Here is a 57,671-nt window from a genome sequence, read left to right on the forward strand (position 1 = left end):
AAGGCAGCGGGATTAAATCCTTATTTATTAGAAGTTGCAAATATTCGCGAACATTGTTCTTGGATTCATAAAGATAAAGAGATAGCAACCCCGAAGGCCATAGCTCTTGTTAGGGCTGCAGTGGCTAAAGCAACATTAAATAGTGAACTTGTACCAGGTGAAATAGATGTAACGAAAAGGGCACTTATTATTGGTGGAGGAATTGCAGGAATCCAGACGGCTCTTGATATTGCTGAGGCTGGTTATCAAGTGGATATCATTGAGAAGTCACCAAGCATTGGTGGGAAAATGTCTCAGCTAGATAAAACATTCCCTACCTTGGATTGTTCTGCATGTATTTTAACACCGAAAATGGTAGATGCGGCATCTCATCCAAATATAAACATATACACCTACAGTGAGCTAGAGTCAGTTAAGGGATATGTGGGAAACTTTGAAGCAACCATTAACCAAAAATCACGAAGTGTAGATATGGACAAGTGTACTGGTTGTGGCGTTTGTGCTGAAAAATGTCCTTCAAAAAAAGCTAAAAATGAATTTAATGAAGGCTTAAACAACAGAGGAGCTATTTATATGCCTTTTGCTCAGGCTGTGCCAAACGTACCTGTTATAGATAGAGAACAGTGTATCAAGTTTAAAACAGGGAAATGTGGACTTTGCGAAAAAGTATGTACAGCGGGTGCCATTGATTTTTCTCAGGAAGATACTAAAATAACAAAACAATATGGGGCTATAGTGGTATGCACAGGTTATGATCTTATAGGTTTAGATAAATTTGGAGAATATCAGTATGGTGAGCACCCTGATGTAATTACATCTCTTGAATTTGAGAGATTAACAAATGCTGCAGGTCCAACAGCAGGCCATCTTGTGTGTCCATCGAATCATAGAGTGCCTAAAAAAGTAGTGTTTATACAATGTGTGGGATCAAGGGACAAATCTTCTAGGGGTAAGCCTTATTGTTCTAAAATTTGTTGTATGTATACAGCAAAACATGCAATGTTACTCAAGGATCATTATCCCGATATGGAAGCCTATGTTTTTTATATTGATGTTCGTACACCAGGGAAAAACTTTGAAGAGTTCCAGCGAAGAGCTGTTGAAGAATATGGTGTTCATTATATTAAAGGTATGGTTGGTAAAGTTTTTCCAAATGGAGAGAATCTTCAAGTTAATGCTATTGATGCTTCGACTGGAGAAACAGTTCAAATTGATGCAGATTTAGTAGTGCTCGCAGCGGCGACTAAGGCCAAAGACGATGCAACTACAATTAAAAGGATATTAGGTATAAGTACAGATACAAATAATTTCTTTACAGAGGCTCATCCAAAACTTCGTCCAGTGGAAACTCATTCTGCAGGAATATATTTAGCAGGAGCATGCCAAGGACCAAAAGATATCCCAGAAACGGTGGCACAAGCTAGTGCTGCAGCAGCAAAGGTAATTGGGGTATTAAGTAAGGATAAATTGGTTAACAATCCTTGTGTTTCAGAAGTAGATGAATCAATTTGTAGTGGATGCCTTGCGTGTAGTAAAATATGTCCATATGATGCAATTTCATCAAGTACAATTGAAGTTAAAGAGAACGGAAAAACAATTACAAAAATAGTTGCAAAGGTAAATGAAGCACTTTGCCAAGGTTGTGGTGGATGCACAGTAGCTTGTCGTCCTGGTGCCATTGATCTTAAAGGATTTACAAATAAACAGATTTTAGCGGAGGTGGATGCCATATGTCGATAGAAGCCGAAAAAATCGAGGGAATAGATGAAAATAAATTTGAACCCTTAATTGTAGCCTTTTGTTGTAACTGGTGTAGTTATGCAGGAGCAGATTTAGCAGGAACAAGCAGATTAGCATATCCTGCCAATGTTAAAATTATTCGGGTTCCATGCTCATGCAGAGTAAGTGAAAACTTCATACTCAGAGCATTCCAACATGGAGCTGACGGCGTAGTAATTGCCGGTTGTCATCCAGGGGATTGTCATTATACAAGTGGAAACTATCATACAAGACGACGTTTTTCAGTTTTGACAAATTTACTTGTATTTATGGGAATAGAAAAAGAACGTTTTAGAGTGGATTGGATTTCAGCAGCAGAGGGACAAAAATTTTCAAGCGTTATGAATGATGTATTAGAGAAAGTTCATAAACTTGGTCCTAATAGAAAGTTGAGGGATGAAAGATGGATAAGATAACTGAAAAAATAAGAGCGACCGCAAAACTTGCCCTAGAAAATGGGGAAGTAGAAAAAATTATAGGATGGGAAAAGGGAGATACCTTTGACGATTCCTATCCCGTATTTATTACAGAAGCGGATAAAGTAGATTCTTTAATATGGGACTGCTTCTGTGTTAATAACCTAAGTAAATATTTACTTAAGGAATTAAAGGACAATAAAAAAGTAGGTATATTTTTAAAAGGATGCGATTCTCTTGGATTTAACCAACTGATAAATGATAACAGAATAGACCGCGCGAAGGTTGTGGTCTATGGAGTAAGTTGCTCTGGTATGATTGATCCAGAAAAAGTAAAAAAAGGAGGGTTAAATAAAGGCCTTCTAAGCGTGAAAAGATCTGGGGATGAAATTATATTTGTGAAAAATGATGGTGAAAAGAAGGTTTCAGCAAGTGAATTTGAATATGACAAATGCATTAAATGTAGACAGCCGAATCCTGTAGTATATGACCAGTTGATGTCGGACTTTGTAGGGAGAGAAGTGGATCCACTAGAACGATTTAAAGATGTGGAAAAACTTGAATCCCTAACAGATAAGCAGCGATCTGATTTTTGGGCTGCTCAATTTTCAAAATGCATAAGATGTAATGCTTGTCGTAATATATGTCCTGCATGTAATTGTGTAAAATGTATTTTTGACAATGATAAGGCAGACGTATCAGGTAAAGCAAAATTAGATAGTGAAGAGCAGTTTTATCATATTATTAGGGCTTATCACGTTGGTGGTCGTTGTGTGGACTGTGGAGAATGTAGCAGAGTATGTCCAGCAAATATCCCACTTCACCTATTAAATAGTAAAATCATGAAAGATATAAATGAACTTTACGGTGAATATGATGCGGGGTTAGATCCATCTAAACAAGCCCCAATCGGAATGTATAAACTGGATGATAGTGATTCCTTTACATCGCATGGAGGTGGGAAAAAATGATGAAGAAAATATTAAAGAATCAGTTTTCGCAGCTTTTTAGTATGATTGATAAATCCTATGAACTGTTTTTGCCTATTGAAGTGGATGGAGATGTAAACTTCAACCTGTGGAAACAAGGAGATACGGTGAATGTAGAAAAACTGAAAACTAATATTTCACCAAAAAGTTTTATTTTCCCCCAAAGTGAAACCTACTTAAAGTTTAAAAGAGATGGAAAGAAACTTGAACTAGAAAATGTAGGAGGAAAGAAAGAGGACTATGTACTATTTGGTGTGAGACAATGTGATGCAGCGAGCTTTAAGCTACTTGACAATGTATTCCTCGTTGATCCTGTAGATGCTTTATACGAGGAAAGACGAGAAAAAGGAACCATCGTTTCTATGGCTTGTTTTGATCCAGAGGAAACTTGCTTTTGTAGTTCATTTGGAATAGAACCACAGACAGCTTCTAAAGAAGTAGATGTTAACACATGGGATATGGGAGATAGCATACTTTGGAACCCACAAACCCCAAAAGGTGAAAACTTAACGGAGAAATTAAAGGACATTTTAGAAGATGCAACAGAGCAGGATAAAAGTGAATTAAAGGCATTGAAAGAGGCTACAAAAGTGAAAGTTAAAGATCTTCCTTTAGCAAATATAGACCCTAAAAAAATAACGGGAGAGCTTAAGGAGTTATTTGAATCTAAAATTTGGGGAGAACTTAGTGAACGTTGTTTAGGTTGTGGTTCATGTACTTATGTATGTCCTACTTGTCATTGTTATGATATTGGTGACTTTAAGGGTGATACATCTGGAGAAAGATTCCGTTGCTGGGATTCATGTATGTTTTCGGACTTTACCCTGATGGCTCATGGAAATATCAGAAAAACGCAAAAGGAAAGGTTCAGACAGCGGTTTATGCATAAGCTTGTTTATTATCCAAATAAACAAAATGGTGTATACGCTTGCGTTGGATGTGGAAGGTGCATAGAAAAATGTCCAGTTCATTTGGATATTGTTAAAGTAATTAAAAAGTTAGGTGGTGAACAAAATGAGCTGCAATTGTAATGTACATGAACATAAACATGTAAATTCTTTAATGCCAGAACTAGCTGAAATAGTGGACATTAGGGAAGAAACACACGATGTAACTACTTTTAGAGTTACAAAACCTGGTGGTGGAAAATCATTTGAACATATGCCAGGTCAATGTGCGATGATTTCGGTTCCTCCACTTGGAGAAGCGATTTTCTCAATCACTTCTTCTCCAACAGAAAAGGATTATATGGAGTTTAGTGTAAAAAAATGTGGAGTAGTTACAGAATATCTACATGGTTTGGAAGTTGGGAGTGAAATAGGTATTAGAGGACCATATGGAAATAATTTCCCGGTAGAGGATGAGCTAAAAGGAAAAGATCTTCTTTTCATCGGTGGGGGTATAGGACTAGCACCCATTCGTTCCGTTATAAACTATGTAATGGATAATCGAGACGATTATGGAAAGGTAGATATTTTATATGGGGCAAGAACGCCTGGAGATCTTGTCCAGACAAAAGACATCTTTGAAAATTGGCCATCAAGGTCTAATACAGACGTTTATTTGACGGTTGATCGAGAAGTCGAGGGATGGGAAGGACATGTAGGATTTGTTCCCAGTTATATTAAAGAGATTGGATTTAGCACAAATAAAGTGGCTTTGGTATGTGGACCGCCAATTATGATTAAATTTGTTCTTCAAACGCTTGAAGAAATGGGATTTAAGAAGGATCAGGTATACACCACATTGGAATTAAAAATGAAATGTGGCGTAGGGAAATGCGGACGTTGCAACATCGGAGATAAATATGTGTGTAAAGATGGTCCTGTATTTAGATGCGATGAGATAGATCAACTTCCAGATGAATATTAATGTAAACACTAAAACGGTTTAACCCATTAGAGATTAGGGGTAAACAAAGGAGGCATATAAAATGGCCAATAAAGAAATGGTGGAAATATATATATTAAATAAAAAGTACTCTGTACCTTCAAGCCTTACAATCATGGATTCAATGGAATATGCAGGGTACCAATTAGTTAGAGGATGTGGATGTAGGTCGGGCTTTTGCGGCGCTTGTGCTACGATATATAGAATTAAAGGTAAGAAAGAATTAAAGGTATGTTTAGCATGTCAAACAAAGGTTGAAGATGGTATGTATCTTACTCAATTGCCATTCTTTCCTGGAGACAAAAAATTATATGATATGAATGAATTAGAGCCAACGGCTGATACAATGATGAAGCTTTATCCTGAAATATACAGCTGTATTGGATGTAACTCTTGTACGAAGGGATGCCCTCAGGACCTTAATGTTATGCAGTATATTGCCTATGCCCAAAGAGGAGACATTGAGAAATGTGCCCATGAATCTTTTGACTGTGTTATGTGCGGAATCTGTGCTTCTAGGTGTCCTGCCAATATAACTCATTACCAAGTAGGGGTGATTGCACGCCGGCTTACAGGTAAATACATTGCCCATGAAACAGAACATTTGACAGAGAGGGTACAGCATATTAAAGAAGGCATGCATGATGATTCATTGAGAGAACTAATGGCTAAAAATGTTGATGAATTAAAGGTATTATACAATACAAGGGATATTGAAACATAAAAATTAGCTTAGAGTTACATAAAAATATAGTTTTACCAGGGAGGTATTTAAATGTATACAGCAGAAATGAGGGGGCTAATAAAGAAGGTGGAGGCCACCCGTTCCCAAAGATTAGGAGTTCAGTTTCCAAGAATGAGTCCCCAAGAAAAGGAAGATATATTAAAGGAAAATTATCCTGATTATAGGGATAATGAATTCAAAAATCTAAGTTTAGGGCCAAACAAAGGATCAAAGGTTCCCCTAGAGTTGGCGGATATTATTGAAGCTAAAAGTAGACTTCAAGATCTGGACATGGATTTAACTAAAGCAAACTATGACGTGGATGTGTTGATAATAGGTGGGGGAGGAGCTGGAGCATCGGCAGCCCTAGAGGCCCATAAAAAAGGCGCCAATGTATTGATTACCACAAAATTACGTTTTGGCGACGCTAATACGATGATGGCCGAAGGGGGGATCCAGGCTGCTGATAAGCCAGAAGATTCTCCTGCGAAACACTACATGGATGTAATGGGTGGCGGACACTTTACTAACAAAAAGGAACTTGTTAATGCCCTTGTAAAGGATGCTCCGGGAGCAATCAAATGGTTAAATGACCTTGGGGTAATGTTTGATAAAGAAGAGGATGGCACAATGGTTACTACCCACGGAGGTGGAACTTCGAGAAAGAGGATGCACGCCGCTGCCGACTATTCGGGAGCTGAGATCATGCGTGTGCTTAGGGATGAAGTAATTAACAAAGGGATTGAAGTGGTGGAATTTTCACCTGCTGTGGAGATCCTATTAGACAAGGATGGTAAAGCTGCTGGAGCCGTATTATTCAATCTTGAAACAGAGGAATATTTAATCGCAAGGGCTAAAACAGTTATTATAACCACGGGAGGTGCTGGAAGACTTCACTATCAGGGTTTTCCAACATCAAATCATTATGGTGCAACAGCGGATGGACTTGTTTTGGGATACAGAGCCGGAGCAGAACTTGTCTTCGCAGATGCTGTGCAGTATCACCCTACTGGGGTAGCATACCCTTCTCAAATTTTTGGGGCACTTGTTACGGAGAAGGTCCGTAGTTTAGGGGCAACACCTCTAAATATCCATGGTGAGCAATTTACTTATCATCTTGAAACAAGAGATGTGGAAACATCTGCAATCATTAGAGAATGTCATGTAAGAAATAATGGTATTGAGACACCTTTAGGGGTAAAGGGTGTATGGTTGGATACTCCTTTAATCGAAATCATCAATGGGGAAGGAACGATTGAGAAAAGACTTCCTGCCATGCTGAGGATGTATCAAAAATTTGGTATTGATATGAGAAAAGAGCCAATTCTCGTATATCCGACCCTTCATTACCAAAACGGAGGACTTTTAATTGATGAAAACGGTCAAACCAAGGTAGAAAACCTTTATGTGGCAGGAGAAGCTTCAGGAGGGATACACGGTAGAAACAGATTGATGGGTAATTCACTATTAGATATTATTGTTTTCGGACGTAGGACAGGGTTCCATGCAGGTGAAAAGTGCAAAGTGGTTAAAGTAAAAGAACTAAGCCTTGACCATGTTAAAGAATACCACAAAAGCCTTGAGGAAAACGGTGTGAATACAGACAAGATTTCTCCTGTACTACTGCCCCATTATACCCATGGAAGAGAAAATGATAAATAATATTATTTAGTTTGATTTTTACTATGAATAAGAGTATTTATTTTTCGTAACAAAAATAGAGTTAATATTTATAAAATCAATTGACGTAGTAGATTGAAGGGTGGTGATAGGTCGAAAGGTGATGATATGAACAATAAAATACATAATTAATATGTTGAGTTCTTCATAAAATTATATTGAGTTATGTCGGTAGGAAATATTAAAATAGTTATTGTCATAATAAAAAATAAAAAAGGGGAATGAAAATATGAATATTAAAGAAGAAGCAATGAAGTTACATAGACAATGGAGAGGCAAAATTGAGGTAGTTTCTACAGTACCTGTAAAAAGCAAGGAAGATCTTTCGATAGCTTATACGCCAGGGGTTGCAGAGCCTTGTCTTGAAATTCAGAAAAATATAGATTTATCATATGAACTTACAAGACGATGGAATCTTGTAGCAGTAATAACAGATGGTACTGCTGTTTTAGGTTTAGGTGATATTGGACCAGAGGCAGCGATGCCTGTAATGGAAGGAAAATGTCTGCTATTTAAGACTTTTGGAGATGTGGATGCTTTTCCTTTATGTATCCGTTCTAAAAATGTGGATGAAATTGTAAATACTATTAGTTTACTACAAGGTAGCTTTGGTGGTATTAATTTAGAGGATATAAGTGGACCTAGATGCTTTGAAATCGAAAGAAAGTTAAAAGAGGTATGTGATATCCCGATTTTCCACGATGATCAGCATGGAACAGCTATTGTAGTTGCTTCGGGCATAATTAATGCTCTAAAATTAGTAAAGAAGAATATTCAGGATATTAAGGTTGTAGTAAACGGTTCAGGAGCGGCAGGTATTGCCGTTACAAAATTACTAATGAGTATGGGGCTAAAAAATGTTATCCTTTGTGACAGAAAGGGTGCCATCTATGAAGGAAGAGAGAGTCTAGGTGGTGAAAAAACTTTAATGGCAAAAATTACAAACAAAGAAAAAGTACATGGTATACTAAAGGAAGTCATCGTTGGAGCCGACGTGTTCATAGGAGTATCAGATGCTAACCAAGTAAGCCAAGAGATGGTAAAGACCATGGCAAAGGATTCCATCATATTTGCAATGGCAAATCCAGTACCTGAAATTTTACCATCTTTAGCCAAAGAAGCAGGTGCAAGAGTTGTTGGTACTGGAAGATCGGACTTTCCAAATCAAATCAACAACATATTGGCATTCCCAGGAATATTTAGGGGTGCATTAGATGTTAGAGCAAGCGATATCAATAATGAGATGAAGATTGCCGCAGCATATGCTTTAGCGGAGCTTGTGAGTGATGAAGAATTAAATGAAGATTTTATTATTCCACTACCATTTGATCCAAGAGTTGCAAAAGCCGTGGCTGATGCCGTTATGGAAGCTGCTAGAAAATCTGGAGTAGCTAGAATATAATTATAAAATAAATTTTAAAATTTTAAATAGATTAACAAGCAAGAAAAACAGTGGAAGGAGTTGTGGGTTCATGCGTAAAGTAGATGTAAAAGAAATTGAAAATGCTTTAAAAGACATGAGTATAAAGACAAATTTTTATGTGGGAGAAGACGTATTAAATGCCTTTCGTAAATCCCAAAATGAAGAAACATCTCCTGTAGGGAAAGATATTATAGCCAATTTGTTAAAAAATGCTGAAATTGCAAAAACGGATCAAGTACCAATTTGCCAGGATACAGGTATGGCGGTAGTATTTGTAGAGGTAGGTCAAGAAGTACAGTTAATCGGGGGAAATATTACAGAAGCCATTAACGAAGGTGTACGACGTGGATATAAAGAGGGATATTTAAGAAAATCCGTTGTAGAAGATCCTTTACATCGAAAAAATACAGGAGATAATACTCCGGCTGTGATCTATTATGATATTGTACCGGGGGATAAAGTCAAAGTAACTATAGCCCCAAAAGGTTTTGGCAGTGAGAATATGAGTAGATTAAAAATGCTTAAACCATCAGATGGTTTAGCAGGTGTACTTGATTTTGTTGTAGAAGCCGTTTCACTTGCAGGTCCAAATCCATGTCCACCTATTGTTGTAGGTGTTGGAATTGGTGGCACATCTGATAAGGCAATGTATCTTGCCAAGAAGGCATTAACAAGAGATATTGGTAGCCATAATGAAACAGAGCATTTAAAAGAAATTGAATTAACTTTACTAGAAAAAATTAATGCACTAGGCATAGGACCTCAAGGACTAGGGGGAAATACTACAGCCCTTGCTGTAAATGTGGAAGCTTTTGCAACACATATTGCTGGATTACCTGTGGCAGTAAATATTAACTGTCATGTGGCAAGACATGCAGTAACAATTATATAGGGAGGGGAAAATATGGAAATCAAACATATATCTACTCCTTTAACACAGGAGAAGTTGAAGGATTTAAAATCGGGAGATAGTGTTTTAATATCAGGAACCATGTATACAGGTAGAGATGCAGCTCATCAGAGACTAGTAGACGCAATTAATAATGGGGATGAGTTACCTTTTGATCCTAAAGATGCCATTATATACTATGTGGGACCTGCTCCAACTAAACCTGGAAATGTAATAGGTTCTGCTGGTCCAACTACTAGTTATAGAATGGATGATTTGACTGTTCCATTGCTTGAACTAGGTCTTACTGGAATGATTGGGAAAGGGCTTAGAAGTCAAACTGTAGTAGATTCAATGCAGAAAAATGGCGCAATTTATTTTGCTGCAATAGGAGGAGCTGGAGCTCTTATTGCTAATACAATAAAAGAATGCGAAATTATTGCTTTTGAAGATTTGGGTCCAGAAGCCGTTCGTAAACTGACGGTAGTGGATTTTCCGGCTGTGGTTATAATAGACACCAAAGGCAATAATCTTTATGAAACAGAAAGAATAAAATATCAGAAATAAAAAATAAAAACTGTATTGGGAAATTCCAATACAGTTTTTATTTCTTTGAAAGAAATTTATTTTAAATATAAAAGACTATTAAAAATTAAAAGATATGTTGACAGGCAACGTTTATATTAAAAAACAATAAAAGTTTTGTGCACCGTTGTGTCACCTTTTTGCCATTTTGGGCATAAAAAAGGGCTTTCAAGAAATCCTTGAAAGCCTTATGGTGCCGAAGGCGGGAATCGAACCCGCACGGTATTGCTACCTCTGGATTTTGAGTCCAGCGCGTCTGCCAGTTCCACCACTTCGGCATGTCTGACAATATGAATTCTAACATATATTTATAATTAATGCAATAGTTATAGTATACTTTTATTAATAAATTTTATATCTTAATAGATAAAGGTTTTATGTTAAGTATTAATGTGTTGAAATAAAATTACATAAATAAAACTATTTATAATAGAAGTAATATATTGAATTAATAGCCACATAATGCTAAAATCAAAAGTAAGTTGTATATATTAAACATTAATTTTTAGATTTTATTTAAAAGTCTAAAAGGAAGAATAACAAAATAAGGAGGGATTTCATTGCTTAGAAAGAAACAGAAAAGAATACTTAGCTGGATACTATCGTTAGCATTAATATTATTTAATTTTAACGGTGTTATTGGAACTAAAATTGTAGAGGCGGCTGGAATTGACACATCGACAAATGTAACCGTTGCCAGAAAGAGCTTGGAACCAAATGCATTTACTCTAGGAATTGGACAAGTAACGTCTCCATCAGTAGCTCCAGTTAATGCTACAAATAAAACATTTGATATTGTAGAAATTACAGATTTTCATGGACAACTTTTGGATTCAACTAATACAAAACCTGTAGGAGCTGCATTAGCAAAAGTAGTTAAAGACGTGAAAACTGCAAATCCTGGAAGAACACTTATCATTGGTGGAGGAGATCTATATCAAGGAACACCCACCTCTAATGTACTAAGAGGAGTTCCAGTTCAAAAGGTGTTATCAAATATGGGAATGGAAGTTACAGCTTTAGGCAATCATGAGTTTGATTGGGGACTTGATATAATTAATACTGAAACTATGATTGGTGCAAATTACAACATTGTTTGTGCTAATATGTATAAAAAAGGGACAAGCAATAGACCATATCAGCCTTATAAGATAATTACTAAGGATGGTGTTAAAATAGCAGTAATAGGAGCAATACTTAAGGAAGCTCCAAGTATAATTATGCCAGCTCTAGTAGATCCTTTTGATTTTAGGGACCCAGCTACAGAAATTAATATAGTTGCAAAGGAAATCAGAGATGGAAATCTAGCTGATATAGTACTAGCAGATGTACATGATGGTGGTTCATCGCTTAATACTATGGTTAATAAATTACATGGCGTAGATGCGGTATTTGGTGGACATACACATAGTATTGGTGATGTTGTAAACAAAGATGCAGATGGGTTGGACGTACCTACATTAATAGCAGCGGCTACTGGTAAAGGTTTTATAAATTTAAAGATTACTGTAGACTCTACAAACAAAATAGTAGGTTTCTCACCTAAAGGTTCAAACTGGAAAGGACTTACAGTGACAACTACATCAGCAACAGACCCAGATTGCAAGAAAATTGTTGATGATGCAAGTGCGTCATTACTTCCAATATTTAATGAAGTAATTGGAACTAATGACAATGCTTTAACTAAGAGCCAAGTTGACTCACCTTATGGAGAATCTCAACTTGGAAATTGGATGGCAGATGTTGTAAAGAACTATTCAAAATCACCAGCAGAGGTGGGAATGGTGAATAATGGAGGGATTAGATTAAGTCCAATTCCATCAGGCGATATAACTGTTGGAACAATATTTAATATAATGCCATTTGATAATACGATTTGTACTACAATCATGACGGGGGCACAGCTAAAATTCATTTTTGAACAAGCTGTTCAAAATGATGGCAAAGGAATACAAATTTCTGGAGTTAAATTTGTATATGATTCTTCAAAACCGTCGTATAAACCAGCTGTAGTAGATGCAAATGGGACAGTCACAACACCAGAAATACCAGGTCGAAGGGTCCTTAGCATGATAAGAGAAAGCAATGGCACAGTTGTTAAGGATACAGACACACTAAAAGTAAATGCACCAGATTTTGTTGCTACTGGAGGGGACACATTTACAGGATTCTTAGCACCTGAGATAGTAGCTAGTTTAGTAGATTCGCATGAAAATGTAAGAGACGCTTTAAATGCTGATGTTAGAGATAAGGGCAAGATGACAGTTGTAATGAAAAATAGAATAGACAATCAAATGAAAGATGTAGATACTGAAGCAACTATCTCAGTAGTAGCAACTTCAGATGTACACGGAAATGTTTTAAACTTTGATTATGGAACAAATGCAGCGCCTTCAAAAGGACAGGGACTTGCAAAGGTTTCAACTTATGTTAAGGGCTTAAGAGCAACTAATCCAAATGTTATGTTAATAGATAATGGAGACACTATTCAAGGAACTCCACTTGCTTATTACTATAATATGATAGATAAAACCACAACTTATCCAATGTCAGCAGTTATGGGAGCAATGGGATATGACAGCTGGACTCTAGGGAATCACGAATTTAACTATGGACTTGAAGTATTAAATAGAATTAAGGATGATGCGAAGGCCCAAGGTATCGACGTGTTATCTGCTAATACTTACAAAGCTGATAATAAAAATTTTGTTAAACCATATACTATGAAGCCTTTTGTAGTTAATGGCAAAACAATTAGCGTAGCGGTACTTGGACTTACAACAAAAACTATATCTAGTTGGGAGGATCCAGCTCATTATGATGGATTACATTTTAATGATTTAGTAGACGAAGCTAAAAAATGGGTTCCAGTAGTAAAGGCAGACGGAGCAGATGTAATAATAGTAGCTGCACATACTGGAGAAGAAGGAGTAGCAGATATTATTCCGGAAAATCAAGCTAAGGCATTGGCTACTCAAGTAAGTGGGATAGATGCTATAGTTGCAGGACATGCGCATAGTACTTTAAATGACATCAATTTAAAAAATCCAGAAGGCAAAGTGGTTCCAATATTGGAACCAGGTAAATGGGCACAAAACGTTTCACAAATTGATATAGCGGTTAATGCTGCAGGAATTGTTACAGGATTAACTACTAAAAATGTAGCTATGGACACTATCGCTGAAGATCATGATATAACAGCTTTAATTGCACCATATCAAGCTAAAACTTTAGAATATACTTCAACAATACTTGGACAATCTACGGGAGAATATAAAGGCAACAAGCAAATTACTGAACCAACTGAAATAATGGAGTTAATAAACAAAGTTCAAGCTGGTGCAGCTGGAACACAACTCTCAATAGCAGCTCCACTAAGTTTATCATCATATATTCCAAAGGGTGATATTACTATTAAAGATATTATGGGTGTATATGTATACGAGAATTTTCTTTATGGAGTGAAGATGAATGGAAAACAAATAAAAGATTGGATGGAATATACAGTAAGATACTACAAACGAACATCAGGTTCAACAGATCCAATAGTTAAGGACGCAGATCTTAATATTGCAAATTATAACTTGGATCAATTGTACGGAGCAAGTTATGACATCGACTTAACAGAGCCAGCAGGAGCAATTGATTCAGTTACTAAAAAAATGATATCTGGAAACAGAATTAAGAACTTAAAGTTTAATGGAAGAGTGGTTAAGGATTCAGATGTATTTACAGTTGCAATAAACAACTATAGATACAACGGCGGCGGAGGATTCATGGCTGCTGCTGGAATAAGTAGCGTTGATACATCTTTAGTTACTTATAATTCAGCTAAAGCTCTAGGTGATGATGGTCAGGTTAGAAGTTTAATGATGAAATATGTTAAAAATAATAAGACTATAACACCATCTTCAGCAAGAAATTGGAAAATATTATCATCACCGATAAAGCAAGAGGTTCCGGTGACTGGAATATCACTTGAAAAAGCTTATTTTAGCATTAGTCCTAAGATGAGTGAAACTTTAGAGGCAACATTACTACCTGGCAATACAACAAATAAAAAAGTAGTATGGAAATCAAGTAATACTTTAGTGGCGTCAGTTGATGATAATGGAAAGGTTACAGGACATAAAATTGGGTTAGCTAAAATAAGTGCTACAACCGATGACGGGAATTATAAGGAAGAGTGTACTGTTGCTGTTGTAAGTAAGCCGGTTAATAAAGTTAGAATAAATAAAAAGGATATAATTATAAAAGTAGGCAAAAATGAAAAATTAACAGCTTTAGTTGGACCGGGAAATTCAGATATTAAGGATGTAATTTGGAAATGTGACAGTTCGATAATAAAAATTATTGAGAAGAATGGAAAGATTATTTCAGTAATTGGAATATCTACCGGAAAGGCTAAAGTGACGGTTACTTCACTAGATGGAGGGTATAAGGCGACCTGCGACGTAACTGTTATTGATAAGAAAAAATAATTTTGGAGGCAGGTACATTTGTATCTGCCTTCATTTTATTTAAATCGTTGATGTTTTTATTGACGAAGTATATTATAATGTAGAATATAGCACAATATATAAACATACTAGAAAGAAGGGATTTACAATGTCTAAGGAAAGACTATTAATTTTAGATGGCCATAGTCTTATGTATAGAGCTTTTTATGCATTACCAGCCCTAACAAATTCGGATGGCATATACACTAATGCAGTTTATGGTTTTACAAATATGCTTTTAAAGATGAAGGAAGAGTTTGAGCCAGATTATATTGTTACAACATTTGATAGGAAGGCGCCTACTTTTCGTCATGAAGAATATAAAGATTATAAGGCAGGTAGAAAAAAAATGCCTGATGAGCTCCGCGATCAGTTTTCTCTAGTTAGGGAACTTTTGGAGAAAATGGCTATAGATATTTTTGAATTAGATGGCTTTGAAGCAGATGATTTAATAGGAACATTATCTGTATTTGCAGAAAAACAAGGACTCGAAGTTTTTATAATAACAGGAGACAGAGATGCACTCCAGCTTGCCACAGATAATGTTAAAGTTGTAATAAACAAAAAGGGAATGTCACAAAAGGAAATATATGATAGAAATCGAATAATAGAAGAGTTTGGAGTAACTCCTACAGAATTTATAGATGTAAAAGGGCTAATGGGAGACGCTTCTGATAATATTCCAGGTGTACCAGGAATTGGTGAAAAAACTGCTTATAAGCTAATTAAAGAGTATAAGAGTATAGAAAATCTGCTTATGAATATTGATAAGATTAGTGGCAAAAAACTTGTGGAAAATTTAACTGCTTATAGTGAACAGGCTATTTTCAGTAAAAAATTAGCTACCATTATTACATGTGTGCCTATGGAAATGGAATTAAGCTCAATTAAATCAAAAGAAAAATATGATGTACGGGCTGTAAAAGACTTATTCTACAAATTACAATTTAAATCTTTAATAGGAAAAATACCTGATGATGAGGATTCAATCGAAGAAACATTTTCTGCGGATTTTACGGTAATAGATAAATTGTCGAAGCTTCTGGAAGTTATTAGTGAAATTAAAGAGACTATTTATATAACTTTTGATATTGCAGATTCTAGTGTGTTTTCTAAAATTAGCGTAAATAACATATATTTTAATTATAAGGGAAAAAACTATTTGATTATGGTTACTGATTTATTTAATGAAGATGAAGAAAAAACTATAAGTTATTTGAAAACTATACTTGAGAGTAATGATATTAAAAAGGTAAGTCACGGCGTAAAGCATGCTTACACTGCGCTTAATAAAAAAGGCATTAAGTTACAAGGAGTAAAATTTGATACAGAACTTGGGGCTTATTTGCTCGATTCAGCTAAAAAGGAGTATAGCCTGGAAACTCTTATAGATAAAATTCTTAGAATCTGTATTATAGGCGAGGGTCATGAAAGAGAGATTAATAAAGTAGCATTACTAAAAGAGCTTTATGAAATCTTAGAAAAGAAGATTGAAGAGTACAAAATGGAAGAACTGCTATATGATGTGGAGCAACCATTAACAGAAGCTATATCATATATGGAGGCAGAAGGATTTACAATAGACAAGGCTAGATTAGAGGAACTTGGCATAAAATTCGCTCAAGATATAAAAGAAATGGAAAGTACTATTTTTGTTTTATCTGGAGAAGAATTTAATATTAAATCTCCAAAGCAACTAGGCAAGATATTATTTGAAAAATTAGATTTACCTGTTATAAAGAAAACAAAAACAGGATATTCAACTAATGCTGAGGTTTTAGAGGCATTAGCAGATAAGCATCCCATTATCACAGAAATTACAAGGTATAGACAGTTAACAAAGATTTTTTCTACTTATATAGAGGGGCTACAAGCAGTAATTGATGCAGATTGTAGAATACATTCAAACTTTACACAAACAGTTACAACAACAGGAAGACTATCAAGTACTGAACCTAATTTGCAAAATATCCCTATAAGACATGAAATGGGTAGAGCTATAAGAAAAGTATTCATACCACACAATGATCAGTGTGTTATTTTATCTGCGGATTATTCACAGATAGAGCTTAGAGTATTAGCTCATATAGCAGGGGATGAAAATTTAATTGAGGCTTTCATTAAACATTGTGATATTCATACTAAAACTGCTTCAGAGGTATTTAATGTACCGGTAGGAGAAGTTACGGCGCTTATGAGAAGTAATGCAAAAGCTGTAAACTTTGGAATAGTATATGGTATTGGAGAATTTAGCTTAGCAAAAGACTTAAATATATCTAGAAAAGAAGCTAAAACATACATAGAAACATATTTTGAAAGATATCCAAATGTTAAAAAATACATGGAGGATATAGTGGTTGAAGCTGAGAAAAATAATAGTGTTACTACAATAATGAATAGAAGAAGATTTATCTATGAAATAAATTCAACAAACAAAATTGTGAAGTCCTTTGGTAAAAGGCTTGCTATGAATACACCGATACAAGGAAGTGCAGCAGATATTATTAAACTTGCTATGATAAATGTATTTGATAAATTAAAGCAGGAGGGATTAAAGAGTACTTTAATTCTCCAAGTACACGATGAATTAATATTAAATGTATATAAGGATGAGCTTAAGCGAGTTGAGTATTTGGTTAAGGAACAGATGGAAAATGTAGTTAAACTTTCAGTTCCACTAGAAGTAGAAATAAGCATTGGAGAAACTTGGTATGAGGCAAAATAGTTGAAAACGCTAAGGGTTGGGATAACAGGTGGAATCGGTAGTGGAAAGAGCACAATAACTAATATGCTAATAGAGAAGGGTCTTCCCGTTGTTGATGCAGACATTGTAGCTAGAGAGGTTTTTATAATATACCCTGAGATGATGAGTAGAATTAAAGGGGAATTCGGGTATGAGTTTTTTGACAGTGAAGGTAATCTTAATAGGAAAGAGTTTGGAAACTATATATTTAAGGGTGATAATCGCAGAAAAAAGCTTGAAAGTATAATGATGCCGTTTATAACAAAAGAAATACAAGACAGAATAAAAATGTACGAAGAAGGCAATTGGCAATTTTGCTTTTTAGATGCACCTACTTTAATAGAAAACAATTTTCATACTAGTATGGATGTAACTATTTTAGTGTGGGTGAGTAGTGACATTCAAGTACAAAGGGTTATGAATCGAGATGCTTTAAAAATAGACGAAACATGGGATAGAATAAGAGCTCAAATGCCAATAGATGAAAAGAAAAAGTTTGCAGATTTTGTTATTGATAATGGCGGGAGTATTGAAAATACAAAGTTACAACTAGATTCGATTATTAGGAAGTTAGAAAGGTTAGGAGTGAAGTGATGAAATTTAAAAAAATTATAAAAATCTTAATCTTAATTTTTTTGGTTATTATAGTGATTAACATTAAAAGCATTTTTAAAAGCTTTTACCCAATAAAATATGGAAATCAAATAGTTAAGTATTCGCAAAGGTATAATGTGGATCCTTGTTTGGTTGCAGCTGTAATTAGGGCAGAAAGTAATTTTGATGGAAACGCTATTTCTCCAAAAGGTGCCTATGGGCTTATGCAGATAATGCCTGATACTGCATTGTGGGTTGCAGAAAATATGAAATTAAAAGATTTTGATGTGGAAAAGTTATATGAGAGTGAAATTAATATTGCTATGGGATGTTGGTATATTAATAATTTAAACACCGAATTTAATGGAAATATAGACTTGGTGTTGGCAGCTTACAATGGTGGACGTGGAAATGTACAAAAATGGCTTAATGATAAAGAATACTCTAGCGATGGAAAAACATTAAATGTAATACCTTTCGGGGAAACAGATAAATATGTTAAAAAGGTAAAAACAAATTATAATATTTATTTGAAATTATATGGTGATGAAATCAAATAAAAACAGAAAAAACTATTGACAATTTATACTAGAATAATATATAATCAATCTTGTAGTTACAAGTTTTAAAATACATATGACTATAAAATTTGATCCTTTATATTAAATAAACAAAATTTGCGATAGTGGCGGAATGGCAGACGCGCACGTTTAAGGGACGTGTGGGAGACCATACGGGTTCAAGTCCCGTCTGTCGCACCAAAAAATTATATTACTTTAAAAAAGAGGTAGAAATACCTCTTTTTTTTAACGACTTTCCTTCAGAAGTTGTTAATATTGCAGTACCGCGGGTGATGATTTAATTGGTAAGATAAAAACCTATGAAAAGTGAATTTTTTTAAGAAATATGGAAAAACTAACATCTGAAAGAGGTGTTATTTATGAAAAACAAAAACAATAATTCTAATGAAAAACAGGAGAAACCACTCAAAAATAAAGAAAATAATCCAGTTACTATAAATGGTGATAGTAACATGAGAAAGCCTGTAAGAGGATTAAAGTAGAGGCGCTATAAAAAGTGAGCGCTATAAAGAGGGTGTAATTACATCCTCTTTATTTTTTTTTTGCATATTGTCATAAAATTAGTATCAAAACACGGCCTCTAGCATAAATTGTTAATGTATTAAGTTATAAATAGGGAGGGCGGTTATGAAACTAGAGGACAGAAATATTGAAGATATAGACATGAAGGAAGAATATGAAATGGTTCCACTAGAACCTATGATGTATGGATATGGGCAAATGAATATGATGCCGAATATGGGCATGAACCCAAATGTGGGTATGAACCCAAACATGGGAATGCAAATGGGAGATATGCAGGATGTAAATCCAAATATGGGGATCAATTCGATTATGGGAATGAACCAATTTAATGAAGACATGTTCATGAATGGGTCCAATCCAATGGGTATGACGTATGGAGATGTATCTATGAAAGGTTTTGAGCAGGGGGATGAAGATTTAAGACAATTGGATAATTATCAAGATAGATCCCCATTTGATAGACCTAATCCCCAATACAATGATGTTGAGTCCATTGTAAGAAGAATTGAGAGGTATAACCCTGCCATATTTAGGAGGTTAAATAGGTGTGGGATACCATATTTAGAAGCAAAAGAAATAGTTAGAAGAATCGTTAGAGTAACACTTATGTACAGAGATGAATAAAAAATAGTAATCATTTAACATAAAGAAAAACAAAATTCATCTAGAACCCTATAAAAACTTATAGGGTTATTTGATTTGTAATGATTTGACAAAAAAATAAAAATATAGAAGTGCTAATATAATTTTTTTTGAAGGGGATTTAAAAGTAACGTAGAATTTAATTATTAAAGAGGCATAAAATGTTAAACAGTAGTAAATTGAAGAGGTGTAATTATGTTTAATATAGATATTAAATTTGATGATGTTAGCATTATGAATGTAGAAAAAGAGGATATTTTAAAAATTAAAAATTGGACTAATAAACAGCAAGCTTTTAATATAGAGGCAAGGTTAAATTATGATATTAAGGAATTTTATGAAAGATATTTAGAGTGTTATGTGAGTGAAGGGGAATACTTTCTTAAAGTGTTACATGGTAGTGAACTTATAGGTATTATAAAAGGTAGAATAGAATTTAAAAATCCAAATGAAGTATGGATTATGTGTTATTTAATAGAAATTAGACTATATGATGCTGATATATCAAACATAATTATTAATGAGTTTTCAAAGCATTTACATGAAAATTATGGAATGTGTCATTTCTATACTTTTGTTTCATCTAATAATAATGCAATGGTGGAATTTTGGAAACGCAATAACTTTGAAGAAAGTAGGGTAACAAGCAATTTTTTTAAGATAAATAGCGAAGACAAGGATATAATAATTCTAAAAAAAACAATTTAATATATATATTTTTTTTTATTCTAAAATCAATTTTAAAATAATAGTATTTTAAATAAGGCATCTAAAAAAATAGACTACAAGTTACTAGTTATTTTTTAAAAGATGTTTAAAGATTTATTAAATTAGGGGATGATAAAATGAGATATACTAGATATAATTATAAGACGCCTAGGAAAAATAATAATTTTATGATTGTAATTACATTAACTTTGATAGCAGCCATTGCCTTGGGCACAATGTTGTCCAAGCTAATACCTAATAATAACGTAAAAACGGGTACAGGTGATAAAACTACTAAAACGGATATAGTAAAAGACAGTAAAGTAAATCAAGATAGTAAAGTGAACAAAGAGAGCGTAGATGTTTCTAAAGTGATTCCTCAAACTAATATTAAAGATTATGTAGCAATACAATGTGGCGTTTTTAGCGCGAAGGAAAATGCTTTAATTCTGAAAAAAAGTTTAATGGAGTTTAGTACACCATTTATCCTTGAAGAAGATAAATTATATAAAGTTTTGGTTGGTGTTTATCCTAAAGATAGGATTGGTAATATTATTAAACAACTTGATGCAAAAAAAATAATGTATACTAAAATTAATTTTCAATTGAGTGGAAAGGATTCAACAAGTGCACAAACCAATGAAATGATAAGTGCTGATCTTAAAATATTAAATAAACTTTCAGAAAAGGATACTAAATCAATTAAAACTGTAGAATTAAAAAAATGGATAGGTTCTTTAAAGGGTGCGGAAGAAAAAAGTAAAAATTATAGTACCATGACTGAAATGAAATCATATTTAACTGCAATGCCAGCGGAATTAAAAAAGGAAAAAACAGAGGAGGGGTATATCTACATCTATAAATATATAAAGAAAATATTAAAGAAGTAGAATGATGTGGAATTAAATCATTAAAAATACAAATAGATTATTTGAATCTATTTGTATTTTTTTATCTAAATGCTAGTGGATATTTTTGCAACTTAATAAATTACAATTATAAACTTTTTTTGAATATTAAATTTATACACTTGTGTATGAATTTATTAAATGTTAAAATGTATAGGATATAAGTAAAGTGGGGGGTACGATTTGAAAAGTGCAGAAGGAAGAAATCCGTATTTTATTTTTTTTATACTGATTGGAGCTATTTCTGGAAGTTTTATAGGTGAACTATTAGGAGATAACGTAAGCGCACTCAAATTTTTAAAGAGTACATACACCATAGGAATGAATACTCCTATGCTTATAGATTTTAAAGTATTAGCAGTAACTTTCGGTATAAATTTTAATATTAATATAATGTCTATTATAGGCATTGTTTTGGCAATAATATTATATAGAAAATATTAGGAGTGATGTAGTGGATATTATTCTAGCTTCTGCATCTTTGCGTAGGGTGGAACTTTTAAAAAAAATAACTAGCAATTTCAAGGTAATAGTAAGTGACTTTGAAGAGAGTGACGTATTATTTTCTGGGAATTGTGGAGACTACGTTATGACCTTAGCAAAAGGAAAGGCTGTAGCTGTTTGTAGTAGCGTTAAAAAACCAGCTGTTATAATAGGGTGTGATACTATTGTTTATTTCAAAGGCAAAGTGCTTGGTAAACCTAAAAATAACAAGCAAGCTTTTCAAATGATTAGTGATTTAAGTGATAATACACATGAGGTATATACAGGAATTGCAGTAATAAACACCGAAACTCAAGAGATTAGTACTGAGTATGTTTGTACGGAAGTAAAATTTTCAAAATTGTCTTCAATAGAAATAAACAATTACATAGAAAAGGGCGAGTCACTTGATAAGGCTGGAGCTTATGGAATACAAGGAGCAGCATCTCTATTTGTTGAAGAAATAAAGGGCTGTTACTATAGTGTGGTGGGGCTACCAGTAAATAAATTATATTTTATGTTAAGGGAGATGGGGGTCAATCTATAAAGGAGTTGTTTATGGGTATGACGTGCAAAATCATGGATTTGCCTCAAAATGAAAGGCCAAGGGAAAAATTGTTAAGATACGGTGCTGAAACTTTATCCAACAATGAGCTATTAGCTATAATACTTAGAATAGGATCAAAAAATGAAAATATTATAAGTCTTTGTGATAGAATAATTTCTGAGTGTGGCGGACTAAATGGACTTCTAAGTTCAAGTGCAGAAGAATTTATGAATTTAAAGGGTGTTGGAAATGCTAAAGCAACACAACTTTTAGCACTTACAGAAATTTCAAAAAGATTTAGAAGTTTTAAATCAGGAGAAGAGTACAAAATTACTTCCCCAAAAGATGTTGCAGAATATCTTATGGAGGAAATGAGATATTTAAAAAAAGAATATCTTAAATTAGTTATGCTAAACACAAAGAATGTCATTATAAGTATAAAGGATATCTCAATTGGTAATTTAAACACTTCGATAGTTCATCCAAGAGAAGTGTTTTACGAAGCTATTAAAAGATGTAGTGCTTCCGTGGTTATTTGTCACAATCATCCGTCTGGAGATCCAACTCCTAGCAAGGAAGATGTAAACATTACTATAAGACTTCAAGAATGTGGTAAATTACTAGGGATAGAAGTGCTTGATCATATAATTATTGGGAATGGAACTTATACGAGTTTAAAAGAAAAAGGAATACTTTAGATACGAAGGGAGAAATTACAATGGGAATATTTGGAACAACTCGAGATATGGGAATAGATTTAGGAACAGCAAATACATTAATTTACTTGAAGGGGAAAGGAATTGTACTAAGAGAACCTTCTGTTGTAGCTATAAATGTAAATACTAATAAGGTATTAGCCGTTGGTGAAGAAGCTAAACAGATGATAGGTAGAACACCAGGTAACATTGTTGCCATTAGACCTATGCAGGATGGAGTAATTGCAGATTTTGAGATTACTGAAAAAATGCTTAAACACTTTATAAATAAAATTAGTTCAAAAGGTCTTACAAGTCCAAGAATTGTAGTTGGATTTCCGTCTGGTGTAACTGAGGTTGAAAAGAGAGCAATTGAGGAAGCAACTAAAAGAGCAGGTGCAAGAGAAGCATATTTAATGGAAGAACCGATGGCTGCAGCAATTGGAGCTGGACTTCCTGTAAATGAACCAACCGGAAGTATGATAGTGGATATTGGGGGCGGAACTACGGAAGTGGCAATAATTTCATTAGGTGGAATTGTAACAAGCAAGTCTCTAAGAGTGGCAGGGGACAAGTTAGATCAATCAATAATAGCCTTTGTTAAAAAACAGTACAGCCTTATGATAGGTGAGAGAACTGCGGAAAATATTAAAACGGAGCTTGGATCAGTATATGAGCTAGAAGATGATGATATGAGTATGGAAATAACAGGAAGAGATTTGATAACTGGATTACCAAAAGTGATAGAAGTAACGCAAAAGGAAGTAAGAGAAGCACTTAGTGAGCCAGTTCAAGCAATAATTGAGGCAATAATAACAACCCTTGAAAAAACCCCACCAGAGCTTGCGTCAGATATTATGGAAAAAGGAATTATGTTAACTGGAGGCGGAGCGTTATTAAAAGGAATAGATACACTTATAAATCACGAAACGCATATGCCTGTACACATAGCTGAAAATCCACTTGATTGTGTTGCCATAGGAGCAGGAAAAGCTCTCGTTAATATAGACGTCATGAGTAAAAGAAGATAAATATGGGATTTTTAAAAAATAAACTGGCAGTAGTTATTATAATACTGTCAGTTACATTTTTATCTTTAATAGGATATAGTGCAAATCGAGAAAAAATATCTTTCGTGGAGAATGGTGTGGGTGTAACGATAAATTCAGTGCAGGGTATATTTTATGGTGGGTTTCATAAAATAAAGGGTTCTTTTAAATTTATAACAAACTTTTCAAATGTTAAAGCGCAAAATGAAAAACTTCTAAAAACTAATAGTGAGTTACAAGTTAAAGCATTAGAATATGATACTGCAATAAAAGAGAATGAGAGGTTAAGAAAATTTTTTAATTTTTCAAATCAAAGAGATGAATACAACTATGTAGGTGCTGAAATAATAGGATTAAGTGGAAATGGTTTTTCAGATGGCTTTATAATAAATAAAGGTACAAATAAAGGCATAAAAAAAGGAATGATAGCCATGACTGGAGACGGGCTCGTAGGTCAGGTTACATCTGTTGGTGATGACTTGGCTACCGTTCAATGTTTATCTAATGAAAATATTTCAGTGGCAGGTCTTGTTCAAAGTACAAGAGATAATAATGGTATGGTTAAAGGATATAAAGATGAGAACAATAAATTACTAGCCGAAATACACTATCTATCTGTAGATTCGAGTATAAAAAAAGACGATATAATAGTAACATCTGGCCTGGGTCGCAGATATCCATCTGAAATTAGAATAGGAAAGGTGTTAAGTGTTCATGAGGATAAAGGTGAAGTAATGAAAAGTGCTATAATCGAGCCATATGTTGACTTTTCAAAAATCGAAGAAGTTTTTATTGTGGTACCAAAACATATAAAAGATGGTGAAATAATATATTAGGAGTTGTAGTATGAAGAGAATATTAACAGTAGTATGGTTATGTATTCTATTCCTAATATTAGATAATACGTTGATGCCTTTACTCAAAATAAACGGTACATATCCAAGTTTAATATTTACTTTTGCACTGTGTTATTCGATTGTTAGTTCGCCAAAAGACGCAGTAATAATTGGAGTTTTTACTGGCGCACTGCAGGACATCTATTTCTTAAATGGATTTGGAATCAATATGTTAAGTAATATGCTTATGTGTGCTATAGCTGCAAACATAGGTAAAAATATATTTGTTGAAAAACCATTTTTGCCAATAGTTTCAACTTTTGTGTTAAGTTTAGTAAAAGGGTTAATAGTATTTTCTATATTGTTTTTGATAAAGCAATATACACATATGGGGGTAGTATTATATCATGGAATATATAATCTAATAGTTTCTATTTTTATGTATAAATTCGTATATAAACTTTCACAAAAAGAATATATGAAGAAAGAGTGGAAATTTTGATGCAGTACATTTATATGATTTTAAAAAGGTTGGTGCAAAAGTGAGAAAGAAAAATAAAAATAATAATAAATTTTCTAGATTTAATGCTTTAATTGTAATTATGATTTTGATTTTCTCAGTTATTATTTTCAAATTAGTGAATATACAGGTAATCAATGGCCGGGTGTATATGGAAACTGCAAATCAACAAAATCATAAGATAATATCTAAAGTAGCACCAAGAGGTGAGATAATTGATAGAAATGGTGCGAAACTCGCTACAAGCAAGCAAAGTTATATAGTGACATTTACTAAAATAAAAGAGAGTGAAGAAAAATTCTTGCCAACTATTGATAAGGTATTTAAAATTCTTGATGATAACAAGCAAACTCAGGTAGATGAGTTTGCACTTAAAGTAAATACTAGTGAGGATAAAAAAGATGTAGAGTATAGCTTTGTATTTAAGACCTCAGATAAAACGTCACAAGAGTGGATGGAACTTAGATTTAAAAAAGATAGAGGGTTTGATGAGGCAGCTATTAAAAAACTTTATAAGGGTAAAAATAAAGATGATTTAACTGCTGATCAACTTAAAAAAGTTGATGAAGAGCTTTTAAAGATTACGCCAGAAGAAGTGTATAATCAACTAATAGTGGATTATAAGCTGGACGAAATCAAGGATTCTAAAAGCAAAGAAGAGCTCAGACGGTATATGGTAGTTAAGGACAATATAAAAATTCAGAGTGTTTCCGGATCTAAACCAGTAGTTATCGCTAACGATTTATCTAAGGACGTTGCGTTTATTTTTGAACAAATGCAACCTGAAATTCCTGGTATTAGTGTTATGACTCAGCCTGTTAGAGTCTATCCTAATAAGGATCTAGGTTCAGCTTTCCTAGGTTATATTTCTAAGATAAATCCTTGGGATTCATCTAAGTATGAAGAAAAAGGTTATGATATAAGTACGGATTCTATAGGTACTTCAGGAATTGAATCAGCTTTTGAAGATGTTTTAAAGGGAACTAAAGGACAAGAAAGTATAATAGTTAACAAACAAGGACGTAAAGTTAATACGTTAGGTGAGATTGCAACTTATCCTGGGCAAACAGTGCAGCTTAATATAGATAAAAATATGCAATATGCTGCAGAGAAATCTTTAGATGCTGTGATGCTCGATCTACAAAAAAAAGGGAAGGACATATCTCAAAGTGTTGATACAACAAATGCAACCAGAGGCGCGGCGGTGGTAATTGAAGTTAAGACGGGCAAGATATTAGCACTGGTAAGTAGACCTGGGTATGATCCTAATATGTTTGCAGAGGGGTTAACTAGTGCTCAATATGATGAGTTGCTAGGCCCAGTCACAGAGAAAATAGGACTAGATTATATTAAAAAAAGAGGGCTTGCAGATATTAAAGGGGTACTAACCGACAGTGATATGTCAAAATCCAAAGAAGAAAGAGAGAAAATAGTACTTGATTATATGTTCCCGATAGATAAAAGTATAAAAGGGAATACTACAATTAGGAAGGATAATAATGATATTTTCCCCAAAGCAACTTTCAATTATGCAACTAAATCTCTAATACAACCTGGTTCCACGTTTAAACCAGTGACAGCTGTTGCTGGGCTAGAAGAAGGCGTTATAACCAAGGATAGTCAAGTAAATGATAATGGACCATACAATCACCGTTATGAAAGCGTTACAGCTGCATGTTGGGTATATAACGAGCATGGTTATGGGCATGGAATGGTAAATATTCAAAAGGCAATGAGAGAATCTTGTAATTTTTACTTTTATGATGTGGCTGATAAACTTTTTGAAAAGGCTGGTGAAAACAAAGCTGGATTAGACTTACTAGCAAAATATGCATGGAAATTTGGTCTTGGCATAGATCCGAATAGTAATAAAAAGCGCGCTACTGGTATAGAGATTCCAGAAAGCTTTGGACAGGTATATAATTATGAATCTAGTAAAGAAATATTAGCTAATATTCATATAAGTAATCTAGTGAAACTTTTACAAAGCGGAATAAATAATGGAGGAGTAAAATTTAAACCTCTTGATATTGAACCAAAAGCTGAAAGTGGCACTACTAAAGAAATAGATGAAATAAAAAAAGCAAATGAAAACAAACGTAAGTATCTTGCTATAATTAAGGAAAAAATGAAAAAAGACAAGATAGATTCTATTAATTCAAATATGGTAAAGGAGCTCATTGAAGGTTCCTCAGCATTAAAAAGTAATAATTATACAGATAAAGATATCAAAGCAATGTCTGAAACTATAAATTCAGAAATAAGTGATTGTAATACTGAAATTAATACTGCAGCTAATGCATACTATGCAGCTATAGGTCAGGGGTTTGATTCTTTTACACCGCTTCAGTTGGCAAATTATGTATCTACCTTGGTAAATGGAGGAAATAGATATGAACTGCATTTGGTTGATAAAACTTTAGATGCGGATGGGAATGTAATTAAGCAAACTAAGCCTGTAGTTCTAGAAAAAACTGGGATAAGTGAGAATACAACTAATATAATTAAAGAGGGTATGTTAGAAGTTACTAGTGATCCTCAAGGTACAGCATATAACGTATTTAAAGATTTCCCTATACAAAATGGAGGGAAGACAGGTTCCGCTACTTTTAATGAGGTTACTCAAACAGCTCTCGGAAGGACTTCCTTCGGATATTATATTGGTTTTGCTCCCTATGACAAACCTGAAATAGCTGTTTGCGCAGTGGTTTTCGATGGAGGTCATGGTGGTTATGTGACTCCAGTTGCAAAAGCAGTTTATGAGCAATATTTTAAAGCAGAATTACTTAAAAAAGATCCTAAATATAAATTTATGGTTGATCCAGATAAGGAAACTAGTAATATAGATTTAAATGGTACTACAAATGGGAATGGTCACGATTAGTAAAAAAATTTAAATTATAAGGAAATTAGAACTTTAAATAAACTCTGACAAATTTGTTTGTTAGAGTTTATTTAATTGTAAAAGAATAGAGAAAAAATAAAAAAATATATTTATATTGAAATTAAGCAGGAATTTACTGTTAATATGTTGAAATAATAGCTTAAGTTCAATTATGGAGCAAAACGATTATTTATTTAAAAGTTACGTACACCAGATGAGAACTAGGAGGTTAAAATTATGGTTACAGATAAAATAATCATTAAGGGAAATAAAGAGGGATTAAATGTAGTTATAAATATGAATCATTTCAGTGATTTTGATGACATGCTAGACTCTTTAATTGATAAGCTATCACAAGGGAGGAAATTTTACAAAGGTAGCACTTTGAAAATTACTACTGAACTTAAATACATAAATGAAAGGGAAAGTATAAAATTAAAGGAAATATTATTTGATGAATTTTTAATTAGTGATTGTATTTTTCAGGAGCAAGAAGATTCCGTAGGAAAAGTGTTTACCGGAATTTATGAGGGGAAAACTAAGTTTTTGAGGAAAACTATAAGAAGCGGACAAAGTATAAATTATCCTGGTAATGTAGTTATAGTTGGTGATGTTAACCCAGGAGCTGAAATATATGCAGCAGGAAATATAATTGTTATTGGTACTTTAAGAGGGGTTGTACATGCGGGTACTAATGGTAATGAAAAAGCTATAATTGCGGCAGTTAAGTTGCAACCTCAAATACTTCAGATAGGAAGCATAGTAACGAGGTCCCCTGAGGATGAAGTAAAGCCTCTATATCCGGAGGTGGCAAAAATTAAAAATGGCAATATCATTGTAGAACCGTATTTAGCAAATAAATATATATAATGGAGGTAATGCACATGGGAGAATCTATAGTTATAACTTCGGGTAAGGGTGGGGTAGGTAAGACAACTACCACAGCAAATATTGGAACAGCTATTGCATCTATGGACAAAAAAGTAGTAGTTATTGATGGAGATACAGGGCTTCGAAACCTAGATGTTTTAATGGGACTTGAGAATAGAGTAGTATTTACATTAGTAGATGTTATTGAAAAAAAATGCAGGTTAAAGCAAGCCCTAATAAAAGATAAAAGGTTTAACAATTTATATTTGTTACCAACAGCTCAAACAAGAGACAAGAATGACATTGATATAAAGGATATGCTTTTAGTAGTAAAGGAGTTAAAAGAAAACTTTGATTACGTTATTATAGACTGTCCTGCAGGTATTGAGCAAGGTTTTGAAAATGCTATAGTAGGAGCTGATAGAGCTATTATAGTGGTTAATCCTGAACTCACTTCAGTTAGGGATGCAGATAGGGTAATAGGAAAATTAGATTCTAAGGGTATAGATAGACATGAGGTTATAATAAACAGAATGAACTATGAAATGACAAAAAATGGGGATATGTTATCTGTAGATGATATTATAGAATGTTTGGCCATTAAATTAATAGGCGTCGTTCCAGATGATAGGAAGGTTACTATTTCAACAAACAAAGGGGAACCAATCGTTCTTGATGAAAAGTCTTTGGCGGGTCTAGCTTTTAAAAACATAGCAAGGCGAATAATGGGAGAGGAAGTATCATATGCTTCACTAGATGGATCATCATGTAGTGGGACAGGATTCTTTGCTTCTCTAAAAAGAATATTTAAAGGGATATAGGGGGTAGGGCATTAATGAATTTATTTAAAATGTTTTCTAATAAAATTTTTTCAAAGGATATTGCAAGTGATAGATTAAAGTTGATTTTAATACATGATAGAGCGGACTTTTCACCTAATTTTCTAGAAATGATTAAGGCCGACATACTAAAGGTAATTTCAAAATACGCCGAAATAGAAACGGGGGAAATTGAGGTTAGATTAACAACAACGGAAGAATATGAAGGAAATTCACCAGCACTAATTGCAAATATACCTATTAAAAAAATAAAGAGATAAGTTAGCAAAGGCTTTGTATAATTAACAACTTATGCATAGCTTTTTTTTATTAATATGATATAATCATATTTGAGATGGAGGTAGGTTAAACCATGAAAATTTTACAAAACCTAAGACTTAATAAAAAACTGTTAAGAGAATTGGATTATAGTGTGATTATAGTAGCAATTTCTATTGTGATTTTTGGATGCATAAATATTTATAGTGCTACAGTGAAGAATTATGGAACTAAGTTAGTTAAAATGCAAATTATATGGTTGATAGTAAGTATTGCTGTTATGTATGTTCTTGTGGCCTTTGATTATATGTTAATAGAAAATTATGCCGTTATAATATATTGGGCAGGCGTTGCATTGTTAATATATGGTGATGTTTTTGGAACTGTTGTAAATGGTGCAAGATCTTGGGTAAATATAGGCATAGGCACCCTGCAACCGTCAGAATTTGCTAAGATTGGCATGATAATAATGCTGGCTAAGAAATTAGATGAAATGGACGGGAAAATTAACGATCCTAAAAATTTGTTCAAGTTAATATTTTATGCAGCAGTGCCAACAATCTTAATTGTTATTCAACCGGATATGGGAATGACTATGGTAAGCTTTTTTATAGTACTAGGGATATTTTATTGTATAGGACTAAATTACAAAGTGATAATTGGAGGAATAACTTCAATTGTACTGTTAATCGTAGGTTTATGGAATTCGTCACTAATCCAAACTTATTGGAAAGGAAGACTCACTTCATTCTTGAATCCTGAGAAATTTGCACAAACGTATGGTCATCAGCTTATTCAAGCAACACTCGCTATAGGCTCGGGAGGAATACTAGGACGAGGTTTTGGAAAAGGAGTGCAGTTTAGCTCTGTTCCAGAAAATCAGACGGATTTTATTTTTGCCGTCTTAGCAGAAGAATGGGGACTTATTGGTGCATTAGTATTATTATTATTATATGGACTACTTATATGCAGGTTAGTAAAAATTGCAAAAGAATCGAAAGATATTTTTGGCACTGTGTTGTGTGTGGGATTTATTTCGAATTTATTATTTTCAATAATGCAAAATATGGGAATGACAATGGGACTTATGCCTATTACAGGAATAACTCTACCATTTATGAGTTATGGTGGGAGCTCGCTTTTAGCAACTTTTATATCATTAGGATTAGTGCTCAATGTAGGTATGAGAAGGAAAAAAATAAATTTTTGATAATATTCAAATAAGGTATGAGGGGGAATAGATATGAGAATAGCACTAGTAGCCCATGATAAAAAAAAGGCTGATATGATTGACTTTGCAACAAGGTACAAGGATGTTTTAGAAAAACATGATTTATACGGAACAGGGACAACAGGAAAATTAATAAGTGAACAAGTGGGACTTGATGTTACTAGGTTTTTATCAGGACCACTTGGCGGTGACCAGCAAATAGGTGCAAAGCTTGCACAAGAAGAATTGGATATGATAATTTTTTTAAGTGATCCACTAACGCCTCAACCGCATGAACCAGATATTTCAGCACTTCTTAGATTATGTGATGTACATTGTGTTCCACTTGCCACAAATTTAGGTACAGCGGAAGTTTTAATGAGAAGTTTAAAAAATCGTAAATAGAACAACATAACCGAGTAAGCACTGCATAGTTTGCAGTGCTTATTTTGTTTAAGATGATATAATATATACTTTTTTCTTATAATATGTAATATAAATGGTAGAAATTAAATATATATAAATAGTAAAAGATTGTTAGAGGGGGATAAAATGGGTAATTATAATACGCAGTATCAAAGCTATTATAATAATTTGGCAAAAAGGCATAGAAGCGCAAATAGTTTTCATAGTGAAAATAACAAACAAAGTGGAATGCCTAATTTTTATATAAAAAGATTAACCAGGGAATTGATTGGTGTACTAGTATTGTTTATTTTTGTATTATGCTTAAAAGTAGTAGTTACACCTAAAACTCAATATGTTTATAATTATTCTAAGCAAGCAATAAACAAAGAGTATGATTATGGTACATTAATAGATAAAGCGAAGGGCGTTAAATTTAAAGATGTAGAAGCTGTTACAGTGAATTTCATAGAGAAGGTTAAAAGCAAAATTTCAAGTGGGGATGGAATAAATAGTAAAGATATTAATTTTTGATGATTTAATGACAGTTCAGAAGGGAAGCCGGCCGCTTCTATAAGTAGGAGGTCCATACTATAGCAAAAAAGAAACTTTAGTGGGAATATAGATCTCCTTCTGAAGTCGTTAATATTGCAGCTCCGCAGGAGATGATTTAATGACAGTTCAGCAATTGCTTTGGGGGATTAATTGATAAGAATAAGTAAGTTATTTATACCGTATATTATTTTGTTAATAATATTAGGATTTAAAGGAGAGTTAGTAGTAGCTTTTGCTTTTGTATTCATCCATGAGATGATGCATTATTTAACTGCTAGAATTTTAGGATTTTCAGGCTTTGATATCGAAATTCTTCCTATAGGAGCCGTACTTAAGGTGAAAGATTTAGATGAAGCAAGTGCTAAAGAGGATTTAATAATTTCTTTATCGGGTCCCTTATTAAACTTATTATTAGCAGTTATTTTTTATATTTTATTTATATTATTCAATAGACCTTATTTGCATTTAATTTATAAAAGCAATTTAGCTTTAGGCATTTTTAATCTTATACCAGCCTTTCCACTGGACGGAGGAAGGGTGCTTAGGGATATCCTTAATATTAAGACTATATATAGAAGGGCAAATGAAATTTCTATTATGGTTAGTATGATTCTTGGAAGTATTTTCATGTTTATATATTTTGTAAGTGTAGCAGCAAATAAAAGCAACTTTAATTTAGGCTTAATTTCTATATTTATTTTAATATCTTCGATTAAAGAAAAGGAAAGGATAGTATATTTGATTATGGGTTATATTATTAGGAAGAAACATAGATTTATAAAGAGAGGATATGTAGAGAATAAAAGTATATCTGTTTTTTGTGAAAAAAATTTATTATCGGTACTAGGAATAATTGATAAGAATAAGTACAATTTGTTTACAATACTAGATGAAAATATGACATTGCTAGATACGTTGTATGAAGAAGAAATAATTGAGGCAATAAAAGCCTATGGTAATATAAGCCTAAGTGAGTACATTGACATTAAAAAATTAAAAAATAATGTATAATAAGATATCTTAAAGTAAAACAAAGCATATTAAAGGTTGGGTGTTTTACTTTAAGATATTTTTCATTTTGAGATTTAACGCTCATGTGTTAGAATAAAATAATGTAATGTGTCTATGGCAGATACAAAGGATAACTATTATCTAGCCTAGAGAAAAAACGAGGAGTGATTTCTATGAATAAAATTTCAGATGATATCTTATTTAAGGTCGAAAAGCCTGCTAGATACATAGGTGGAGAACTTAATTGTTGTTATAAAGATTTAGAAAAAATTGATATAAGATTTGCTTTTTGCTTTCCTGATGTGTATGAAGTGGGAATGTCACATTTAGGTAGTAGAATACTTTATCATGTATTAAACGAAAGAAGCGACACTTATTGCGAAAGAGCGTTTGCTCCTTGGCCAGATATGGAAAAACAAATGAGAGAAAATAATATTTCTTTGTATGCTCTTGAGAGCAAAGATTCTTTAAAGGAATTTGATATTTTAGGGTTTACTCTGCAATATGAGATGAGCTACACTAATATACTCAACATGTTAGATATGTCGGGTATTACTATAAGAGCTTCAGAGAGAGGTGAAGATGAACCTATAGTTATGGCTGGGGGCCCATGTGCTTATAATCCTGAACCACTGCACGATATAGTGGATTTCTTTGAGATTGGCGAAGGCGAAGAAATAATGAATGATGTGTTAGATATTTACAAAAAGTACAAAGGTCGCAAAAAAGAATTCCTAAGAGAAATATCTAAGATAAGAGGAATATATGTGCCTTCATTATATGAGGTGTCCTATAATGAAGATAACACTATCAAGGAATTTAAGCCTAAATATGATGATGTTCCTAAAATCGTTAAGAAAAGATTCGTAACAGATCTTAATGAAGTTGCTTTTCCAGATAAAATCGTAGTTCCGTATACTGAAATAGTACATGATAGGGTAATACTCGAGACATTTAGGGGATGCACTAATGGATGTAGATTTTGCCAAGCGGGCATGATATATAGACCAGTTAGAGAAAAGAGTACAGCTAACATTATCGATGCTGCAGATAAATTATTAAAGAGCACAGGGTATAGAGAAATATCTTTAAGTTCTTTAAGTATATGTGATTATTCAGATATACGAAACCTTATAACGACGCTAATTGAAAAACATAAGGAAGACCACGTGAGTGTATCTCTGCCTTCAATTAGGATAAATTCTTTCTCTGTAGATTTAATTAAGGAAATACAAAAGGTTAAAAAAACTGGTATAACTTTTGCACCAGAAGCTGGAACCCAAAGAATGCGCGACATTATAAATAAGGGAGTTACAGAGGAACAAATATTAGAAGCTGCCAGTAGCGTTTTTGCTTCAGGGTGGTCAACTATAAAGCTTTATTTCATGGTTGGGCTTCCTTATGAAACTATGGATGATGTACGAGGCATTGCAGAGCTTTCGGATAAAGTTGTAGCAGAATACTTTAAAATCCCTAAGGAAACACGAAAAAGAGGATTAAGGGTTACTTCAAGTTCCGCTATATTTGTACCAAAACCATTTACTCCATTCCAATGGGCGCCGCAAGCAACAATGGACGCGGTAGTTGAAAAAATAAAAGCAGTTAAGTATGCTATAACAAGCAAGGCGGTTATTTATAATTATCATGAATCTGTAGTTTCGTTTCTAGAAGCGGTAATTGCTAGAGGAGACAGAAGAATTTGTGATGTTATAATTAAGGCATTTGAAAAGGGTGCAAAATTTGATGGTTGGTCTGAGTATTTTAATTTTGAAATATGGAAAGAAGCAATGGATGAATGTGGCGTTTTAGGAGAATTTTATGCTTATCGCGAAAGAAGTTATGATGAAATACTTCCTTGGGATTTTATAGATATTGGTGTTAATAAAGAGTATCTAATACTGGAAAATGAAAAAGCAAAAAAAGTAGAATTAACTCAAAATTGCATGTTAGGCTGCACGGAATGCGGCGTTAATGTTAATTTTAAAGAAGGGACGTGTTTCAACGGTGCGTTATTTAATTAAGTATACTAAAGGCAGTGAAATTAAATTTGTTGCTCATTTAGATTTAATGAGAACCCTCCAAAAAATTATTAAAAGGTCAGTTCTTCCAATAGAATATTCAAAAGGCTTTAATCCTCACATGGCGGTATCTATTGCACAACCATTGTCTGTAGGGGTACATTCTGAGGGGGAGTACATGGATGTAGTGTTAAACAGCGAGTTAGAAGAAAAATATATTATGGATAAAATGAATGAAAATACGCCACGTGGAATTGAAATTTTAGATGTGGTAAAAGTTATTCCAGTTGAGGGAAAAAAGAAAGCTCAAGCTATGGCGATTATTGATGCTGCTAAATATACAATTAAACTAAAATGCACGGGTGGAGAGGATGCACTAAAAACATTGCAGAGTATTTGTAGTGCAGGCGAATGGAACATCGTTAAGATGAGTAAAAGCGGAGAAAAAATGATTAATATAAAACCATTAGTGCATAAATTTGAATATGAAGTAGATAGCTCAGTAATTTGTATTTCAGCACTTATTGCTTGTGGAAGTCGTGCTAATTTATCAGCTCGGTTATTAGCAGACTATTTGAAGGAAAATATAGAGTCTATTAATAAAGAAGCTTTTGTTGATATAGAGCGGGAAGAAATGTATGCATATAAAGATGATAAATTAGTCACTCTTAGCGAGCTTTTCAAAAATTAGTAAAATAGGAGTGGATTAAAGTGAAAGAAATATATATTGAAAGGCAAGAAGAATTTTTAAGAATAGCTATAAAGGAAAATAACAAATTAAAGGAATGCTTCATAGAAGAAGAGGATAGTGGCCCTATTCCAGGAGAAATATATCAGGGAGTCGTAAAAAATATTGTTCCAGCAATTAAATGTGCTTTTATAGATATTGGGAAGGGCAAAGACTGCTATATGTATCTTGATGAAAAGTTTAAGAATACCAAGATAAAAAAAGGCGATGAGATTATAGTTGAAGTCTTAAAAGAAGAGATCGATAAAAAGGGAGCTAAAGTTACTAGTGCTTTCGGCATTGCAGGTATTTACTGCGTGCTTGTAAATATGAATAAAGACATAAGCTTTTCTAAAAAAATAAATAATAGAACTTTTGAAACCATGGTGGCAAATCAACTTAACAAGCCAGAGGATATAGGGGTAATGATTAGGACTAATGCCTTTGATGTAGATATTGATACCCTAAATGATGAAGTTCGTGAATTATATGAAATATATAAGGCCGTTATAAACAGAGCGAAGTATTCAAGAAATCCTATTTTGCTATTTAGTGATGCTGGAGCTTTAAACAGAACTCTACGTGATATTTTAGATAAAAACACTTTTAAAATAGTATTGAATAATGAAAGTGATTTTCAGTATACGAAGAAATTTACAGAAAAACGATCGGACATCAATGTAAAAGTTGAATTTCATAGTGAAAACAGAATGTTACTGGATTATTACGGAATAGAAAAAGAAATACTCAGTCTTCGCAATCATAGGATTCCACTAAAATGTGGAGGAAATATTGTAATTGATAAAACTGAGGCAATGTATGTAATTGATATTAATTCTGGGAAGAATACAAAGAGTCGATCACTTCGAAAAACTGCACAAAGCACCAATATTGAGGCGGCGACAGAAATTGCAAGACAAATTAGACTTCGAAATCTAAGTGGAATCATTATAATAGATTTTATTGATATTGAGGATTTAGAAGTGAGAAAAATTATATTAGACGTTTTAGAAGCAGGATTTGCGGATGATAAAAACAAGACTGTAGTTTATCCATTTACTGAGCTAAATTTGGTTCAAATTGCAAGAAGGAGGCGCGGAAAGTCTATATACGAGTTTATTGAGGAACCTTGCAAGCATTGCGGTGGGAAGAGTAGCAGGGTTAAGCTAGCCTATATTCAGTTTTTAATTAAAAATGAAATTTTCAAGATACATAAGGAACAGGGCATTAAAGATATATATATTGAAATTGACGAAATTTACAAAAAGGATATTATGGAGGATGTTTTAGAATTTGCACGTCAAATAGGAGCGTTAGATAATAAAATTTATGTGAATTTTATTCCACATTTAGAAAAATTCAAAGTAGAATCGCTAATTTTCGCAAATCAAATAAGAAATTTGCAAACACAGAAGATATATGGGTAAATACACTTTACAAACATTTGGATATATGTTAGAATGTCATTTGTAGACCGCACACGTAAGGTTATAAACATACTTGCTTATTTTACATAAAGGTATGTACCTGGGATGGCGAGACTGGATCAAGGAGGTGTATTTTATGTACGCAGTTTTAGTTACTGGTGGAAAGCAATATAGAGTTCAAGAAGGAGACGTTTTATTCGTTGAAAAATTGGATGCTGAAGTTGAAACAACCATTGAATTAAATGAAATTCTTGCAGTAGGCAAGGAAGAAGGCTTAATAGTTGGAAAACCTGTAGTAGAAGGAGCTAAAGTTGTTGCTAAAGTATTAGCACAAGGAAAAGCTAAGAAAATTATAGTTTTCAAATTTAAGAGAAAGTTAGATTACAGAAAGAAACAAGGACACAGACAAGCATATACTAAAATTCAAATCGAGAAGATAGAAGCTTAGTTATGGTTAAAGTTGAATTTGTTCGAAGAAAAGGTAAAATAGTTTCTTTTAAAATAAAAGGTCATGCTCAGCCTAAAGAAGCAGAATTAGATGTAGATTTAATTTGTGCTGCTATTTCAGCAATTTCTCAAACTACAGTTATTGGGATTGAGAAAGTTCTAAAAATTAAGGTGAAGTATGATATAGAGGATGGATTTTTGAATTTAGATTTAAAAGATCAAACCCTAAAAGATATCGAAAGATGTCAAGTTTTACTTGAAACAATGATACTTGGACTTAAAAGTATAGAAATTACTTATGGTGAATATATAAAAGTAGAAACAGAGGAGGTGTAGTACAATGTTAGTTATGAACCTTCAGTTATTTGCTCATAAAAAAGGAGTAGGTAGCTCAAGAAACGGTAGAGATAGTGAATCTAAGAGACTTGGGACTAAACGTGCAGATGGACAATTTGTTCTTTCAGGCAATATTTTAGTAAGACAAAGAGGAACAAAAATTCATCCAGGAAACAATGTTGGAATAGGTGGAGATGACACTCTTTTTGCTAAAATTGATGGAGTTGTAAAATTCGAAAGAATGGGCAAAATGAAGAAAAAAGCAAGTGTTTATCCTGTTGATGTAGAAACGTGTATTGCTGAATAATTTAAGGCACCCTTAAAGGGTGCTTTTTTAAAATTCTCTTTTGGAGGATAGTAATGAGTGATTTAGAAAGTTTTATAAACTTAATTAGAAAACAAAGACATGATTTTATGAATGATCTGCAAGTTATATCTGGATATTTGCAAACGAGGCGACCGAAAGATGCTTTGAAATACATAGATAGGTTATCCAAGGAAAATGAAATTATCAGTGAAATTTATAGATTACAAGATAATGGATTTTCACTATGCCTTGAGAATAATATTAAAAAACTATGGCAAAATGAAGTAAAAGTAGAAATAAACATCGAAATTAGCAATTTTAAAAGTAAAATTTTTGAAATTGGATATAATAAAAAAGGCGATTTACTTAACACTATATTTATGGAACTAGAAGTTACTAATCAGAAATTTGTATATATATATATATTCGAAGATGAATTAGGTGAAAGTTTACTGATTACTAATAATGAAGCTATGTCTGACGAAATGAGTTGGATGGATGAATGGCAACAAATAGAAACAGAAATAAATGATTTAAGAATTTATAAATGTGTTTTTGATAATAATATAGCTTATAGATTAATATTCAGTACCATAAGTGATGTTATCACCTGCGGCGCTGGGCTAATAGATTAAAATTAAACAAAATAGAAAATGAGCTAAGGTAAGGTGAAATATATGTTTATTGATACAGCCAGGATTTTTGTTAAATCAGGAAATGGTGGCAGTGGAGCCGTTTCGTTTAGAACAGAGAAATATATACCACTGGGTGGACCAGATGGTGGAGACGGTGGAGACGGTGGAGACGTAATATTAGTAGTTGATCCTAGTATGACTACCCTATTAGATTTCTCATATGCAAGAAAATTCGTAGCAAAAAATGGAGTAAATGGTTCTGGCTCTAAGTGTTATGGAAAAGCTGGAGAGGATCTGTATGTTAAAGTTCCAATGGGGACTATTGTGCGTGACATGGAAACAGAAAAAATAATGTATGATTTAGCTCACGATGGTGATAGTTATAGAGTTTGCAAAGCTGGACAAGGCGGAAAAGGTAATGTTAAATTTTGTACACCTACAAGGCAAGCGCCAAACTTTGCTGAACCAGGAATGCCAGGAGAAGAAAGATGGATTAAGCTTGAACTTAAGAGCTTAGCTGATGTTGGATTATTAGGCTTTCCAAATGTAGGCAAGTCAACATTGCTTTCAGTAGTATCAAAAGCAAGACCTAAGATTGCTAATTATCACTTTACAACTTTAAAACCGAATTTAGGAGTAGTAAGTGTTAAGGGTGCACAGAATTTTGTTATTGCAGATATACCAGGAATAATTGAAGGCGCAGCTGAAGGAGTAGGTCTTGGAATAGGTTTTTTAAGACATATTGAAAGAACTAGAATGCTTATTCATGTGGTTGACATTTCAGGAATTGAAGGTAGAGATGCTGTAGAAGACTTTGTGAAAATAAATGAAGAACTTAGAAAATATAGCGTTAAGTTATGGGATAGACCTCAGATAATAGCCGCTAATAAGAGTGATTTGCTGTTTGATGATGAAGTATTTGAAAACTTTAAAAAGAAATTAAATGAACTGGGATATGATGATAGTAAGATATTTAAAATATCTGCAGCTACAAATCAAGGTGTGGATGCACTTATGAAAGAAGCAGCTAGAATGTTAACTACTATCCCAGTTACGGAACTAATAATAAATGATGAAGATAAATTCATAATAGAAGAAAAGAGATTCACCTACACTGTTGAGGTTGATGAAGAAGGAACTTTTGTTGTTGAAGGAAGTTTTGTTGAAAGATTGTTAAGTGCTGTTAATATAAATGAACCGGATTCTCTTAAATATTTCCACAAAGTGTTAAAGAATAAGGGAGTATTTGACGCATTAGTTGCAAAAGGAATTCAAGACGGTGATTTAGTAAGACTACAAAAGTTTGAATTTGAATTCTTATTATAAAAGATAATGAGCGATAATTCTTATCTTATAAGAATGTAACTAGGAGGATATTATGATTACAAGTAAACAAAGAAGTTATTTAAGAACTCTTGCAAATCCATTACAACCTGTATTTCAGGTTGGAAAAGCTGGAATAGAAGAAAATTTTTTAAAACAGATAGAAGACATATTAGAATCTAGAGAGCTTGTTAAAATTAAAATTTTAAATAATAGTGGAATAACTGCTAGAGAAGCTTCAGATATAATTTGCACGGCTATAAATGCTGAAGGAATACAAAGTATTGGTAGTAAATGCGTATTGTACAAAAGGTCATTAAAAAAGCCTAAAATTGAATTACCATAAAAGCATGTAATTTTACATGCTTTTTCCTTTATATAAATTAGAAAATGTGTTATTATTTTACAGAAGGTACCTTATTATAATATAAAGAAGGTGTTACAGTGAAAAAGGCTATTTTTGGAGGAACCTTTGATCCAATTCACATAGGGCATGTTCATATTGCCTACGAAGCATTATACAATTTACATTTAGACAAGATTTTATTTATGCCAGCAGGGAATCCACCGAATAAAATTAATAAAAAAATTACAGATGCTCAAATTAGATATGATTTAGTTAAAAAGGCAATAGAGCACGAAAGCCACTTTGAAATAAGCGATTATGAAATTAGTAAAAAAGAGAATAGCTATACTTATGAAACACTTGAACTTTTTAGTGAATCTCAAACTAATATAGAGTGGTATTTTTTAATTGGTGGAGACAGCCTAATGGATTTAGATAATTGGAAAAATGTAGATAGGATACTCAATAGTTGTAAGTTGGTGGTTTATGGTAGAGCAGGATTTACAGTGGAAGAACTGTTAAAGCAGAAAAATCATGTAGAACAAAAGTTCAATGGTAAAGTGATTTTTCTTAATATGCCAATTATAGACATATCTTCAACGAACATTAGAGGTGGTATAAAAAAAGGTAGAAATGTTGATTATCTTCTTCCTAAGGGTGTAGAGGTAATTATTGATAATCTTCAGTTATATAAATAGGGGGATTTAAATGTGGAATGAGAAAGAAATGCTCCATTATTTGAAATTAAGTTTAAAAGAAAGTAGATTAAGACATAGTTTAAACGTTAGTGAAACTGCAGTAACGCTAGCAGTTATTTATGGAGAAAATGTAGAAAAAGCACGAATTGCAGGCTTAATACATGATTGTGTTAAGAATAAGACTGATGAGGAGCTTATAAAACTGGCTATAGAACATGAAATACAATTAGATGAAATATACCTAAAGAACCCACCAATTTTACACGGATTAGTTGGAAGTATACTAGCTAGAGAAGTAATGGGGATTTACGACGAGGATATTTTAAATGCTATTCGTTATCACACTACTGGTAGAAAAAGCATGAGCCTTTTAGAGAAAATAATTTATATTGCAGATTATATTGAGCCATTAAGAAAATTTGATGGAGTAGAAGAACTAAGAAGCTTAAGTAATATTGATTTAGATGCAGCAGTAATAAAATCTTTTGACAATACTATAAAATATGTTATAGGTCAAAAGGGATTATTGCATACGGATACAATAGAAGCAAGAAATTATTTATTAAGTAAATATAGTAGGTGAGAGTATGAGTGATAATAAAAAAAAGAGAAAAATAGTAAATTATAAAAGATTTGCAATTGTTATCAGTACTTTTGTGGTGACAGTGCTTGTGTTAATTTTCGGTTATCTTTATTTCTACTTAAATAGCTTTAATAATAGTGCATTAGATTTATCCAAAAAAGGATTAGCATCGGAATTAAATAAGGAAGACATAGAAAAGATTAAGAAAGGTGGAAAATCTTTCAATATACTGGTTATGGGCGTAGATGTGGGTACTCCAGGTGCTACAAATGCTGACGACCCAAAGAGGACAGACACAATGATATTAGCACATTATAATGCAAATGATAAAAAAGTTAATTTGGTTTCTATCCCCAGAGATACTTTAGTCACAATAAATGGTAAAAATCAAAAAATTAATGCTGCCCATGCTATTGGTGGCGTGGATTATGCAGTTGCTGCTGTACAAAAGTTATTAGGTGTTCAAATTGACTACTATGGCAAAATTGACTATAAAGGATTTGATAAACTAATTGATGCTATTGGTGGAGTAAATATTGACATAACAAGGAAAATGGATTATAAAGATCCTGATCAAGATTTAAGCATTTATTTTGAAAAGGGAACGAACGTTCATTTGGATGGTAAAAAAGCTGAGGAATTTTTTAGGTGGAGAAAAAATTCCGATGGTAGTGGTTTTGAAAATGGTGACTTAGGAAGAATAGAAAATCAGCATATGTTTATTTCTAAAGTTATGAAGAAAGTAAAAAGTCCTATTACAGTAATTAAGATTCCAAGTATTTTATCAGCAATAAAAAGTTCTGTAGAAACTAATATGGATGCTAATGATATACTTAAATATGGATACATATTTGCAACCATTGGTAGTGATAAGCTCTCCATGGATACAATTAAGGGCGATTTAAAGAGCGTACATGGTGTATCATATGTAGTATATAATAAAGCACAAAATAAAGAGATTATTTCAAAATTAGAGGGCAGCCAGGTACAGAATATTGATAAGTCAAAGCTTAAAATAAAGGTGATTAATGGGACTAAAACACCAGGACTCGCTAGTGACTTTTCAACATATCTTGTAGAAAACGGCTATAATAAAGCGGTAACAGGAAATGGTAAGGCTACTAGTAAAACTAAAATTTTAGTATATAATAGTAATAAAGACATGAAAAATGATTTAGAAAAAGATTTTAAAATAGACAATATTGAATTTTTATCCTCCAGTGATGAAAAATTCGATATAATAGTTTTCTTAGGTAAAGATCATAAATTAATGCATTAATCATCTTCAAAGAAGATTTCATCCACCAAGGAGATGATTTAACTTACCAATACTATATAATTATGAGGGGAAGAAAAAATGGGAAAATATATTATTAGCACAAAGTTAGCGGCTAGAGATTGCGTTCAGGTAGGAAAGTTTCTTAAGGATGCAATAGTTGAAATAGAAGTAATTGCTATTGAGTAATGATAAATTAACATATGTAGTTGGAGCAAACATCGTTGACGTAAAGATAAGAGATTATTTAAAGTACACAGAAAATTTATCTGGCAGATTTATAAAAAGCTCAGGGCTTAGTGGGAAAATAAGGGTAAACAATCAAGTAGCTAAGTTGAATCTTAGAATAAATTCAGAGGATAAAATAGAAATTGATATGAAAAAAGACGAACATCAAAATATTGAGCCTGAGAAGATGGATATAGATGTGGTATATGATGATATAGACCTTATTGTTGTAAATAAGAGCCCGGGAATAGTAGTTCACCCAACTCGGGGTTATCCCAGTGGTACTCTTGCCAATGGAGTTTTGTATTATTTTAAGGAAAGAGATGAAAAATGCATTGTTAGACTCGTAAGTAGATTAGACAGGGATACTTCAGGTCTTATAATAATTGCAAAAAATCAATTTTCACATATGGCATTAGCTAGAGATATGCATAGCAGTGATTTGCAGGTAAGAGATATGCAGGAAAGCGACATGCATAGCAAAACTTTCGAGAAGAGTTATATGGCTGTTGTACATGGCAATATGGAAAATAAGACAGGTACTATTGATTTGCCTATTGGAAACCCCGATGAAGAAAGTGCAAGGAGAGAAGTTTGGGCAGATGGACAAAGAAGTATAACTCATTATGAAGTTATTGATTCTTTTGAAAATGGTGATTTGTTAAAAGTAACTTTGGAAACTGGTAGAACACATCAAATTCGTGTTCATTTAAGTCATATCGGTCATCCACTTTATGGAGATAGCCTTTATGGAGAGTGCGAAAGCCACTATATTGATAGGCAGGCACTTCACGCTTATAAATTAATTATTCCGCATCCAAGAACTGGTGAGAAGCTTATACTTAAATCAAAACTTCCAGATGATATAGCGAATTTGGTAAGTAAACTTAAAACTGAAAGTGACATATAAAAAAGCACCAAGTATAAACTAGATTAATAGTTTATACTTGGTGCTTTTTTATATGTTATGTTTTACTATTTAAAGTGTCTGGGAATATACTCTATTATGTTTCTCCTTTTTCCTATTTTCCTTTTTTTTGATATTATAACAAATAACAATAGTGCTAAAGCAAGTGCAAGATATTTTAGTGCATTTATTGTGTTTGTTGAGAGTGAAGGGGTTTGAACGTGCTTTTTAGCATAATCTATTCCACTAGTCAAATCTAAAGAATAAGAATCTTTACCATAAGTAATTGTAGCATTACTTATTAGAACACCTTTCTTAATTGGCGAAAGGCCTATTTTTTTTCCCTCAGTTTTAATAGTTGGAGTTAAAGTTGGATTTTTAGATTTAACAATATAAAGATCAGTTGAAGCAAGTAGCGGAACATTCGTACCGTCATCTAAAGTTAAATTTGATACTTTATCATTCTTATTAAATTGTTTAGAGAGTTCAAAATTATCAAAGCCATAATCCAATAATTTTTTACTGTCTGGAAAAAATGTCTTTTCAGAGTCATGTACAAGAGATACTATAAGCTTTTGACCATTTCTACTAGCTACGGCAATAAAGGAATGCTGTGATTGGATAGTATATCCTGTTTTTCCACCTTCACAGCCTTTATAGTAGTGTGGGTCATTCTTTTGTATTAGTCTATTCTCATTCCAAAGAGGACGTTTTTCCTTGGATTTATTTGTTGCTGCCATTTTATATGAAGGCGTTGTTGAAATCATATTGTACTCGGGATGCTTAGTTAGCTCTTGCATAATTAGGGATAAATCATAGGCTGAAGTTTTATGATTTACGTCATATAGCCCATTTGGATTGACAAAATTAGTGTTTTTACAACCTAGAGATTCTGCCTTTTCATTCATAAGCTTTGCAAATTTTCCTGTGGAACCACTTATATGTTCTGCTAAAGCTACGGCACAGTCATTAGCAGAGGCTAATATTAATCCGTATAACAATTCTTTTACAGAAACTTTTTCGTCTTTAAGGAGATATATTTTTGAACCATCAGTCATCTCTGCGTTTTTACTTACAGTTACCACATCGTTTAAATTAGAGTTTTCTAAGACGAGAAGTATAGTCATTATCTTTGTGGTAGAAGCTGGTGGGTAAGCAGAATCTTTATTTTTCTCATAAAGTAGTTTACCAGTAGTGGCATCCATTAAAACCACACTATCAGCAGACACCACTGGCGGTTTTAATAGTGCTTTAACTGTTGGGGCCGTATTAAAAAATAAAAAAAATGATGCAAGTGCTATTGTGATTAATTTTTTCATAGGTTACCTCCAAGTTTTTCAACATTTATAGTATATCAAAAAAAATCTTTCTTAGCGATAGTATTTACGTAAACTTGTCAATAATTTTATATAGGATGGCAAAATAATTAGCAAGTGTCCTGTGCTCTAGGAGGTTAACGAGGAGATATTATGAAAAATAAAGAGAAAATAATTGGTTCTATAGTTATTTTATGCATAAGTATTGCATTTATAATTGCTGGCTACAAATTGTCAAGTCCAAAAGAAAATGTTAATGCTTCGGATTATAAGGATATATTTGTAGAAACTGATAAAACTTCAGAAAAAAAAGATGCAGAGGGTGTTATTGCAGCTGGATCAAATAAAGTAGAAGGTAGTAATACAAAAGTAGAAGGTAGTAATGAAAAAGTAGAAGATAGTAATATAAAAGTGGATATAAAAGGTGCTGTAAAAGATCCTGGTGTTTATGATATAAAAAAAGGAAGTAGAGTTACCGATCTTATAAAACTAGCAGGTGGGGGAACTAGTGATGCAGACCTTGATGCGACAAATCTTTCTGCAAAACTAAATGATGAAGATTGTATTGTGATTTGTAAAAAGGGTGAGGTAAACAAAACACAAACGCCTCTGAATACTACGCTAAAGAGCAATTCTAACGATTCTGCGATTTCAAGCTCGGGTAGCACTGAAAAGAGCGCTATTATTAACATAAACACTGCTAGTAAAGAAGAACTAAAGACTCTTACAGGAATAGGGGATGCTAAAGCTGATGTTATAATTGAATATAGGCAGCAAAATGGAGGATTTAAGTCTGTAGAAGAGATAACAAAAGTGGGCGGTATTGGAGAAAAAACCTTAAGTAAATTTATAGATAAGATAGACATAAAGTAATTAAATCATCTCCTGGGTCGCTGAAATGTCGTTAAACTAATAAAGTTTATATGGGATATTTGTATATTTATATGAACTAAGGATACAATATACAGATGAACGAGGGAGATTTAAAGCATGGAGTGTAGGATTAAACAATTCGACAAGATTATGCACATTGATATTGAATATATCGGTGAAATATGCTAAAATTAATAACATACAGGGGGGTAGGTGATAGTGTGCCTGCCGAGTTAAAACTATGTTGTAGTATTAATACAACTAATGAATTCAATTTACACATGTTTCATAATTAAATAGACATATTGCGGCTTAGATACATAGTTTTATGCTATCTGAGCCGCTTTTTATATTGTATTCCATAAAAAAAAGAGTTTATAACTCTTTTTTTTAATTCTCTTCAATAAATTCTATTCCGGTAAGTTCAATTTTATAATTTCCTCTAACCGCTTGTTTAGTTATAAGCCTTTTTTTCATTAAAGATTCAAGAGAAGATTTCAAAACCCTAATATCACCTTTACCATTACCTAGATTAAGCGCAAGTTTTATTTTTGCAATGCTTTGTGGGGATGCGGTTCTATTTTCATACAGATAGCTTAATATGCTATCTTCAATTTCTTTTATGTTATCTTTCATAAATATCCTCCTTCATTAGCGTATTTAGCCATAATATATAAGTATACTACATACATTAGGTAATATAAAGAAAAATTATTTAAGAAACTGTCATGGTTTTTATGTAGGGGGCAAGAGATAAACATAGGTAGCGTTAGCTTTGTGTGGTATATATTGTAATAAAGCTCAGATCCCTTATCGAAGGCTTATATTATGCCCAAAATCGCTTTCGACATTATGCATTAAAGGTAATATAATGAGAATATAGTCAACATTCCAAATTATGAGAAAATATAAAAACAAGTATTATTTATAAATATTGGGGGTGATGTTTTGGAATTTATAACTAATAAAATAATGAGTATAGACAAAGATGCTGAAAGCTATAGGAAGGGCATTGATGAAATGTTAAAAGAAAAACAAGATGAATTTGAAAATATAATAAAGGATATGAAGGTTAGCTTTCAAGAAGAATCTAAAAACATTAAGAATACTATAAGTAATGAAAAGATGATGGAGGCGGAGTTTAAAGCTGAAATCATAAGAAAAGAAAAAGAAAAAGTATTAAAAAATATTAATAAAAAATATCAAAACAATAAATTAAAAATAGTAGATGAAGTATTTAACGCTATTATAGGAGTGGGAATATATGGGAAATGTTGTTAAGTTTAGTGCTATTAATTCTAAAGTAAAGGCAATGATGGGAAAGATGATAAGCGGAGATCAATATTTGAAATTACTAAAGTGTAAAGATTTTAAAAGTACTGTTAAAGTATTAAAAGAGGATACGAGCTATGGGGAGCTTTTAGGAGAATACAACTTAGAGAAAATACATAGGGGTAATTTAGAGATTATTTTAAATAGATACTATACAAGTATTTATAGCAAATTTATAAATTATTTTGATGGTGAATACAGGAAGCTTATAAAAGTTTTTTTTGTAAGATGGGAAGTAGAAGATTTAAAAATAATTATTAGAGGCAAATATTTAGGCCGCAGTAAAGACGAAATAGAAAACAAGCTAATTGCAAGAAGTTCTTTAAATACAATAAATTATGATTATTTATTAGCCTTAAAAAATACAGAAGAGGTAATAGATGGACTAAAAGGGAGCATATATTATAAAAGTCTAAAAAATTTAGCTAGGGGCATCAGTGAAAAAGGTTTGTTTAGGATTGAAACAGAACTTGATTTTGTTTATTTTATGTCTGTACGACGCGAACTCAAGCATTTGGACAATGAGAATAAAGAAGTGGTACACAGTATATTAGGATTGGAAGCAGATCTTTTAAATTTAGGGTGGATATATAGAGGAAAGACTTTTTACAATATACCTTCTGAGGAGCTATTTAACTATACCATATATAAGGGGTATAAACTTTCAAAGGAAAATATTAGAAAGCTTTGTTATATAAATAATATGAAAGAATTTTATAAGGTAATAGAAAAAACACCATATGCACATATATATGAAAAAGATGATTTTAATTCCATTGAAAAACGACAACGTGAATTTCAAAAAAAATATTTCAAAAAAAATCTTAGAGAAAATAAAACAAATATTAGCATGGCTATGAGTTATCTTGCGTTTTATAGGATTGAAATAAAAGATATTATATCTATAGTAGAACAAAAAAGATACGATATGGATATGAATGAAGGTATAAATTATGTTTCTGTCACATTATAAATGATTATATACCCCAGAAAAAAGCAGGAGGTGATTTTGTGTCTATAGAAAAAATGCATATGGTTAATTTAGTAGGTGAAATGTCCGATTTTGATAAATTAACTAAATTATTAGCACTAGAAGGCTGCATGCAGCCAGTAAGTGCTTTGCAAGAAATAAACTCGTCAGATTTTGTATTAAAAACTTCAGAAGGCAATATAGAGGCTTTAATGGATGTAAACTATATAAGACCTTACTTATATGATAAAGAATATAATATAAGTTTAAAACATGTTGAAAAGCTTGCAATGGCTCAAAATACTGTTGATATAAGTTGCGAATACATTAAAGAGATGATTTTTGATTTTGATACCATAGAGAATAAGCTAGCGGAAGTATATGATAAATATATGGTTTTAAACAAAGAATTTGAGGATTTAAAACAAAAGGAGCAATACCTTAAAAACACATATGAGGCCTTAGGATTTTTAAATGATGTATCTATTCCTATGGAAGAGATTACTGCTATGAAAAATTTCCAAATGGATTTATATAAAGTGCCAGAGCAAAACATGGTTAAACTAAAAGCCAATTATGAAAATATTCCATCAGTAATAGAAACTGTCTATAAGGAAAAAGATTTTGTTACATTTATAGCATTTACTCCAATGCTTTTGCTAACAGAAACGGAAAGAATTTTTAAATCGGCAAATTGCGAAAGAATTCTAGTGCCTAATCATTACATAGGCATTCCAAGGGACGTGGCGGTGGTTGTTCGTGCGGAAATATATCAAGTGCAAGAATCTACAACGAAAATTAAAATGGAACTTAGTGATTTTCTAAAGGAAAATTACAAAACTATAAAAAATATAGAAAATAGTTATGAATTGGAGCAAAAGTCTGGAGAAATTAAAAAGAGTGCGGCGTGCACAAATGAATTTTTTTATCTTTCTGGTTGGATACCTAAAAGTTTTATGGAGAGCATTGATAAGTTACTTTTGAGTTTTGATGATAGAATATTAATTATTAAAAAAGAGCCTAATGAGAGAACTAATAAAGCTATAACTCCACCAACAATGCTTATAAACAACAAATTGTTTAAACCATTTGAGAGTTTGCTTTTCATGTATGGTGTTCCTAGCTATGATGAAATCGATCCTACTAGGTTTTTGGCAATAACTTATACTCTAATGTTTGGTGCTATGTTTGGTGATGCAGGACAAGGATTAGTATTGCTTTTAGCAGGAGTTATGCTGAAAAGTAAGTCAGGTAGAAGTAATATAGGCGGGATTTTTGAAACCCTGGGGGTAAGTTCTATAATATTTGGATTTCTATATGGGAGTGTATTTGGTTCTGAAAGAGTAATTAATGAATTGCTAATTAGACCGATGGAAGATATTAACGATATGTTAATTGGAGCTATAATATTTGGATGTGGTTTCTTAATTTTAGGCTTTATATTAGGGATTACTAATAGTTTAAGAAGGAAAGATATAGAACGTGGACTTTTTGGAAAAGAAGGACTAGCAGGTTTTATGTTCTATATTGGAGCTTTAATACTAATAGTATCTATAATCTATAAAAAGCCATTATTACCGAAAGCTATTTGGATGATATATTTTCTTTTCTTTTTATTACTGATATTACTAAAGGAGCCGCTTGCGAATATTATTAAAGGTAAAAAAATATTATTTGAATCTGGAACTAAGGATTATTTTATAGAATCAGGTTTTGAGGTAATAGAAACATTGTTATCTATGTTTTCTAATACACTTTCATTCATAAGAGTAGGTGCATTTGCATTAAATCATGTGGGCTTGTTTGTTGCATTTTCTGCTATGGCTTCTATGACTAAGAGTGGATTTGCTTCAGTGCTAATATTAATAATTGGAAATGTAATAATTATATGCCTTGAAGGGTTAATCGTATTTATACAAGGGTTAAGACTTGAGTATTATGAATTATTCAGTAAGTATTATGAAGGGGCAGGGATTGCTTTTGAACCTGTGCAGATTGAAATTAAGTAACATATATATAAATATGTATTCTGTGTGAAAAGTTAATGGAAGTTAATGCACTAGATATTAGAAGGAGGAATAAGAATTATGACTATTTTATTAATGTTAACATTTTGTGTTGTTATAGTTACTATTACGTATGGAGTCGTTTCTCAAAGTAAAATAGATGTTTTGGGGAGGAAAAAGGTAAAAAAAGCGCTAAAAATAAATTTAGGTGTATTTATACCAGTTATGATGGGAGCTTTGATCGTGAATATTCCAAGCGTAGCACGCGCAGCGGGAACAGTTGAAGTGAACCCGGCTGCTGGACTTGGGTATTTAGCAGCTGGGCTTTCCACAGGACTTGCAACTATTGGCGCAGGCTATGCTGTAGGGGCAGTTGGTTCTTCAGCATTAGGTGCGGTATCAGAAGATCCTAAGATACTAGGAAAAACGCTTATCTTTGTTGGTCTTGGAGAAGGTATTGCTATATACGGACTTATTATATCAATAATGATACTTTCGAAATTATAATTTCTTAGGAGAGAGGATTATGACAAGTTATTTAGTAAGTGATAATGTGGATACTTTTGTAGGGATGAAAATGGCAGGAATAGAAGGCGTTGTTCTTCATGAAAAAGAAAAAATATTAGAAAAAATAAAAGAATTAAAAAAGAATCAGGGAATAGGAATAATAATAATAACAGAGAAAATTGCTATTTTAATACCAGACGAGGTAAGCGTCATAAAATTGTCAAGAGAAAGACCCCTTTTGGTGGAAATTCCAGATAGGCACGGATGGAACCGTGGTAGTGACTCTATATTAAGATACGTTAAAGAGGCTATAGGGATTAAGATATAATAATTATACAAGTATAATAGGAGCATAAGAATTCGCAGGAGGGTTAGTTATGACCACAATTGAAGATAAGATAAATTTATTTTCTAAGATAATATATGACAAGGTAAATAAAGAAAAAGAAGAAAAATTAGAAACATTCAGTTTCGAGGCTGAAAAAAAAATCAATATAGAAAAAGAAAAGATAGAAGAGCTTAGACGGAGCATCCAAAGGGAAGTTACAAAAAAAACTAATATTAAAGCAAATGGAATAGTAGCAAAAGAAAGGCTTAATAAACAAAGAGAAGTGTTGTTTCTTAAGGATAAGTTGATTAGTGATGCTATAGAAAATGTTCGGGTAAAGCTTGTACAATTTGTTAGTTGTGAGGAATATAAACCGTATTTCATAAGTAACCTTAAAAACACTTTAAATGCGATGGATAAAGGAAACTACTATATTATAGTGCTAAAAAGGGATTACGAAAAATTTCAAAGTGAAATTGGACTTATACTAAAGGAGTACTGTGATGATAATTTTGAAGTGAAAATTTCAGAAAAAGACTTTATAGGTGGACATATACTAAAAGATTTCGAAGGAACATTTATTATAAATAATAGTATATATGCTGCATTACAAGATAGTAAGGAAACAATTGGTGTTAGAGTTATGGAAATGCTGGCCTAAAAAGGGGAGGAATAACATGGAAGGAAACATAATCGGAGTAAATGGTCCAGTTATAAAAGCTGAACACATGAAGGGCTTCAAAATGAGAGAAATGGTTATGGTGGGCGCGAGGAAGCTCATAGGTGAAATAATAATAATAGAAGAAGACTTTGCAACTATTCAGGTTTATGAAGAAACTAGCGGGCTTAAGATAGGTGAACCTGTAATTTCTACTGGGAGTCCTCTTTCTCTTAAATTAGGGCCAGGAATACTCGGAAATATATTTGATGGAATTGAGAGGCCACTAGAAAAGATAAATGAAATGTCTTATGGATTTTTACCAGAGGGTATAGGTCTCATTTCTCTTGATGAAGAAAAACTTTGGGATGTAGACATTATCGTAAAGCTTGGAGATGAATTGAAAGAAGGACAAATATACGCAAATGTTCAAGAAACTGCATCCATTATGCATAAGATAATGGTTCCGCCAGGGGTTTTTGGAACTGTAACCTGGGCATGCGAAAATGGAAAATACAATATAGAAACCACAGTGGCTAAATTAAAGCAAGGCGCGGAAAATTATGAACTTAAACTTTATCAATATTGGCCTTGCAGAACGCCAAGACCGGTAAAAGATAAAAAAACTATTTTTAAACCACTTATCACGGGCCAAAGAATAATAGATATATTCTTCCCTTTGGCTAAAGGAGGAACTTGCGCTATCCCTGGGGGGTTCGGTACTGGAAAGACTATAACCCAACATCAGCTTGCAAAGTGGTCTGATGCAGATATTATAGTATACATTGGTTGCGGAGAAAGAGGAAATGAAATGACAGAAGTTCTAGAAGAGTTCCCGAAACTTATAGATCCTAGAACGGATTTACCACTTATGAATAGGACAGTGCTTATAGCTAATACATCAAACATGCCCGTAGCTGCAAGAGAAGCAAGTATTTATACAGGAATAACTATAGCGGAATATTTTAGGGATATGGGATATCACGTTGCTATAATGGCGGATTCTACTTCGAGATGGGCAGAAGCCTTACGTGAAATATCTGGAAGACTTGAAGAGATGCCCGCTGAGGAAGGTTATCCAGCCTATCTCCCATCAAGAATTGCAGAGTTTTATGAAAGAGCGGGTTATGTAGAAAACTTAAATAATACAGAGGGTTCTGTTACTGTAATTGGGGCAGTGTCGCCTGCGGGAGGAGACTTCTCAGAACCTGTTACTCAAAATACTAAAAGATTCGTTTCTGTTTTTTTAGGACTTGATAAAAAATTAGCTTATGCAAGGCACTATCCAGCAATAAACTGGTTAGCTAGTTATAGTGGCTATTTATCACTTTTAAAGGAATGGTATGAGGAAAACGTGGCGGGAGACGTAATGGACTTAAGAGCAAAGATGCTTAAACTTTTATATGAAGAAAATAAGCTTCTGGAGATAGTTAAATTGGTAGGTGAAGATGTGCTGCCGGACGCGCAAAGGTTAATTATAGAGGTTTCCAAATGCCTTAAAATATCATTTTTGCAACAAAATGCCTATAATACTGTAGATACTTATGCACCTTTAAACAAACAATATAAGATGCTTAAAGCTATAGAATCGTTTTATGATAATGCAAGCAGGGCTGTGAAATTTGGAATACCAATTTCTGTTATAATAAACAAAGAATTAATGGAAAAGCTTTATAAAATGAAATACAATGTACCCAATGATGAACTTTCGATAATAGATGATTTAGAAAGTGAATTAGTAAATTATTTCGATGGAATTATAGAAAAATATAGATAATGATTATTATCTACATTATAGAGACTAGCAGGGAGGTCCAATATGAAAAAAGAATATTTAATGTTAAATAAAATTCAAGGGCCTTTAATTATACTTTCCAGTGTTGAAGATGTAGCATATGATGAAATCGTTGATATAGTGGTGGATGGAAAGTATAACAAAAAAGGAAAGGTTGTTCAAATTTATAAAGACAAGGCTATAATACAAGTTTTTGAAACAACAACTGGTATGTCTGTCAACAATACATCAGTTCATTTTAGAGGGGAATCTTTTAAAATAGCTCTTACAAAGGATATATTGGGAAGAGAATTTAACGGGATAGGCGATCCTAGAGATAATGGTGGCGAAGTTTATTCTTCAAAAAAATACGATATAAATGGAAGGCCTATGAATCCTGTAGCTAGAAAATACCCTAGAAACTATATACAAACAGGAATATCATCTATAGACTGTCTTGCTACATTAATAAGAGGGCAAAAGCTTCCTATATTTTCTGGAAATGGTATGGCGCATAATGAACTGGCAGCACAAATTGTAAGGCAAGCAAAAATTTCTGATGAGGTTGATGAAAAATTTTGTATAGTGTTTGGAGCTATGGGCATAAAGTATGATGATTCTAACTTCTTTAAGAAAAGTTTTGAAGAAGCGGGGGTGCTTGAAAAGGTGGTTATGTTTACGAATCTAGCAGACGATCCTATTGTTGAGAGAATAATAACTCCAAGATGTGCATTGACTGCTGCAGAATACTTAGCATTTGAAGAGGACATGCATGTACTTGTAATACTTACAGATATGACTAATTATTGTGAAGCGTTAAGAGAACTTTCTTCCTTAAAAGAAGAAGTTCCAAGTAGAAAAGGTTATCCAGGATATTTATATTCGGATCTAGCGTCACTGTATGAGAGGGCTGGAATGATGAAAGGGAGAAAGGGTAGTATAACACAAATACCTATATTAACTATGCCTAATGATGACATAACGCATCCAGTACCAGATCTTACAGGGTTCATAACCGAAGGGCAAATTGTTTTAAGTCGCGGAATAGAGCAAAGAGGCTTTTATCCGCCAGTAAACATCCTTCCTTCCCTGTCGAGACTTATGAAAGATGGCATTGGCGAAGGCTTTACAAGGGAAGATCATGGAGATGTATCAAATCAAATATTTGCAGCCTACTCTAGGGTTCAGGATGTAATAGCACTAGCTCAAGTTATAGGAGAAGATGAGCTTTCAGAAATAGATAAGATATATATGGATTTTGGTAGAGCATTTGAAGAAAAGTTTTTAAAACAGGAGTATGATGAAAATAGAGATATGACAGAAACTTTAGATTTAGCTTGGGAAGTTCTTAGCATATTGCCGAGTAATGAGTTGGATAGGGTTTCACCTAAGATTTTAGAAAAATATTACAAAATAGTGGTGGAGTAATATGGAAACATTTGCACCAACTAAATCTACATTAATGGCTGCTAAAAATTCCTTGGACTTTTCTGAAAAAGGCTTTGAACTATTAGATAAAAAGAGAAATGTACTTATAAGAGAAATGATGTCTTATGTATCTAAGGCGCGCGAACTTCAAGATGAGGTAAATATAACTTTTTCAAAGGCATATAAAGCGCTAGAATCTGCAAATATAAATTCAGGAATAATAGAAATAGAAGACGTAGCTATGACCATAGGCGAAGCTAAAGACTATAAAATTTTATTTAAAAGTGTTATGGGTGTAGAAGTTCCTAAAATTATTTTTGAAAGAAAAGAAATAGAACCAAAGTATGGATTTTATAGAAGCAGTGCGGCTATTGATGAGTCTATGAAAGAGTTTAATAACGTGAAATATTTAACCTATGAGCTGGCAGAAGTAGAAAATGCTGTCTACAGATTAGCCATGGAAATAAAAAAAACTCAAAAGAGAGCAAATGCACTTCAAAATATACAAATCCCTAAATTTAAGGAAATGGTCAAATTTGTTACAGAAGTTTTAGAAGAAAAAGAAAGAGAAGACTTTTTTAGACTTAAAGTAGTAAAAAAGAAACATAGAAAGGAGGATTAGATAATCTTCTGCGAAGGTGAATGTCGTTAGAAGTTGAATAATAATATTAATAAAAGAATATTCAAATTATTCAAAATGTGTTATAATGACATTAGAATAGGAGGATAAAAAAGAAAAATTATAACTAGATTTAAATTTTACGAACAAATGTTAATGTTAAGGAAGTTTTAAAAAAATTACTGTTTAGTTTCAAATAATATATGTGAAATATATAATTATGAACAAAATTTTAAATAAATAATAAGAGGTGGAGTATGGAAGAATATAGGGGTTACGTAATAGAAGTTGTAGAAAACAATGAGAAAGAATATCCATATAAAGCAATAGCAATAAAAGAAGAACAGGAAATAAAACATAAGGGGCATAGTAAACTGCAAGCTATCGATTTTGTTAAGGGAACAATTAATTTAACAATAGCTCGAAATGCTAGTCAATAAATATTTAGTATTTTAAAAAGTGTTAAAAAAACATTGCATATTAACAAAATATATGTTATTCTTAATGAGTTGGGATTGCAAAATCAACAACAACAAGATATTTGATATGATTAAAACATTACCTTTTTAGGCATATAAAGTAAATCAGATCTTAAATCTTAATATAATTAAAAAGGAGAAATGTTTAAATGGCTGATAAGACTATAGTATGTAAAGATTGTTCACAAGAATTCGTATTCACTGAGGGTGAACAGGAATTTTATAAAGAAAAAGGATTCGAAAATGAACCACAAAGATGTCCTGATTGTAGAAGAGCTAAAAAACAACAAAACAATAGAGGATTTCAAAGATAATATTATCTAAGAAAAATTACCTATAGGAATTAATTCCTATAGGTTTTGTTTTGTAGAAAATTATTGCATAAT

General features: G+C 32.7%; 59 protein-coding genes and 2 tRNA genes (1 of these 61 only partly in view). 58 read left to right on the forward strand and 3 right to left on the reverse strand.

Going from position 1 to position 57,671, the window contains the following annotated elements; genetic code table 11:
* The 10 genes from ACWJKP_RS07155 to ACWJKP_RS07200 all read left to right on the forward strand — a co-directional run.
* Positions 1-1,740, forward strand: partial view of a CoB--CoM heterodisulfide reductase iron-sulfur subunit A family protein gene (locus ACWJKP_RS07155; protein ID WP_165412856.1) — the 3' portion only. The gene continues 246 nt to the left of window position 1, outside the view; 1,740 of the gene's 1,986 nt are visible here — the last part of the coding sequence; its start codon lies off the left edge, out of view; the stop codon is at positions 1,738-1,740.
* Entirely contained in the window at positions 1,731-2,195 is a 465-nt protein-coding gene (locus ACWJKP_RS07160; RefSeq protein WP_165412857.1) for a hydrogenase iron-sulfur subunit, read from the forward strand. Before ACWJKP_RS07155 ends, ACWJKP_RS07160 begins: the two co-directional genes overlap by 10 nt.
* Positions 2,183-3,166 (forward strand): 4Fe-4S dicluster domain-containing protein, encoded by a 984-nt coding sequence (locus ACWJKP_RS07165; RefSeq protein WP_165412858.1) that lies wholly within the window; start codon positions 2,183-2,185, stop codon positions 3,164-3,166. Before ACWJKP_RS07160 ends, ACWJKP_RS07165 begins: the two co-directional genes overlap by 13 nt.
* Complete coding sequence (locus tag ACWJKP_RS07170; RefSeq protein WP_224578997.1) at positions 3,163-4,215, forward strand: 4Fe-4S dicluster domain-containing protein; 1,053 nt, start codon at positions 3,163-3,165, stop codon at positions 4,213-4,215. Before ACWJKP_RS07165 ends, ACWJKP_RS07170 begins: the two co-directional genes overlap by 4 nt.
* Positions 4,199-5,056, forward strand: coding sequence for an FAD/NAD(P)-binding protein (locus tag ACWJKP_RS07175; RefSeq protein ID WP_165412859.1), 858 nt, complete (start codon positions 4,199-4,201; stop codon positions 5,054-5,056). The genes ACWJKP_RS07170 and ACWJKP_RS07175 overlap by 17 nt, the downstream gene beginning before the upstream one ends.
* A gap of 61 nt (positions 5,057-5,117) precedes the next feature.
* Positions 5,118-5,798: a 4Fe-4S dicluster domain-containing protein gene (locus ACWJKP_RS07180; RefSeq protein WP_165412860.1), complete on the forward strand. Its 681-nt coding sequence runs from the start codon at positions 5,118-5,120 to the stop codon at positions 5,796-5,798.
* Between the two features lie 51 nt (positions 5,799-5,849).
* Positions 5,850-7,460 (forward strand): FAD-dependent oxidoreductase, encoded by a 1,611-nt coding sequence (locus ACWJKP_RS07185; RefSeq protein ID WP_165412861.1) that lies wholly within the window; start codon positions 5,850-5,852, stop codon positions 7,458-7,460.
* Between the two features lie 247 nt (positions 7,461-7,707).
* A complete protein-coding gene (locus tag ACWJKP_RS07190; protein ID WP_165412862.1) occupies positions 7,708-8,880 on the forward strand; it encodes an NAD(P)-dependent malic enzyme in 1,173 nt (390 codons plus the stop codon).
* A gap of 70 nt (positions 8,881-8,950) precedes the next feature.
* Positions 8,951-9,793, forward strand: coding sequence for a fumarate hydratase (locus ACWJKP_RS07195; RefSeq protein WP_165412863.1), 843 nt, complete (start codon positions 8,951-8,953; stop codon positions 9,791-9,793).
* A gap of 12 nt (positions 9,794-9,805) precedes the next feature.
* Entirely contained in the window at positions 9,806-10,357 is a 552-nt protein-coding gene (locus ACWJKP_RS07200; protein ID WP_165412864.1) for a Fe-S-containing hydro-lyase, read from the forward strand.
* 209 nt (positions 10,358-10,566) lie between these two features.
* On the opposite strand, the gene ACWJKP_RS07205 is transcribed toward ACWJKP_RS07200, so the two are convergent.
* Positions 10,567-10,653: transfer RNA gene (locus tag ACWJKP_RS07205), tRNA-Leu, on the reverse strand.
* Between the two features lie 282 nt (positions 10,654-10,935).
* Here ACWJKP_RS07205 and ACWJKP_RS07210 point away from each other — a divergent pair.
* The 36 genes from ACWJKP_RS07210 to ACWJKP_RS07385 all read left to right on the forward strand — a co-directional run bounded on the left by ACWJKP_RS07210 (position 10,936) and on the right by ACWJKP_RS07385 (position 44,998).
* Positions 10,936-14,856, forward strand: coding sequence for a 5'-nucleotidase C-terminal domain-containing protein (locus tag ACWJKP_RS07210; RefSeq protein ID WP_165412865.1), 3,921 nt, complete (start codon positions 10,936-10,938; stop codon positions 14,854-14,856).
* Positions 14,857-14,983: 127 nt separating this feature from the next.
* The gene (gene polA / locus ACWJKP_RS07215) at positions 14,984-17,599 is read left to right on the forward strand and encodes a DNA polymerase I (RefSeq protein ID WP_165412866.1); all 2,616 of its coding nucleotides are present in this window, start codon (positions 14,984-14,986) and stop codon (positions 17,597-17,599) included.
* Entirely contained in the window at positions 17,600-18,211 is a 612-nt protein-coding gene (gene coaE, locus ACWJKP_RS07220; protein ID WP_165412867.1) for a dephospho-CoA kinase, read from the forward strand.
* Entirely contained in the window at positions 18,211-18,771 is a 561-nt protein-coding gene (locus ACWJKP_RS07225; protein ID WP_165412868.1) for a lytic transglycosylase domain-containing protein, read from the forward strand. The genes coaE and ACWJKP_RS07225 overlap by 1 nt, the downstream gene beginning before the upstream one ends.
* A 119-nt stretch (positions 18,772-18,890) precedes the next feature.
* Positions 18,891-18,972 (forward strand) — tRNA-Leu (locus tag ACWJKP_RS07230).
* Between the two features lie 179 nt (positions 18,973-19,151).
* Positions 19,152-19,274, forward strand: coding sequence for a hypothetical protein (locus ACWJKP_RS07235; RefSeq protein WP_258280648.1), 123 nt, complete (start codon positions 19,152-19,154; stop codon positions 19,272-19,274).
* A 145-nt stretch (positions 19,275-19,419) separates the two neighbouring features.
* Positions 19,420-19,941 (forward strand): hypothetical protein, encoded by a 522-nt coding sequence (locus ACWJKP_RS07240; RefSeq protein WP_165412869.1) that lies wholly within the window; start codon positions 19,420-19,422, stop codon positions 19,939-19,941.
* 213 nt (positions 19,942-20,154) lie between these two features.
* The gene (locus ACWJKP_RS07245; RefSeq protein ID WP_165412870.1) at positions 20,155-20,667 is read left to right on the forward strand and encodes a GNAT family N-acetyltransferase; all 513 of its coding nucleotides are present in this window, start codon (positions 20,155-20,157) and stop codon (positions 20,665-20,667) included.
* Positions 20,668-20,804: 137 nt separating this feature from the next.
* Positions 20,805-21,557, forward strand: a complete 753-nt coding sequence (locus ACWJKP_RS07250) for an SPOR domain-containing protein (protein ID WP_165412871.1) — start codon at positions 20,805-20,807, stop codon at positions 21,555-21,557.
* Between the two features lie 201 nt (positions 21,558-21,758).
* Positions 21,759-22,019: a DUF4321 domain-containing protein gene (locus tag ACWJKP_RS07255; RefSeq protein WP_165412872.1), complete on the forward strand. Its 261-nt coding sequence runs from the start codon at positions 21,759-21,761 to the stop codon at positions 22,017-22,019.
* A gap of 10 nt (positions 22,020-22,029) precedes the next feature.
* Entirely contained in the window at positions 22,030-22,605 is a 576-nt protein-coding gene (locus ACWJKP_RS07260) for a Maf-like protein (RefSeq protein ID WP_165412873.1), read from the forward strand.
* A gap of 11 nt (positions 22,606-22,616) precedes the next feature.
* Positions 22,617-23,303 carry a RadC family protein gene (gene radC, locus ACWJKP_RS07265; protein ID WP_165412874.1) on the forward strand — a complete coding sequence of 229 codons (687 nt, stop codon included), beginning with the start codon at positions 22,617-22,619 and terminating at the stop codon, positions 23,301-23,303.
* Positions 23,304-23,323: 20 nt separating this feature from the next.
* The gene (locus ACWJKP_RS07270) at positions 23,324-24,331 is read left to right on the forward strand and encodes a rod shape-determining protein (RefSeq protein WP_165412875.1); all 1,008 of its coding nucleotides are present in this window, start codon (positions 23,324-23,326) and stop codon (positions 24,329-24,331) included.
* 2 nt (positions 24,332-24,333) lie between these two features.
* Complete coding sequence (gene mreC, locus ACWJKP_RS07275; protein WP_165412876.1) at positions 24,334-25,185, forward strand: rod shape-determining protein MreC; 852 nt, start codon at positions 24,334-24,336, stop codon at positions 25,183-25,185.
* A gap of 10 nt (positions 25,186-25,195) precedes the next feature.
* Positions 25,196-25,687, forward strand: a complete 492-nt coding sequence (gene mreD / locus ACWJKP_RS07280) for a rod shape-determining protein MreD (protein WP_165412877.1) — start codon at positions 25,196-25,198, stop codon at positions 25,685-25,687.
* Between the two features lie 40 nt (positions 25,688-25,727).
* Positions 25,728-28,589 (forward strand): penicillin-binding transpeptidase domain-containing protein, encoded by a 2,862-nt coding sequence (locus tag ACWJKP_RS07285; RefSeq protein ID WP_165412878.1) that lies wholly within the window; start codon positions 25,728-25,730, stop codon positions 28,587-28,589.
* 237 nt (positions 28,590-28,826) lie between these two features.
* Positions 28,827-29,459 (forward strand): septum site-determining protein MinC, encoded by a 633-nt coding sequence (minC, locus tag ACWJKP_RS07290; RefSeq protein WP_165412879.1) that lies wholly within the window; start codon positions 28,827-28,829, stop codon positions 29,457-29,459.
* 14 nt (positions 29,460-29,473) lie between these two features.
* Positions 29,474-30,280: a septum site-determining protein MinD gene (minD, locus tag ACWJKP_RS07295; protein WP_165412880.1), complete on the forward strand. Its 807-nt coding sequence runs from the start codon at positions 29,474-29,476 to the stop codon at positions 30,278-30,280.
* 14 nt (positions 30,281-30,294) lie between these two features.
* A complete protein-coding gene (gene minE / locus ACWJKP_RS07300) occupies positions 30,295-30,558 on the forward strand; it encodes a cell division topological specificity factor MinE (protein ID WP_165412881.1) in 264 nt (87 codons plus the stop codon).
* Between the two features lie 98 nt (positions 30,559-30,656).
* Positions 30,657-31,766 carry a rod shape-determining protein RodA gene (gene rodA, locus ACWJKP_RS07305; protein WP_411955897.1) on the forward strand — a complete coding sequence of 370 codons (1,110 nt, stop codon included), beginning with the start codon at positions 30,657-30,659 and terminating at the stop codon, positions 31,764-31,766.
* Positions 31,767-31,799: 33 nt separating this feature from the next.
* Entirely contained in the window at positions 31,800-32,171 is a 372-nt protein-coding gene (locus tag ACWJKP_RS07310; RefSeq protein WP_216301771.1) for a methylglyoxal synthase, read from the forward strand.
* A 147-nt stretch (positions 32,172-32,318) separates the two neighbouring features.
* Positions 32,319-32,705 (forward strand): hypothetical protein, encoded by a 387-nt coding sequence (locus ACWJKP_RS07315; RefSeq protein ID WP_165412884.1) that lies wholly within the window; start codon positions 32,319-32,321, stop codon positions 32,703-32,705.
* Positions 32,706-32,876: 171 nt separating this feature from the next.
* On the forward strand, positions 32,877-33,737 hold the full coding sequence (locus ACWJKP_RS07320) for a M50 family metallopeptidase (RefSeq protein WP_165412885.1): 861 nt from the start codon (positions 32,877-32,879) through the stop codon (positions 33,735-33,737).
* 173 nt (positions 33,738-33,910) lie between these two features.
* A complete protein-coding gene (locus tag ACWJKP_RS07325) occupies positions 33,911-35,758 on the forward strand; it encodes a TIGR03960 family B12-binding radical SAM protein (protein ID WP_165412886.1) in 1,848 nt (615 codons plus the stop codon).
* Positions 35,709-36,446, forward strand: coding sequence for a TIGR03936 family radical SAM-associated protein (locus ACWJKP_RS07330; protein WP_187351421.1), 738 nt, complete (start codon positions 35,709-35,711; stop codon positions 36,444-36,446). The genes ACWJKP_RS07325 and ACWJKP_RS07330 overlap by 50 nt, the downstream gene beginning before the upstream one ends.
* A 20-nt stretch (positions 36,447-36,466) precedes the next feature.
* Entirely contained in the window at positions 36,467-37,909 is a 1,443-nt protein-coding gene (locus ACWJKP_RS07335) for an Rne/Rng family ribonuclease (RefSeq protein WP_165412888.1), read from the forward strand.
* 136 nt (positions 37,910-38,045) lie between these two features.
* Positions 38,046-38,357 (forward strand): 50S ribosomal protein L21, encoded by a 312-nt coding sequence (gene rplU / locus ACWJKP_RS07340; RefSeq protein ID WP_165412889.1) that lies wholly within the window; start codon positions 38,046-38,048, stop codon positions 38,355-38,357.
* 2 nt (positions 38,358-38,359) lie between these two features.
* Positions 38,360-38,692, forward strand: a complete 333-nt coding sequence (locus ACWJKP_RS07345) for a ribosomal-processing cysteine protease Prp (protein WP_165412890.1) — start codon at positions 38,360-38,362, stop codon at positions 38,690-38,692.
* A gap of 4 nt (positions 38,693-38,696) precedes the next feature.
* Positions 38,697-38,999: a 50S ribosomal protein L27 gene (rpmA, locus tag ACWJKP_RS07350; RefSeq protein ID WP_165412891.1), complete on the forward strand. Its 303-nt coding sequence runs from the start codon at positions 38,697-38,699 to the stop codon at positions 38,997-38,999.
* A 53-nt stretch (positions 39,000-39,052) separates the two neighbouring features.
* Positions 39,053-39,634, forward strand: a complete 582-nt coding sequence (locus ACWJKP_RS07355; RefSeq protein ID WP_165412892.1) for a Spo0B domain-containing protein — start codon at positions 39,053-39,055, stop codon at positions 39,632-39,634.
* 42 nt (positions 39,635-39,676) lie between these two features.
* Complete coding sequence (gene obgE / locus ACWJKP_RS07360) at positions 39,677-40,960, forward strand: GTPase ObgE (protein ID WP_165412893.1); 1,284 nt, start codon at positions 39,677-39,679, stop codon at positions 40,958-40,960.
* A gap of 52 nt (positions 40,961-41,012) precedes the next feature.
* Positions 41,013-41,303, forward strand: coding sequence for a YhbY family RNA-binding protein (locus ACWJKP_RS07365; RefSeq protein WP_165412894.1), 291 nt, complete (start codon positions 41,013-41,015; stop codon positions 41,301-41,303).
* A gap of 98 nt (positions 41,304-41,401) precedes the next feature.
* Positions 41,402-42,001, forward strand: a complete 600-nt coding sequence (gene nadD / locus ACWJKP_RS07370; RefSeq protein ID WP_165412895.1) for a nicotinate-nucleotide adenylyltransferase — start codon at positions 41,402-41,404, stop codon at positions 41,999-42,001.
* Between the two features lie 10 nt (positions 42,002-42,011).
* Positions 42,012-42,584, forward strand: coding sequence for a bis(5'-nucleosyl)-tetraphosphatase (symmetrical) YqeK (gene yqeK / locus ACWJKP_RS07375; protein WP_165412896.1), 573 nt, complete (start codon positions 42,012-42,014; stop codon positions 42,582-42,584).
* Positions 42,585-42,588: 4 nt separating this feature from the next.
* A complete protein-coding gene (locus ACWJKP_RS07380) occupies positions 42,589-43,863 on the forward strand; it encodes an LCP family protein (protein ID WP_165412897.1) in 1,275 nt (424 codons plus the stop codon).
* A 178-nt stretch (positions 43,864-44,041) separates the two neighbouring features.
* Positions 44,042-44,998 carry an RluA family pseudouridine synthase gene (locus ACWJKP_RS07385; protein WP_165413707.1) on the forward strand — a complete coding sequence of 319 codons (957 nt, stop codon included), beginning with the start codon at positions 44,042-44,044 and terminating at the stop codon, positions 44,996-44,998.
* Between the two features lie 65 nt (positions 44,999-45,063).
* Here ACWJKP_RS07385 and ACWJKP_RS07390 read toward each other — a convergent pair whose 3' ends face one another.
* Positions 45,064-46,314, reverse strand: coding sequence for a D-alanyl-D-alanine carboxypeptidase family protein (locus ACWJKP_RS07390; protein WP_165413708.1), 1,251 nt, complete (start codon positions 46,312-46,314; stop codon positions 45,064-45,066).
* A 150-nt stretch (positions 46,315-46,464) separates the two neighbouring features.
* Between ACWJKP_RS07390 and ACWJKP_RS07395 the strand changes: the two genes are divergently transcribed.
* A complete protein-coding gene (locus tag ACWJKP_RS07395) occupies positions 46,465-47,184 on the forward strand; it encodes a helix-hairpin-helix domain-containing protein (protein ID WP_165413709.1) in 720 nt (239 codons plus the stop codon).
* Between the two features lie 390 nt (positions 47,185-47,574).
* On the opposite strand, the gene ACWJKP_RS07400 is transcribed toward ACWJKP_RS07395, so the two are convergent.
* On the reverse strand, positions 47,575-47,820 hold the full coding sequence (locus ACWJKP_RS07400) for a hypothetical protein (RefSeq protein ID WP_165413710.1): 246 nt from the start codon (positions 47,818-47,820) through the stop codon (positions 47,575-47,577).
* Positions 47,821-48,132: 312 nt separating this feature from the next.
* Here ACWJKP_RS07400 and ACWJKP_RS07405 point away from each other — a divergent pair, with 312 nt between their 5' ends.
* The 11 genes from ACWJKP_RS07405 (at position 48,133) to ACWJKP_RS07455 (ending at position 57,599) form a co-directional block, all read left to right on the forward strand.
* Positions 48,133-48,465, forward strand: coding sequence for a hypothetical protein (locus tag ACWJKP_RS07405; protein WP_165413711.1), 333 nt, complete (start codon positions 48,133-48,135; stop codon positions 48,463-48,465).
* Entirely contained in the window at positions 48,449-49,489 is a 1,041-nt protein-coding gene (locus ACWJKP_RS07410; RefSeq protein WP_165413712.1) for a V-type ATPase subunit, read from the forward strand. The genes ACWJKP_RS07405 and ACWJKP_RS07410 overlap by 17 nt, the downstream gene beginning before the upstream one ends.
* Positions 49,490-49,527: 38 nt before the next feature.
* On the forward strand, positions 49,528-51,495 hold the full coding sequence (locus ACWJKP_RS07415) for a V-type ATP synthase subunit I (RefSeq protein ID WP_462961474.1): 1,968 nt from the start codon (positions 49,528-49,530) through the stop codon (positions 51,493-51,495).
* A 78-nt stretch (positions 51,496-51,573) separates the two neighbouring features.
* On the forward strand, positions 51,574-51,999 hold the full coding sequence (locus tag ACWJKP_RS07420) for an ATP synthase subunit C (protein ID WP_165413714.1): 426 nt from the start codon (positions 51,574-51,576) through the stop codon (positions 51,997-51,999).
* Between the two features lie 19 nt (positions 52,000-52,018).
* On the forward strand, positions 52,019-52,327 hold the full coding sequence (locus tag ACWJKP_RS07425) for a V-type ATP synthase subunit F (RefSeq protein WP_165413715.1): 309 nt from the start codon (positions 52,019-52,021) through the stop codon (positions 52,325-52,327).
* Positions 52,328-52,376: 49 nt separating this feature from the next.
* Positions 52,377-52,988, forward strand: coding sequence for a V-type ATP synthase subunit E (locus ACWJKP_RS07430; RefSeq protein WP_165413716.1), 612 nt, complete (start codon positions 52,377-52,379; stop codon positions 52,986-52,988).
* A 16-nt stretch (positions 52,989-53,004) separates the two neighbouring features.
* Positions 53,005-54,762 carry a V-type ATP synthase subunit A gene (locus ACWJKP_RS07435; protein ID WP_165413717.1) on the forward strand — a complete coding sequence of 586 codons (1,758 nt, stop codon included), beginning with the start codon at positions 53,005-53,007 and terminating at the stop codon, positions 54,760-54,762.
* Between the two features lie 42 nt (positions 54,763-54,804).
* Positions 54,805-56,187 (forward strand): V-type ATP synthase subunit B, encoded by a 1,383-nt coding sequence (locus ACWJKP_RS07440; RefSeq protein WP_165413718.1) that lies wholly within the window; start codon positions 54,805-54,807, stop codon positions 56,185-56,187.
* A 1-nt stretch (position 56,188) separates the two neighbouring features.
* The gene (locus ACWJKP_RS07445) at positions 56,189-56,809 is read left to right on the forward strand and encodes a V-type ATP synthase subunit D (protein WP_165413719.1); all 621 of its coding nucleotides are present in this window, start codon (positions 56,189-56,191) and stop codon (positions 56,807-56,809) included.
* A 254-nt stretch (positions 56,810-57,063) separates the two neighbouring features.
* On the forward strand, positions 57,064-57,246 hold the full coding sequence (locus ACWJKP_RS07450; RefSeq protein WP_165413720.1) for a hypothetical protein: 183 nt from the start codon (positions 57,064-57,066) through the stop codon (positions 57,244-57,246).
* A 188-nt stretch (positions 57,247-57,434) separates the two neighbouring features.
* Positions 57,435-57,599, forward strand: a complete 165-nt coding sequence (locus ACWJKP_RS07455) for a zinc-ribbon domain-containing protein (RefSeq protein ID WP_165413721.1) — start codon at positions 57,435-57,437, stop codon at positions 57,597-57,599.
* Positions 57,600-57,671: the final 72 nt, after the last annotated feature.

Source organism: Clostridium sp. CM037 (assembly GCF_055081095.1).

What these genes read in the sequence shown, in the direction of transcription:
- ACWJKP_RS07410 (WP_165413712.1), top strand. Translation starts at nt 48,449, where the DNA reads ATGGGAAATGTTGTTAAGTTTAGTGCTATTAATTCTAAAGTAAAGGCA.
- mreD (WP_165412877.1), top strand. Translation starts at nt 25,196, where the DNA reads ATGAAGAGAATATTAACAGTAGTATGGTTATGTATTCTATTCCTAATA.
- yqeK (WP_165412896.1), top strand. Translation starts at nt 42,012, where the DNA reads ATGTGGAATGAGAAAGAAATGCTCCATTATTTGAAATTAAGTTTAAAA.
- radC (WP_165412874.1), top strand. Translation starts at nt 22,617, where the DNA reads ATGGGTATGACGTGCAAAATCATGGATTTGCCTCAAAATGAAAGGCCA.
- rplU (WP_165412889.1), top strand. Translation starts at nt 38,046, where the DNA reads ATGTACGCAGTTTTAGTTACTGGTGGAAAGCAATATAGAGTTCAAGAA.
- ACWJKP_RS07270 (WP_165412875.1), top strand. Translation starts at nt 23,324, where the DNA reads ATGGGAATATTTGGAACAACTCGAGATATGGGAATAGATTTAGGAACA.
- ACWJKP_RS07240 (WP_165412869.1), top strand. Translation starts at nt 19,420, where the DNA reads ATGAAACTAGAGGACAGAAATATTGAAGATATAGACATGAAGGAAGAA.
- ACWJKP_RS07190 (WP_165412862.1), top strand. Translation starts at nt 7,708, where the DNA reads ATGAATATTAAAGAAGAAGCAATGAAGTTACATAGACAATGGAGAGGC.
- ACWJKP_RS07440 (WP_165413718.1), top strand. Translation starts at nt 54,805, where the DNA reads ATGAAAAAAGAATATTTAATGTTAAATAAAATTCAAGGGCCTTTAATT.
- ACWJKP_RS07380 (WP_165412897.1), top strand. Translation starts at nt 42,589, where the DNA reads ATGAGTGATAATAAAAAAAAGAGAAAAATAGTAAATTATAAAAGATTT.
- ACWJKP_RS07355 (WP_165412892.1), top strand. Translation starts at nt 39,053, where the DNA reads ATGAGTGATTTAGAAAGTTTTATAAACTTAATTAGAAAACAAAGACAT.
- ACWJKP_RS07185 (WP_165412861.1), top strand. Translation starts at nt 5,850, where the DNA reads ATGTATACAGCAGAAATGAGGGGGCTAATAAAGAAGGTGGAGGCCACC.
- ACWJKP_RS07200 (WP_165412864.1), top strand. Translation starts at nt 9,806, where the DNA reads ATGGAAATCAAACATATATCTACTCCTTTAACACAGGAGAAGTTGAAG.
- ACWJKP_RS07365 (WP_165412894.1), top strand. Translation starts at nt 41,013, where the DNA reads ATGATTACAAGTAAACAAAGAAGTTATTTAAGAACTCTTGCAAATCCA.
- mreC (WP_165412876.1), top strand. Translation starts at nt 24,334, where the DNA reads ATGGGATTTTTAAAAAATAAACTGGCAGTAGTTATTATAATACTGTCA.
- ACWJKP_RS07430 (WP_165413716.1), top strand. Translation starts at nt 52,377, where the DNA reads ATGACCACAATTGAAGATAAGATAAATTTATTTTCTAAGATAATATAT.
- ACWJKP_RS07395 (WP_165413709.1), top strand. Translation starts at nt 46,465, where the DNA reads ATGAAAAATAAAGAGAAAATAATTGGTTCTATAGTTATTTTATGCATA.
- ACWJKP_RS07450 (WP_165413720.1), top strand. Translation starts at nt 57,064, where the DNA reads ATGGAAGAATATAGGGGTTACGTAATAGAAGTTGTAGAAAACAATGAG.
- ACWJKP_RS07435 (WP_165413717.1), top strand. Translation starts at nt 53,005, where the DNA reads ATGGAAGGAAACATAATCGGAGTAAATGGTCCAGTTATAAAAGCTGAA.
- ACWJKP_RS07445 (WP_165413719.1), top strand. Translation starts at nt 56,189, where the DNA reads ATGGAAACATTTGCACCAACTAAATCTACATTAATGGCTGCTAAAAAT.
- ACWJKP_RS07325 (WP_165412886.1), top strand. Translation starts at nt 33,911, where the DNA reads ATGAATAAAATTTCAGATGATATCTTATTTAAGGTCGAAAAGCCTGCT.
- ACWJKP_RS07455 (WP_165413721.1), top strand. Translation starts at nt 57,435, where the DNA reads ATGGCTGATAAGACTATAGTATGTAAAGATTGTTCACAAGAATTCGTA.
- ACWJKP_RS07245 (WP_165412870.1), top strand. Translation starts at nt 20,155, where the DNA reads ATGTTTAATATAGATATTAAATTTGATGATGTTAGCATTATGAATGTA.
- rpmA (WP_165412891.1), top strand. Translation starts at nt 38,697, where the DNA reads ATGTTAGTTATGAACCTTCAGTTATTTGCTCATAAAAAAGGAGTAGGT.
- ACWJKP_RS07180 (WP_165412860.1), top strand. Translation starts at nt 5,118, where the DNA reads ATGGCCAATAAAGAAATGGTGGAAATATATATATTAAATAAAAAGTAC.
- ACWJKP_RS07420 (WP_165413714.1), top strand. Translation starts at nt 51,574, where the DNA reads ATGACTATTTTATTAATGTTAACATTTTGTGTTGTTATAGTTACTATT.
- ACWJKP_RS07175 (WP_165412859.1), top strand. Translation starts at nt 4,199, where the DNA reads ATGAGCTGCAATTGTAATGTACATGAACATAAACATGTAAATTCTTTA.
- ACWJKP_RS07425 (WP_165413715.1), top strand. Translation starts at nt 52,019, where the DNA reads ATGACAAGTTATTTAGTAAGTGATAATGTGGATACTTTTGTAGGGATG.
- ACWJKP_RS07195 (WP_165412863.1), top strand. Translation starts at nt 8,951, where the DNA reads ATGCGTAAAGTAGATGTAAAAGAAATTGAAAATGCTTTAAAAGACATG.
- ACWJKP_RS07235 (WP_258280648.1), top strand. Translation starts at nt 19,152, where the DNA reads ATGAAAAACAAAAACAATAATTCTAATGAAAAACAGGAGAAACCACTC.
- ACWJKP_RS07315 (WP_165412884.1), top strand. Translation starts at nt 32,319, where the DNA reads ATGGGTAATTATAATACGCAGTATCAAAGCTATTATAATAATTTGGCA.
- polA (WP_165412866.1), top strand. Translation starts at nt 14,984, where the DNA reads ATGTCTAAGGAAAGACTATTAATTTTAGATGGCCATAGTCTTATGTAT.
- ACWJKP_RS07310 (WP_216301771.1), top strand. Translation starts at nt 31,800, where the DNA reads ATGAGAATAGCACTAGTAGCCCATGATAAAAAAAAGGCTGATATGATT.
- ACWJKP_RS07400 (WP_165413710.1), bottom strand. Translation starts at nt 47,820, where the DNA reads ATGAAAGATAACATAAAAGAAATTGAAGATAGCATATTAAGCTATCTG.
- obgE (WP_165412893.1), top strand. Translation starts at nt 39,677, where the DNA reads ATGTTTATTGATACAGCCAGGATTTTTGTTAAATCAGGAAATGGTGGC.
- ACWJKP_RS07390 (WP_165413708.1), bottom strand. Translation starts at nt 46,314, where the DNA reads ATGAAAAAATTAATCACAATAGCACTTGCATCATTTTTTTTATTTTTT.
- ACWJKP_RS07250 (WP_165412871.1), top strand. Translation starts at nt 20,805, where the DNA reads ATGAGATATACTAGATATAATTATAAGACGCCTAGGAAAAATAATAAT.
- ACWJKP_RS07345 (WP_165412890.1), top strand. Translation starts at nt 38,360, where the DNA reads ATGGTTAAAGTTGAATTTGTTCGAAGAAAAGGTAAAATAGTTTCTTTT.
- ACWJKP_RS07170 (WP_224578997.1), top strand. Translation starts at nt 3,163, where the DNA reads ATGATGAAGAAAATATTAAAGAATCAGTTTTCGCAGCTTTTTAGTATG.
- minD (WP_165412880.1), top strand. Translation starts at nt 29,474, where the DNA reads ATGGGAGAATCTATAGTTATAACTTCGGGTAAGGGTGGGGTAGGTAAG.
- ACWJKP_RS07330 (WP_187351421.1), top strand. Translation starts at nt 35,709, where the DNA reads ATGTTAATTTTAAAGAAGGGACGTGTTTCAACGGTGCGTTATTTAATT.
- ACWJKP_RS07225 (WP_165412868.1), top strand. Translation starts at nt 18,211, where the DNA reads ATGAAATTTAAAAAAATTATAAAAATCTTAATCTTAATTTTTTTGGTT.
- minE (WP_165412881.1), top strand. Translation starts at nt 30,295, where the DNA reads ATGAATTTATTTAAAATGTTTTCTAATAAAATTTTTTCAAAGGATATT.
- minC (WP_165412879.1), top strand. Translation starts at nt 28,827, where the DNA reads ATGGTTACAGATAAAATAATCATTAAGGGAAATAAAGAGGGATTAAAT.
- ACWJKP_RS07160 (WP_165412857.1), top strand. Translation starts at nt 1,731, where the DNA reads ATGTCGATAGAAGCCGAAAAAATCGAGGGAATAGATGAAAATAAATTT.
- ACWJKP_RS07165 (WP_165412858.1), top strand. Translation starts at nt 2,183, where the DNA reads ATGGATAAGATAACTGAAAAAATAAGAGCGACCGCAAAACTTGCCCTA.